Consider the following 56937-nt stretch of genomic DNA (forward strand, 5'->3'; position numbering starts at 1 on the left):
AAGTGCGTAGGCGGTGATCACATGGGTTTCGGCGGGCCCGTAGTGGTTGTGCAGCATCCGGCCCGGTCGGCGTGCCTGGAAGCGGCGCACGGCGCCGCCCAGCCGCATCGCCTCTCCGGCCTGCGCGACCAGCCGCAGGTGCGGCAGGTCCAGCCCTGCCTCCTCGGCCGCCTCTGCCAGCGCCTCGACCACCAGGTTGGGCGCGAACAGCTCCTCGACCCTGTGCCGGTCCAGCCAGTGGGCGAACAGTTCGGCGCTGCGGCGCTGCTCCTCGGTCGGCACCACCAGGGTCTTGCCGTACAGCAGCGCGGACAGCATCTCCTGCACGGAGACGTCGAAGCTGATCGCGGTGAACTGCGCGGTGCGCGTGCCGGGTTCGCCGCCGACGGCCCGGTGGTGCCACGCCAGCAGGTTCAGCAGTCCGGCGGCGGGCATCACCACGGCCTTGGGCCGGCCGGTGGAACCGGAGGTGTAGATGACGTAGGCGGGGTGCCGGGTGTCCACGGGGCCGGCCGGATCGTGCTCCGGCTGCCGGCCGGACGGTGTGACGGCCGCGAGGTCGTCGAGCACCACGGCCGGGCGGGCGTCATCCAGCATGTACGCGATGCGGGCGGCCGGGTAGTCCGGGTCGATCGGCAGGTACGCCGCGCCCGTCTTGAGCACCGCGAGGACGGCGACGACCAGCTCCGCCGAACGCGGGAGCCGCAGGGCGACGACCTGCTCCGGGCCCACGCCGCGCGCGATCAGTGCGTGGGCCAGGCGGTTGGCCCTGCGGTTCAGCTCACGGTAGGTCAGCTCGGTGTCCTCGAACACCACCGCCGGGGCCTCCGGAACCGCCCGGACCTGCGCCTCGAACAGCGCGGGCAGGGTGTCATCAGGGGTCGGGCACGCGGTGTCGTTGCGGGCGACCAGTAGTTCGCGCCGTTCCTCGGCGGTGAGGACGTCGATCCGGCTCAGCGGAAGTCCCGGCTCGGCGACCACCGCCGCCAGCAGCCGCAGCCACCGGCCGACCAGTGCCTCCACCGTGTCGGGGTCGAACAGGTCGGTGCTGTACTCGACCCGCCCGATGATGCCCTCGGCCTGCCCGCCGGTGCCGCCGCGCTCCAGCAGGTGGAAGCCGAGGTCGAACATCGCCGTCGGCGTCCGCACCAGGACGATCTCAGCTGCCAGACCGCTCAGCGCGAACTCGGTGCGGGGCACGTTCTGCAGCGCGAGCAGTACCTGGAACAGAGGCTGGCGGGTGAGCGACCGGGACGGGTTGAGGGCCTCGACGACGTGCTCGAACGGCAGGTCCTGGTGTGCGTATGCGCCGAGCGCGTTCTCCCGGACCCGGCCCAGAAGCTCGGCGAAGGACGGGTCGCCACTGGTGTCCGTTCGGAGCACCAGGGTGTTGACGAAGAACCCGATGAGGTCGTCCAGCACCTGGTCGGTCCGGCCGGCGATCAGGCTGCCGACCGGGATGTCCGTGCCCGCACCGAGCTTGTCCAGCAGCGATGCCAGGGCGGCCTGCAGCACCATGTAAACGCTGGCGCCGTGCTCCCGGCCCAGCCGGACCAGCCCGGCGTGGAGTTCGGCGTCCAGTTCGATCGCCAGGTGGCCGCCGGAGCAGGAAGGGGTCGCGGGGCGGTGACGGTCGGCGGGGAGCTGGATCTGCTCCGGCAGGTCCGCGAGCGTCCGGGTCCAGTAGGCCGCCTGACGGGCGAACAGGCTGCTCTGGTCGGCCGCGTCGCCGAGCAGCCGGTGCTGCCACAGGGTGTAGTCGGCGTATTGCACGGGCAGTGGCGCCCACTGCGGCTCCTCGCCCTGGCGGCGTGCCGCGTACGCGGTGGCCAGGTCGGCGGCCAGCGGGCCCAGCGACCAGCCGTCACCGGCGATGTGGTGCATCACCAGGAGCAGCACGTGCTCGTCCGCCGAAACCTCGAACACCTCGGCCCGCAGCGGCGGTTCGGCAGCGAGGTCGAATCCGCGCGCTGCGGCCCCCGCCAGCAGTTCCGGCAGGGCCGGCTCGTCGGCCGGGGTGACCGACAGGCTCGGGCGCGCCTCCTCTGTGGGCAGCACCCGCTGGTAGGGCACGCCGTCCGCGGCCGGGAAGACCGTGCGCAGGGTTTCGTGCCGGTCGGCGAGGTCGCTCAGCGCCGCCTCCAGAGCCTCCAGGTCCAGCGGTCCCGAGAGCCGCCACGCGAGCGGCATGTTGTAGACCGAGTCGGCGCCCTCCAACTGGCGCAGGAACCACAGCCTCCGCTGAGCGGACGACAGCGGCACCAGCTCGGGCCGCTCCGCACGCCCCAGGGCGAGCCGGGCCCGGTCCGCGCCGCCCAGCCCGGCGGCCAGCCCGGCCACGGTCGGGGTGCGGAACAGGGTGGACAGGGCCAGCTCCACGCCCAGGGTCGCACGGACCCGGGCCACCAGCCGGGTAGCGAGCAGGGAGTGCCCGCCGAGATCGAAGAAGTCGTCGTCGACACCGACCTGAGGCAGGCCCAGTACCTCGGCGAACAGCCCGGCCAGCACGTGTTCCTGAGGCGTGTGCGGTTCCCGGCCGGCCGGCGTCGCGGTGGACTCGGGCTCGGGCAGGGCGCGCCGGTCCAGCTTGCCGCTGGCGGTCAGCGGCAGAGCATCGAGGGAGACGAACGCGGCCGGCACCATGTATTCCGGCAGCCGCTCGCGCAGGTGCGCCCGCAGGTCCTCCTGCCGGATCTCCGCCCCGGTGGCGGGCTGCAGGTAGGCGACCGGACGGGGGCCCTGCGCCCGGTCCTGCCGGACGATCACGGCGGCCCGTGCGATCCCCGGGTGCTCGGCGAGGACCGCCTCGATCTCGCCGAGTTCCACCCGGAAGCCGCGGACCTTGACCTGGTCGTCGGTGCGGCCGAGGAACTCCAGGTGCCCGTCCGGGTTCCACCGCACCAGGTCACCCGTGCGGTACATCCTCGACCCGCTCGGACCGAACGGGTCCGCCACGAACCGCCCCGCGGTCAGACCCGGCCGGTTCAAGTAGCCCCGTGCCAGCCCCGCACCCGCGATGTACAACTCACCCGCCACACCCGCGGGCAACGGCTGCAAAGCGGCATCGAGCACGTACAGCCTGACACCGCCGAGCGGCCGGCCGATCACTTGGCGCGGACTCGACTGCAGCGGCGCGAAGACCGAGTCCACCGTGCACTCGGACGGCCCGTAGTAGTTCAGGGAGAGAACCCCGTCGGCCGCCCGCAGCCGCTCCCACAGCTGCTCCGGAACGGCCTCCCCGCCCAACGCGACCACCGAAGGACGCCACCGCGGGTCGTCCAGCAGACCATGTTCGACAAGGACTTGCAGGTAGGACGGGGTGCCGCCGACAGTGTCCAGCCCGGCCCGCACGGCGTACTCCAGGTATGCCTCCGGGTCGGACCAGGTCGCCTCGTCCAGGACGTGCAGCTCATGGCCCGCGAACAGGGCGAACAGCTGGTCGCAGGAGCCGTCGAACGACACCGACGTGGTCAGCCCCACCCGCATCCGCTCCGCCGTCCGGAAGACCAGCGGACACTGGTTGGCGAACAGGTTGGCCAGGCCGCCGTGCGTGGCCACCACGCCCTTGGGCCTGCCGGTGGAACCGGAGGTGTAGATGACATAGACCGGCTGGCTCGGATCGACGGCCACCATCGGGTCGACCGCCGGGCAGCTCCCCACCAGGGCGGCCGTCCCCGGGTCATCGAGCACCAGCCGGTCGACAGGACCCTCCGGCAACCGGCCCAGGGTACGGGTGTCGGTCACCGTCAGAACCGGCCGGGCATCGTCGAGCAAATACGCGATCCGGGCAGCCGGATACTCGGGATCGACCGGCACGTACGCCGCCCCGGTCTTCAGCACCGCAAGAATCGCCACCACCAACTCGACCGACCTCGGCAGCGCCACCGCCACCAACCGCTCCGGCCCCGCACCCCGCGCGATCAACGCATGCGCCAACCGGTTCGCCCGCCCGTCCAACTCCGCATACGACAGCGACACTTCCGGCCCCACCACCGCGAGGTCGTCAGGAATCGCACGCACCTGAGCCCGGAACAGCTCCGGCAGACTCGCGGTGAAGACCTGGGCCGCCGGGCCGGTGCCCAGCGCCGTCAGCTCACCGCGCTCCTCTGCCGTGAGCAGGTCGAGCCGACTGAGCCGCCGCCGCGGGTCGGCGACCGCGACGCGGAGCAGCCGCTCCCACCGCCCGATCATCGTCTCGACGGTGGCCGGGTCGTACAAATCGTCGGCGTACTCGACAGACCCGTCGATCCCCTCCGGGGAGCCGTCCTCCGCGTGCCGCTCGGACATGGTGAAGATCAGGTCGAGCTTGGCGGTGGTCGACGTCAACGGCATCTCGCCGACGCGCAGCCCGGGCGGCGCGAAGTCGGCCCGGGGTGCGTTCTGCAGCACCAGCATGACCTGGAACAGCGGGTGGTGTGCCAGCGACCGCGACGGGTTCAGGACCTCGACCAGGTACTCGAACGGCAGGTCCTGGTGGGCGTATCCGGCCAGCGCGGTGTCCCGGACCCGGCCCAGAAGCTCGGCGAACGTCGGATCGCCCGAGGTATCGGTGCGGAACACCAGGGTGTTGACGAAGTAGCCGACCAGGTCGTCCTGCGCCTGGTCGGTCCGGCCGGCGACCGGGCTGCCGACCGGAATGTCGTCGCCCGCGCCGAGCTTGCTCAACAACGCCGCCAGCCCTGCCTGGAGCACCATGAACAGACTGGTCCCGTGCGCGCGGGCGAGCTCGCGAAGACCGCGGTGCAGCTCGGCGTCGAGCCCGGCAAGCACAGAACCGCCCCGGTGCGAGGCGACCGCCGGGCGGGACCGGTCGGTGGGCAGCTGGATCAGCTCCGGCAGACCGGCCAGCTGCCGGGTCCAGTAGTCCGCCTGGCCGGCGAACAGGCTGTCCCCATCGGTGGAGTCGCCGAGCAGTTCGTGCTGCCACAGGGTGTAGTCGGCGTACTGGGCGGGCAGTGGTGCCCACTGCGGCTCCTCGCCGCGGCGACGCGCGGTGTAGGCGGCCGTCAGTCCCTGCGCGAGCGGGCCCAGCGACCAGCCGTCACCCGCGATGTGGTGGAGCACCACTTGGAAGACGTGCTCGTCCGGCGCCAGCTCGAACAGCTCGACCCGCAGCGGCACATCCACCGCCAAGTCGAAGCGACGGTCCTTCGCCGCTGCCATCAGAGCGGACAGCTCGGCCTCGGTGGTTCGGCTCACGAGCAGCCGCGGACGGGCTGCCACCACGTCCAGCACCTGCTGGTACGGCGCGCCGCCCACCGCCGGGAAGACGGTGCGCAGGCTCTCGTGCCGGGCCACCACGTCCGCCACGGCGGCCTCCAGGGCCCGCCGGTCCAGATCCCCGGACAGCCGCCAGGCCAGGGAGATGTGGTAGTTCGCGCTGGCACCCTCCAACTGGTGCAGGAACCACAGCCGCCGCTGCGCGAACGACAGCGGGATCACCTCGGGGCGCTCACGCCGTGCCAGGGCGGCCTGCGCCGGCCCGGCCGCTACCAGGGCGGCGGCCAGACCTGCCGGGGTCGGCGCCTCGAACAGGGTGCGCAGCGGCATTTCCACGCCGAGCGTCGCGCGGATCCGGGCGGCCAGGCGGGTGGCCAGCAGCGAGTGCCCGCCCAGGTCGAAGAATCCGTCCTCGACGCCGGCCGACGCCACACCCAGGACCTCTGCGAACAGCTCGCAGAGGATCTGCTCCTGCGGGGTACGCGGCGCGCGGTGGGTGGCTGCCGGGGCGAGGTCGGGGGCGGGCAGGGCCCGATGGTCCAGCTTGCCGTTGACGGTCAGCGGCAGTGCGTCCAGCATGACGAACGCCGACGGCACCATGTAGTCCGGCAACCGCTCACGCAGGTGCTCCCGCAGGTCGGCGGAGCGCGGTGCGGCTCCCGCGGCCGGCACCAGGTAAGCGGCCAGCCGGGTGTCGTCGACCCGGTCCTGCCGGGCCAGGACGGCGGCCTGGGCGATGCCGGGGTACGCGGCCAGCGCCGCCTCGATCTCGCCGAGCTCGATCCGGAAGCCGCGCACCTTCACCTGTTGGTCGGCCCGGCCGACGTAGCGCAGGCTGCCGTCCGCCGCCCGGCGCACCACGTCGCCGCTGCGGTACATCCGCGATCCCGGCGGTCCGAACGGGTCCGCCACGAACCGCCCGGCGGTCAGGCCGGGCCGGTTCAGGTAGCCGCGCGCCAGGCCCGCGCCCGCGACGTACAGCTCGCCGGGCACGCCCGGGGCCACCGGCCGCAGGCCGTCGTCGAGCACATGCGCCCGCAGGTCCGGGAGGGCCGCGCCGACCTGGCCGGCCGCGGTGCCGAACCGGTCGAGCGCCGTGTACGTGACGTGCACCGTGGTCTCGGTGATGCCGTACATGTTGACCAGCCGCGGTGCGTCCTCCGGGTGCCTCCGGAACCATCCCGCCAGCCTGGTGTGCTCCAATGCCTCGCCGCCGAACACCACTGTGCGCAGGGCGAGTCGGCGGCTAGTCTCCGGGGCCTCCTCATCCGCCTGCATCAATTGGTAGAAGGCGGACGGTGTCTGGTTGAGCACCGTCACCCGCTCGCGGGCGAGCAGTTCCAGGAACCGGCCGGGCGAGCGGCTGGTCTCGTGGTCCACGACCACCAGGCGGCCGCCGTGCAACAGCGGGCCCCACAGCTCCCACACCGAGAAGTCGAAGGCGTAGGAGTGGAAAAGGGTCCACACGTCCTCGGCGGAGAAGCCGAACAGTTCCCGAGTGGTGCCGAACAGGCGCACCACGTTGCGGTGCGGGACCACCACGCCCTTGGGATTGCCGGTGGAACCGGAGGTGTGGATGACATAGGCGGCGTGGTCCGGGTCGACGGTGACCCCCGGGTCCGTGTCCGGCAGCCCGTCCAGGTCGGCGGTGTCCAGCAGCAGCCGGTCCACATGGTCCGCCCCCGGCTGCTCTCCGGTCCGGCTCGTCGTCACGAGCAGTACGGGCCGGGCGTCCTGGAGCAGATAGGCGATCCGGGCTGCCGGGTACTCCGGGTCCACCGGTACGTACGCGGCACCGGCCTTGAGTACCGCGAGCACCGCCACGACCAGCTCCGCCGAGCGCGGCAACGACAGCGCCACCAACTGCTCCGGCCCCACCCCCCGGTCGATCAGGGCGTGCGCCAGCCGGTTGGCGCGGGCGTTCAACCGGCCGTACGTCAGAGTGGTTTCGCCGTCCGTGAGGGCGATCGCCGCCGGGTTCGCCCGAGCCTGCCGCTCGAACAGCGCGGGCAGGCTGCCTTCCGGCAGCTCCCCGCCCTGGTCGGTGTCGGCCGGCAGCAGCGCCCGGAGCTCGTCGGCGGACAGCACGTCCACCTGGCCGATCCGTCGGCCGGGGTCGGCGACGACGGCGCGCAGCAGCCGCAGCCACCGCTCGACGATCCCGGTGACGGTGGCCGCGTCGAACAGATCGGTGCTGTACTCCACCACGCCCGACAACCCGTCCGTGCCGGGCTGTTCGGTCAGGACGAAGGTCAGATCGCACTTGGCCGTTCCGGTGTGGACCAGGTCGGTCGCCACCCGCAGCCGCGGCAGGTCGATGGTGCCGAGTGGCGCGTTCTGCAGGGTGAGCATGGTCTGGAACAGCGGGTGGTGCGCGAGCGTCCGGGTCGGGTTCAGAGCTTCCACGAGGTGCTCGAACGGCACCTCCTGGTGCGCGTACGCGGCCAGCGCGTCGGAGCGCACCCGGCCCAGCAGTTCGGTGAACGACGGGTCGCCGGACAAGTCGGAGCGCAGCACCAGGGTGTTGACGAAGAAGCCGACCAAGTCGTCCAGGGCCTCGTCGGTGCGACCCGCGATCGGCGTGCCGATCGGAACGTCGGTACCGGCGCCGAGCTTGCCCAGCAGAGCGGCCAGACCGGCCTGGAGCACGATGAAGAGGCTGGCTCCGCCATCGCGGGCGAGTCCGCGCAGGCCCCGATGCAGCTCGGCGTCGATCCGCACCGGCAGGTGGGCGCCCCGGTAGGACATCGCCATCGGCCGGGGCCGGTCGAAGGGCAGCTCGACCTGCTCGGGCAGGTCCGCCAGGCGTTCCCGCCAGTACGCGAGTTGTCCGTTGAGCAGGCTGTCCGGGTCAGCACCGTCGCCCAGCAGCTCCTGCTGCCAGAGGGCGTAGTCGGCGTACTGGACCGGCAGCGGCGACCACTCCGGCTTCGCGCCCTCTCCACGGGCCGCGTAGGCGGTCGTCAGATCCCGCAGGAGCGGACCCGTGGACCAGCCGTCGCCGGCGATGTGGTGCACCATCAGCAGCAGCACGTGCTCCTCGGCGCCGAACCGGAACAGTTCGGCACGCAGCGGCGACTCCTCGGAGAGCTCGAAGCCGTACCGCGCCGCCTCCGCCAACCGGTCCGGCAGCTCGCGCTCGCCGACCTCGGCCACCCGCAGCCGCGGCCGTGCCGCGTCGATGTCGAGCACCCGCTGGCACGGCACGCCGTCGACCACCGGGAAGACGGTACGCAGGCTCTCGTGCCGCTCGACCACGTCCGCCAGGGCGGCTTCCAGGGCACGCTGGTCCAGGCTTCCGGACAGCCGCAGTGTCAACGGGATGTTGTAGGTGGCGCTCGGGCCCTCCATCCTGTGCAGGAACCAGAGCCTCCGCTGCGCGAAGGACAGCGGCACCAGCTCGGGCCGCTCACGCCGCCTCAACGCCGGGCGCGCCCGGCCGGCGACGTCCACCCTGGCCGCCAGTTCCGTCACCGTCGGCGCGTCGAACAGGTCGCGCAGCCTCAGCTCCACGCCCAGCACGGACCGGGCCCGGGAGACCAGTCGGGTGGCCAGCAGGGAGTGCCCGCCGAGGTCGAAGAAGCTGTCGTCCAGCCCGGCCTCGGCGACCCCCAGCACCTCGGCGAACAGCCCGGAGAGCAGGTGCTCGACCGCGGTGCGCGGAGCGCGGCCCGGCGCGGCGGGCTGCCGCTCGGGGGCCGGGAGGGCGCGCCGGTCCAGCTTGCCGTTCGGGGTCATCGGCAGCGCGTCCAGGACCACGAGCGCCGACGGCACCATGTACTCGGGCAACCGCTCCCGCAGCCAGGCCCGCAGTGTGTCCGCTTGGACGACCTGCCCCGTGGCAGGGACAACGTAGGCGACCAGCCGGGATCCCTCGTCCGTGCGCACCGTGACGGCGCCCCGCGCGACCCCCGGGTGCTCGGCGAGGACCGCCTCGATCTCACCGAGTTCCACCCGGAAGCCGCGGACCTTGACCTGGTCGTCGGTGCGGCCGAGGAACTCCAGGTGCCCGTCCGGGTTCCACCGCACCAGGTCACCCGTGCGGTACATCCTCGACCCGCTCGGACCGAACGGGTCCGCCACGAACCGCCCCGCGGTCAGACCCGGCCGGCGCAGGTAGCCCCGTGCCAGCCCCGCACCCGCGATGTACAACTCACCCACCACACCCGCGGGCAACGGCTGCAAAGCGGCGTCGAGCACGTACAGCCGGGCGTTGGTGACGGGGCGGCCGATGACCGGGCGCGGGCTCGATCCCACGGGCGCGGTAACCGAGTTGACGGTGCACTCAGAGGGCCCGTACAGGTTGAGGCAGGAGGTCCCGTCGGCGGCCCGCAGCCGCTCCCACAGCTGCTCGGGGACGGCCTCGCCGCCGACCCCGACCAGGGCGGGACGGCACTGCGGATCGTCCAACAGTCCATGGGCGACGAGGACTTGGAGGTAGGAAGGGGTGGCCTCGACGTAGTCCAGCCCGCGGCACGCCGCGTAATCGACGAAGGCCTCCGGGTCGGTCCAGGTCGCATGGTCCAGGACGTGCAACTCATGGCCCGCGAATGGAGCCATGAGCTGGTTCAAGGAGGCGTCGAACGACACCGATGTGGTCAGCGCCACGCGCAGCCGCTGCCGGTCCTTCAGCAGCGGTGCGAACTGCACCAGCCGGTGGTCGGTGAGCAGATCGAGCAGGCCGCCGTGCGTGGCCACCACGCCCTTGGGCCTGCCGGTGGAACCGGAGGTGTAGATGACATAGACCGGCTGGCTCGGATCGACGGCCACCATCGGGTCGACCGCCGGGCAGCTCCCCACCAGGGCGGCCGTCCCCGGGTCATCGAGCACCAGCCGGTCGACAGGACCCTCCGGCAACCGGCCCAGGGTACGGGTGTCGGTCACCGTCAGGACCGGCCGGGCATCGTCGAGCAAATACGCGATCCGGGCAGCCGGATACTCGGGATCGACCGGCACGTACGCCGCCCCGGTCTTCAGCACCGCAAGAATCGCCACCACCAACTCGACCGACCTCGGCAGCGCCACCGCCACCAACCGCTCCGGCCCCGCACCCCGCGCCATCAGCGCATGCGCCAACCGGTTCGCCCGCCCGTCCAACTCCGCATACGACAGCGAGACGTCGCCGCACACCAGCGCGACGAGGTCCGGAGCCGCCCGGACATGCTCTCGGAACAGCTCCGGCAGACTCGCGGTGAAGACCTGGGCCGCCGGGCCGGTGCCCAGCGCCGTCAGCTCACCGCGCTCCTCTGCCGTGAGCAGATCGATCCTGCCCACCGCCTCGTCCGGGTCGCAGTCCGCGACGGCGTCCAGCAGGGCGAGCAGCTTCTGCTGGTGCGCGGCGAGGTCGTCGTCGCCGTATGCCTCCGGCGCGCCGTGCAGCCTGAGGAGCGGGGGGTTGCCGTCCCGGTAGTCGAACACCCAGACGGCCAGGTCGGTGGTCGACCCCGACACGAAGTGGTGCACCGAGGCGGGGTGCCCGGCAAAGCTCGGCCTGGCGTTGAAGGCCATGATGTTGACGATCAGCGGGAACGCCGTTCCGATGCTGCCGGGCGCGCCGAGGTCGCGCAGCAGGTCCTCGCTGCGGTAGCGCTCGTGCGCGACGGCCGACTCGACCTCCCGCGCCACCTGGGCGACGAGATCGCCCCACGGCATGTCCGGTCGCACGGTCAGCCGCAGGGGCACCACGTTGGACATCGTGCCGGGCACCGACATCAGGTCGCGGTCCGAGCCCCGACGGGCGGGAACGGGAAGGGCGAGCACCACGTCCTGGGCGCCGCTCAGGCGGTGGGCGTAGAGCGCCGTCGCCGCGACCACCACCCGGGACCACCTGACACCGGCCCGGCCCGCCGCCGCCCGCAATGCCTCGGGGCTCCGCAGTTCCAGCTCCTCGGCCAGGCGCAGGGCTCGGTGCGGGTCGGTCGCGGAGGTGTCGGTGAGCCGTGTCGGAGCGGGCAGATCGGTGAAGCGCTCGGTCCAGTAGGAGCGGTCGGCGGTGAAGTCGGCGGACGAGCGATAGGCGGCGTCGCTGTCGACCAGGTCCCGTAGCGAGCCGAACGGAGAGGGCGGAACGGCACCGCCCTCGGCCAGCACCGAGTACACCTCGCCGACCCGCTGCCGGACCATGGAGCTGCTGATCGCGTCCAGCACCACGTGGTGGTAGTTCAGGTACCAGAGGAACTCCGTCGGCGACAGCCGGATCAGCGCATGGCCGAACAGCGGATCACGGGCGAGGTCCAACGGACGCGCCAGGTCCCGCTCCATCCATTCCATGGCCGCCGCCCGGGGATCCGGCTCCGCGCCGAGGTCGAGGTGCGCGGGCGCCCAGTCCCAGGTCTCGCGGAGGATCTGGCGCGGGCCTTCACCGTCGTCGACGAAGGTCACGTGCAGGGCGTCGACCTCGTCGACCACCCTGCGCAGCGCGGCTTCGAACAGCTCCGGATCGACCGGACCGTGGATCTCCAGGCACTCACCGACGCGGTAGCCCGGGATAGGCGTCCGGGAGCGCTGCTCGGCGAGCCAGATCTCCCGCTGGGCCGCGGTCAGGGGAAGGACGTCGCCGTCACGACGGGACATGGGGGTACCTCCAGAAGTTATGGGCGGGCATGCACGCAGGACGTACCGGCCTCGCCGACCGCGGTGGCGTCACGCGGTCGGCGGGCGGGGCGGTCTTCTGCGGTCAGGCGGCGAGTTCGCCGGCCTGGAGCTGCCAGAGGGATGCGTAGAGTCCGTGCTGGGCGAGGAGTTCGTCGTGGGTGCCCTGTTCGGCGACGATGCCGCCCTTGTCCATGACGTAGATACGGTCGGCGTGGCGCACCGTGGAGAGGCGGTGGGCGATGACGACCATCGTCCGGTCGGCCGCGAAGCTGCGCAGCGTGCGCTGGATGGCGGCCTCGGTCTCGTTGTCCACGGCGGAGGTGGCCTCGTCGAGGATGACGACCGGCGAGTCCTTGAGGATCGCGCGCGCCAGGGCGATCCGCTGCCGCTGGCCGCCGGAGAGCGCGGCGCCGCGTTCACCGATCAGGGTGTCGTAGCCGTCCGGCAGCGTCGCGATGAAGGGGTGCGCCTCGGCCATGGCGGCGGCCTGGGCCACGGCCTCGTCCGAGGCTCCGAAGCTGCCGTAGCGGATGTTGTCGGCGATGCTGCCGTCGAAGAGGAACGGGTCCTGGGCGACGAAGCCGATGGTGTGGCGCAGGGCGTGCCGCCGCAGGTCCCGGATGTCCCGTCCGTCGAGCAGCACCCTGCCGGACTCCGTGTCCTGGAAGCGCATCAGCAGTTTGGCGATCGTCGTCTTGCCGGAGCCGGTGGCGCCCACCAGGGCGGTCACCTGCCCGGCCGGGACGGTCAGTGAGAGGTCCTCCAGTGTCGCCGGCCGACCGGGGTAGGCGAAGGTGACCCCGTCGAGGACGATCTCACCCCGCACATCGGCGAGGTCGAGCGTTCCGTCGCCGCTGTCGGCCTCGACGGGCAGGTCGCGCAGCCGCTGGACCCGGTCGTAGGAGGCGAGGGTGCGCTGGTACTGGTCGGCGATGCCGCCGAGCCGGCTCATCCGCATCAGCAGCATCTGGGGCAGCCCGATCAGCGGGCTGAACACCTCGAAGCGCAGGGTGCCGTTGAGTACCGAACGGCCGCCGATCAGCAGGGTTCCGGCCATCGATGCGGTGGTGCAGGCCCGGACCGTCTCGGCATGGCGGATCGTGCTCCGGTCGGTGTACCGGCTGCTCTCCTGGACCGCCTCGCTCAGCTCGTCGATGCGTTCGGCCTCGTAGCCCTCGGTGCAGAAGCTCTTGACGGTCGCACCCGCTTCGAGCGAGTTGATCACCTGGCTGCCCAGCCTGGCCCGGCGCTCGCCGGTGGCGGCGTAGTCTGCCGCGGCCTTGTCCTGGTGGTGCAGCGACAGCCAGGCGATGACCGGGACCGGCAGGAATGCGATCCAGGCGATCTGCGGTGCCAACAGGAGGAACGCCGGCACCAGGAGGGCCAGGCTGGTGCCGAGTTGCAGCACGTCGTTGGCCGGGCCGGCGAAGAAGGCGCCCAGCTGGTGGACGTCGTTGGTGAGCGCGCCGGCCACCCGGCTGGTCCGCTCACCTTCCAGGTGCCCCAGTTCGAGGTGCTGGACGTGTCGGTACGTGCGGCCCCGCCAGTCGTGTTCGATGTCCTGGCCGAGTCGGCGCCACTGGAGGTTGGAGGCGTACGAGAGGCCCGCCACCGCGGCACAGGCCGCGGCCACCAGCCCGGCCAGACCCCAGAGTTGTGCGGAGGCCGTGGTCAGGCCGAGGCTGACCAGTGGAGCTGCCTCGCCCTTGATGAGGACCAGGCCGGTCCATCCGAGGAAGGTGCCGAGCGCCATCTCCGCGGCCTGGCAAGCGATGGACAGAGCGGCGGCCCGGTAGAGGCGGTGTCGGTGCGGACCGACGATCTCCAGCAAAGGATGGCGTTCGGCACCGGGCCCGGCCGCGTCCTGGGACGCGTCGACCGTTCCGCGCCAGGCCTTCCGGAGGACGACCGCGGTCGCCGCGGCAACCCCGCCCGCAGCCACCAACTGCCTGCTCAACGCCGACCCCTTGACCAGTGCGACCCCGGCCGCGACTCCGCCGCCAACGGCGAGCACCGGGCGCACGACCAGGCCGCGGTCTGCCCGCGGGGCCGACGCGAGGGCGGGCCGGGCCGGCGCCGGACGTCCCACTCCGGCCGCATCCTCCGCGACCCGGGTGACAGCTCTGCGAATGATCCGGCCGATGTCCGTGGCGCGCAGCCGCGCATCATGCCGGACCAGCACCCCGCCGGTGACCGGGTTGGCCTGGGCCTCGGTGATCCCGGGAATATGGCGCAGCACAGCGGCGAGGATCTCGGCCGTCCGGGGTCGTCCGAGGACCAGCTTGACGTCCCAGCGCTGGCGGCCCGGTGTGACCGAGCGCGGGCTCGCACCCGATTCCACGGAACGGAATCCGGCTGCGGCACCCAGTACCGATGGCATGTGTACGATCACCTGTTTGCGGAGGTCGCGGAAAACCGCCACGGACACGACGGATTACGGCGACGGAGCGGGAAAATCTGGACGGTAGATCTCTGCGGCCGAACGGCCTGCGAACGGCCGCCGCCCGGGCACATTCCGCCGAAATCGATCGGCATACGCGCCTGGCGGCGGCCGCGGGTCCTTACGGACTGTCAGTGCGCCTTTCCGGCGGCGCTACCGGCGGTCGCGCGGATCTTCGGGGCCCTCGTGCCCCCCTTGGCGTCGTTCTCGGCGGGGTGCTGGCCGTCACCGGGGTGGCCTTCGATGTCACCGGCGGCGATCTGGGCGGCCACCACATCGGCGGCCACTTCGGCCGCGAGGTCATGGATGTTCTCCCCGGCCTCCTGAGCCGCCTTCTTCACCTCCATCGCGATACCGACGGATGCTTTGACGACTCCACTCACCAGTGGCTTGAGCAGGCGCTTGGCCAGTGGCGCGACGATGAGGCCGACCAGGAAGGGCGGTACTACAGGCGGCATGATGCTCCATCCTCTCTACGCATACGTATGACAGGGAACCCGGGCACGGCGAACACCGAAGCAGCGCACAGCCGGGCGGATGTGAAGCATTCCATCTCGAAATCCGGGACTCACCTAATGAATCGGATTACCGGACACCAAAGCGGGCCGTCCGATCCCGTGATCACGGTAGTCGAACCACGACCACCTGAACCAAATGGCTTCCCCCGGGTTCACTCATGTGAGTGTTTGCAGCCTTTCCACGTAACCCGAATTGCAACACGCCCGGCACATTCATTTGAGCGATTATCTGATTACCCTCCTCTGTGAGCATCGAGTTCCCGGAATGGCCGCCGCGGCCCCGGTCCGGCCCGCCCTTCGTTCGCCATGCGACCGCCCGGGTGACTCGTAAGGGTGAATCAGGACCTCCCGCACCAGTCGCCCCTGACGGCTCCCGGTCAAGCCGCCAGGCGGCTCGGGATGCCCGAACACGCTTGCCGCACAAGTCGGTTGGATCACCACGGCACAGTCCCGGTGGCACCATGACGCCATGCTCCGACGCACCCCGCCGGTCGCACTGGCGGCAGCCCTCACCGCCTCGGCCGTCGTGCTGAGCGGCTGCGGCGGCGCCACCTCCTCGACGACCACCCCCCTGGTGGATCACGGCACCGTCCGGATCGCCGAATCCAGCGAGACGCCGAGCTTCGACCCGTACTCCGCCTTCGGTGCCTCCCAGGCCCGCTACGCCTACGACTCCCTGGTCAACCTCGCCCCCGACGGCGCCCTGGTCACCGGCCTGGCCTCCTCCTGGCAGGCCACGGCCACCACGGCCGCCTTCACCCTCCGCCCGGGCATCACCTGCTCCGACGGCACTCCCCTCACTGCCTCGGCGGTGGCCCGGGCACTCACCTACGCGAACGACCCGGCCAACCAGCTCGCCGGCGCCCAGACCGTCCTCCCGAACGTCCCGTTCACCGCGAGTGCCAACAACGGGACCGGCACGGTGTCGGTGACCGCCGCCGCCCCCTTCCCGTTCCTCACCCGTACCATCGGCCTGCTGCCGATCGTCTGCCCCGCCGGCCTCGACCGGCCCCATTCACTGGACCGCGCCACCCAGGGAACCGGCCCCTACGTACTGACCCGCTACACCCCCGGCGGACCGTACGAGTTCACCGTCCGCGACGACTACTCCTGGGGACCCGCCGGGGCGACGACCACGGAACCCGGTCTCCCCGCGCGCATCGTCATCTCGGTGGTGCCCCAGACCTCCACGGCAGCGAACCTGCTGCTCACCGGGGGCATCGACATCGCACGTGTGAGCGGGCCGGATCGCGCCCGGCTCACCGGCCGCGGCCTGGCCACCGAAGACGTGGCAACCGTGGTCGGGCTGACCTTCTTCAACCAGCGCCCCGGCCGGGCACTCGCCGACCGGGCACTGCGCCGTGCCCTGGTCTCCGCCCTCGACCGCCGGGGGCTCGCCAACGTCGCCGTCGGCGGCACCGGCAGCCCCGCCACCGACTTCGGTGCCGAGGGCGCCGTCTGCCACGCCGACCTCGCCGATGCCAATCTGCCCGCGCAGAACTCTGCCGCAGCTCTGCGCACCGCCGGCTGGACCCGCTCCGCCGACGGCCCGCTGACCAAGAACGGCCAGCCGCTCCGGCTCCGCCTGATCACCAGCCCCGACCTCGGCCCGACACTGGCCTCCGTCGCCGAGCTGATGGCCCGGGAGTGGACGGCGCTCGGCGCCGAGGTCGAACTGGTCACCGAGAGCCTGCCCGCTCTCGTCAACGCCATGTACCGGAGCGCCGACTTCGACGTGGTGGTCGGCAGTACCCCGGGCTTCGCCCTGCCGGTCGGCTTCATCCCCTTCTTCTCCGGCTCCGCTCCCGCCAAGGGACTCAACTTCGCGGGGGTGACCAATCCCGAGTACGACGCCCTGGTCGCCCAGGCTCTCCGGGAGACCGACACAACCGGATGCGACACCTGGAACCGGGCCGCCGCCGCGCTCTTCCGCTCGGCCGACGCGCTGCCGATCGCCGAAGGCCGGAGCAGTGTGTACGGCTACCGCACCACCTTCGCCACCACCTTCGGCGGCCAGCTCGTTCCCACCAGCATCCGCCTCCACCAGTGACCTGGGGCCCACCATGTCCGTACCCCAGCTGCTGCGGCACCCCTGGACGGTGTTCCTCGGCCGCCGCAGCCTCCGGCTGTTCCTCTCCCTCGGGGTCGTGGTCACCGCGTCGTTCGCGATGATCCGTCTCATCCCCGGCGATCCGGTCCGGGCCGCGCTCGGCGTCGACGCCGCCCCCGACCTGGTGGCCGCTCGCAGGCACGCCCTCGGGCTCGACACCCCCTTCCTGTCCCAGTACCAGCACTCCCTCGGCGGCCTCCTGCACGGCGACCTCGGTACCTCGCTGGTCACCGGGGCACCGGTCGCAGAGCTGATCCGCACCCGGTTGCCGGCCACCCTGGAGATCGCCGGCCTCGCCTTCCTGGTCACCCTCGCCGTCGCCCTGCCCGGCGGCCTGCTGGCCGCAGTCCGCACCCGCGACGGCCGCCGCCCGCGCACCGAGCTGGTGTTCGCCGCGGTCACCGCCGGTCTGACCGGAGTGCCGGACTTCGTCCTGGCCGCCGGACTCACCGCGTTGCTGGCCGTCGGTCTCCAACTGCTGCCGGTGGCCGGTGCGGCGGGCGTCGAGTCCTTCGTCCTGCCCGTCCTCGCGCTCTCCCTCGCACCCACCGCCGTCCTGCTGCGCATCGTCCGGGTGGAGGCGCTGAAGGTGCTGAACGAGGACTACCTGCGCACCGCCCGGAGCAAACGGCTGTCTTCCGCACGCCGCTACCTTCGGCACGCGGCACCGAACATGGCCGCCGCCGCACTCACCGTCGCCGGGAGCCTGCTGCCTGCCCTGATCGCCGGCACCGTGCTGGTCGAGAAGGTCTTCGCCTGGCCCGGCATCGGCTCCGCCATGGCCCAGTCCGTGGTCGCACAGGACTACCCGGTGGTGCAGGCCATGGTGCTGGTGCTGGGCACCACCGTGCTGCTCGCCGGCCTCCTGGTCGACGTTCTGCTCGCCGTGCTCGACCCCCGTTCGGCGATCCGGGAGATGTGATCATGAGCCTTCCGTCCGGCCTCCGGCGCTCGCCCATGGCCTGGGCCACCGCGGTCATGCTGGCGTCGCTCGTCGCGCTCGCACTGGTCGGCCCGCCGGTCTGGGGTGCGGCAGCCGACCACCCGGACCCCTCGGCCGTACTCCAGGGCCCCTCTGCGGAACACCCGATCGGCACTGACAGCCTCGGCCGGGACCTGCTCGCCCGGATCCTGACGGCCACCCGGTCCTCCCTGCTGCTCGCGCTGGCGGCAGTCCTGCTCGGTGCGGCCGCGGGAGTCCCCCTCGGGGCCTGCACCGCCGTCCTCGGCCGACGCGGCCGTCGGCTGACCGCCGGGCTGATCAACCTCCTGCTCGCCTTCCCGGCGCTCCTCGTCGCGATGTTCCTCGCGGTCGTATTCGGCGCGGGCGCCGCCGGGGCGGTGCTCGCCCTCGCAGCCGCGGGCGTCCCCGGATTCGCCCGGCTCGCCCAGACCCTCGCCGCAGGCGTCGCGGGCACCGATCACCTGGCCGCCGCCAGGGTCCTCGGCCTGCGCCGCCACCGGCTGCTGTGGCGGCACGTCCTGCCCAACATCGCCGAACCGCTGCTCCTGAGCACCACCACGGCGGCGGGCACCGCCCTGGTCGCGCTCTCCGGGCTGAGCTTCCTGGGCCTGGGCGTCCAACCGCCGGGCTACGACTGGGGGCAGCTGCTCGGCCAGGGGCTCGACCGGATCTACGCCGAACCGCTGCCCGCGCTCGGCCCGGGGCTGGCCGTCCTCTACGCGGCCCTGACCTTCCAGCTGCTGGGCGAGGTCCTGGCCGGGAACGCCGCCCGGCGCGGCCCGGCGCCGCGTACCCCCGCACCGACGCCCGCACCGAGCGGCCCCGCGGAGGACGGGCTGGTCCTCCAGGTCGAAGACCTCTCCGTCGAACTCACCACCCCGGACGGCACGATCCGGCCGGTGCGCGGTGTGTGGCTCTCGCTGCGGCCGGGCGAGGCCGTCGGGCTGGTAGGCGAGTCGGGGTCGGGCAAGTCGCTCACCGCGCTCGCCATCGCCGACCTGCTCCCGTACGGCGCCCGGGTGTCCCGGCGCACTCTGCGCCTGCTCGGAGCCGACCTGGCCGCCCTGACGCCGAAGGAGCGGGACCGGCACCTCGCGACGGGCCTGTCGGTGATCTTCCAGAATCCGGCCTCGGCGCTCAACCCGTCCCTCCGGATCGGCGCCCAGCTCACCGAGGCCGTCCGGGCCCACCGCGGTGCGAGCCGTGCCCAGGCCGCGGCGGAGGCTGCCGACGCCCTGCGCCGGGTCGCCCTGCCCCCGGCAGTGCTGCGCTCACGTTCTCACCAGCTCTCCGGTGGCCAGCGCCAGCGCGTGATGATCGCCTCCGGGCTGATGGTGCGGCCGGGACTGGTCATCGCCGACGAACCGACCACCGCGCTCGACGTCACCGTGCAGCGGCAGATCACCCGGCTGCTCACCGACCTCCGACGGGACACCTCCGCCGCGATCCTGTTCATCAGCCACGACGTCGCGCTCGTGGGCGAGTTCTGCGAACGGGTCCTGGTGATGTACGCGGGCACCATCGTCGAGACCCTGCCCGCCGACCGCCTCGCCGACGGTGCCCGGCACCCCTACACCCGGGCCCTGGTCGCATCGGTACCGGACCTCACCGCCGACCGCGGCCGACCGCTGCCGACGGTCGAGGGTGCGCCGCCCGATCCGCTCGCACCCTCACCGGGATGCCCGTTCGAGCCCCGCTGCTCGCGCCGCCGGGACCACTGCGCCGAGCAGGCTCCAGCGCTGGAAGACCTCGGTGCCGGCCACCGGGTCGCCTGCTGGTATCCGGTACCGGTGGCAGCGGCCCCGGAGACGGTGACCGCGTCATGACCACCCTTCAGGTGACCGACCTCACCGTCCGCCACCCCGGCCCCCGCGGCTCCCTCGCCGCCGTGGACGGTGTCTCGCTGGAAATCCCGTCCGGCACCACGCTCGGTCTCGTGGGGGAGTCCGGCTCCGGGAAATCCAGCCTGGCCCGCGCGATCGTCGGCCTCGTCCCCGTGCACGGTGGCCGGGTCCTGATCGACGGCCAGGAGGTCCGCACCCGCACCGTCCGCGACCGGCGTCGGCTCGGCCGTCTTGTCCAGGTCGTCCTCCAGGACCCGGACACCGCGCTCGACCCCCGGATGACGGCCCGTCAGGCTCTCGTCGAGGCTGCCACAGTCTTCCGCCGGCTCGACCGGGCCACCCGCGCCGAGCGCGTCGGCGAACTGCTCGGCCTCGTCGGCCTGGACCCCCGGCTCGCCGATCGCCTGCCGCGGCAGCTGTCCGGCGGCCAGCGCCAGCGAGTCGCCCTTGCCCGCTCCCTGTCCGTCGAGCCCGGTCTGCTGATCGCCGACGAGATCACCTCGGCGCTCGACGTCTCGGTGCAGGCCTCCGTCCTCAACACGATCCGCGAACTCCAGCGACGGCTCGGATTTTCCATGCTGTTCATCGGCCACAACCTGCCGGCGGTCTGCCACGTCTCCGACGTCGTGGCGGTCATGCGGCACGGCCGGATCGTCGAGACCGCCCCCACCGAGACGATCCTGCGCACGCCGAAGCACCCCTACACCCAAACGCTGCTCGCCTCCGTGCCGTCCCTGCGCGCATCCCCGTCCGAGGAGAGGACGTCATGACCGTCGGGCATCCGGACGCGGTCACCTGGCCGAGGCCGGCCACGACCACGGCGGCGGCCCCGGTACCGCCGCGAACTCGCCGCGACGTCGTGGACCCGGGTTCCTTCTCCCGACGACGCCCGATCCGGGCCGACTCCGCGCGAACGGTCAGGAGCTGGTCACACGCAGCTCCCGCACCAGGCCCCCGACCACGCCGACCACGAACGCGGGCACCTCGTGCGGGAAGTCGTGGCCCGTTCCCTCCGGCGTATGCACCAGCCGTGACGATGTCGACGTCGCCAGGTACCGGACCCTGCTTCGGAGATAGAAGCGGCTGATCCGCTCGGCCTCGGCTGCGTCCCGGGCGCCGGCCAGCACCGCCTCACCGCCGGTGAGATCTCGGGGTATCACCAGCACCAGCGGCAGGTCCCCGAGATCCCCGTCGTACACCACGGTCTCCCAGCCGACTCTCGCCAACCCGGATGGCGACAGCTCGGCGAAAGCCGACGCGGCGGCGCAGCCCACCGCGGCCCGGCTCGCCGGGCCGCGGTGGGCACCGAACAGCTGCCGCACCGCCGTCAGCAGGAGACCGCGACGCGTTCCCGCGAGCTGCCGGTCGAGCGGCGCGAAGGCGACTACCTCCAGGGGCGTCGGATCGAGCAACACGAGCCCGGCCACCAGATCCGGCCGACGCCTGGCCGCGTTCGCGACCAGCAACCCTCCGAAGGAATGACCGACGAGCACAAAGGGTGCCCGCTCCCCCGCTCCCTCCAGCGCAGCCAGTAGCTCCTCCGCTTCGCCCGCCGTCGTTCTCGGGAAGGGCCCGACATCACTCCAGCCCGAACCGAAGCGGTCGACCAGCACCGACCGGGATCGGGCCGACAGCATCGTGTGCAGTTCACGAAAGTCGTCACCAGGGGCATGCCCGCCAGGCATCCACACCACCGTCGGCCCGCCCCCGACCTCTCCCTCTGCGAAGACGTGCATCCGGTGACCGCCCACACCGACCAGCCGCCCCGGCGGAGGATTCTCCCGCCGCTCGCGGGCCACCAGCACCAGGTGGCGAACGGACCCCGCCGCCAGCAGCACACCGACAGTCATGGCGAGGCCACCGAGCGCCGTCGCCCATGCCGTCCCGACCCCGGTCAACCCTCCACCCGCCCCCGCCACCAGCAGCGCAATCGGCAGCCCGAGCCAGTCCCGGCTCAACAGCGCGAGCAAGGAGTCCACGACTCGTCCGTCCCGCAGCATCGGCCCTCCGCAAAGGTATTCGAAAACCGATCACTGCCAGTATCCGTCCCCTGCCCACCCGCCCCCACCCGGATTGCCGTGGAACGCGCGCGACCGCCTCATCGGCAAGGTCCTGATCAAGCCTGGACGGTCTTGTGGGGCAGTTTCATGGTCGGCGGTGGATTCGTAGCCCATGCCATCCCGGAGCACGAAGAAGAATTTCCAGCACTGCGATGTCAAGCAGCCGAATCATTCATCACGCTCACGGATTACGGCGCGGTCCACCTGCCTTTTTTCCGTGAGACGATGCGGCGGCTTTTGAATTCGACGGGTCCGGCGTTGCCGGCATTCACGAACCGACAGAAGAGGAACGGAATATGGGAGTTCTTCGAGGCGCACCGATCGCGCCCGAGCGGAGCACCGTGGCATGACCGTCGCCCTGGACCAGACCCTGTTCCACCAGACCGGCGTCGGCCTGTCCGTGCCGTTCGCCATCACCGGAACCGGGATGCACCTGCCACCGGCGGTCGTCACCAACCAGGAGCTCACCCGCACCCTGGACACCAGCGACGAATGGATCACCAGCCGCACCGGTATCCGAGAACGCCGCCGTCTGGCCCCGCACCTGGCGACCTCCGACATGTGCGTCGCCGCCGCCCACCCGGCCCTGGACGCCGCCGGTATCCAGCCCGCCCAGCTGGACGCGGTCATCGTCGCCACCTACACCTGGGACCAGCCGCTCCTGTCGACCGCGCTGATCGTCAAAGACGCTCTCGGCGCCCACCGCGCTCTGTCCCTGGACGTCACCCAAGCCGCCTGCGCCTCGGGCATCCAGGCCATGCTGATCGCCGCCCATCTCCTGCAGAACCCCTCCATCACCACCATCCTGCTCCTCGCGGCCGACTGCGCCTCCAGGGTCGCTGATCCCGCCGACCGCACCACCGGTGTCTTCTTCGGAGACGCCGCAGCAGCCGTCGTCCTCTCCCGTACCGACACCCCCGGAGCGGGTCTGCTCTCCTACAACCTGGGCTCCCAGCTGTCCTACGACGTCCAGATCCCCGCCGGAGGCTCCCGGCTGCCCGCCAGCACCGCCACCGTCGCCGCCGGAGAGCACTACCTGTACATGGACGGTCGTGCCGTCTGGAACGCCGCGACCACACACCTGCCCGAGAGCATCACCAGCGCCGCCCACCGCGCCGGCGTGCCGATCAACCAGGTCCGGCACTTCTTCCTGCACCAGGCCAACCTGAACATCCTCACCGAGACCATGGCTGCCCTGGGCGTGCCCCGTGAGCGCGCTGCCGTCACCATCGACCGACTGGGCAACACCGGATCAGCCGGTGTGTTCACCGCACTCCACACCACCGTCACCGAAGGCTCCCTGCTTCCGGGAGACACCTACGTGCTGTCCGGGATCGGCGCAGGCTTCCAATGGGGAACCCTCTGCCTCCGACACGCCTGATCGATCCGCAGGACCGAAAGGGCGCCATGTTTCACGGGTCGTGGGTCCCGCGACAGTGGGACTCACCGGCGCCGAAGTCACCTCCCGGCTCCGGCAGTTCACGGACGAGTGAACTCCCGGCCGTCCCCTGGCGTACCGGCTGCCGCGAACGCCAGCATGGGCGTCATGATCACCACGCACTCCCGGGCCGAACGGGTCGCCCAGGCCCGGGCGGCCGAAGCCCAGCTCGCTGCCGACGGAATCGACGGGGTGGTGTTCGGCTGGGTCGACAACGCCGGGCTCACCCGGGTGAAGTCCGTCCCGCTCACCCAACTCGAACACGCCGCCGCGTACGGTGTGGGCGCCCCACCCTGCTTCGATGTCTCCCTGGTGGACGACTCCTTCACCACCGCGCCTTCGAGTACCGGCCCGATGGGCGACCTGCGGCTCGTCCCCGACCTCGACCGGCTCACCCGGCTCGCCGCCCAGCCCGGCTGGGCCTGGGCTCCGGCCGACCGCTACACGCAGGACGGCACCCCGCACCCCGGTTGCCAGCGCGGCTTCGCCCGCCGGGCAACCGAGGCCGTCGAGCGGCGCGGGCTTTCGGTGCGAGCCGGGATCGAGATCGAGTGGGTGGTGGCCGACGCCGCCGGGGACCCCGCAACGGTCGGGCCCGGGTACGGGATGACCCGCTTCATCGAGCACTCCGACTACCTTCGGGAGGTGCTGCGCGCCCTCACCGAGCAGGGGCTGGCCGTGCTTCAGCTCCACCCCGAGTACGCCGCTGGGCAGTTCGAGGTCTCGGTCGCCGCCGAGGGGCCGGTCGAGGCGGCCGACACCACGATGCTGGCACGGCACACCATCCGGGCCGTCTCCGCCCGGCACGGCCTGCGGGTCTCGTACGCGCCCGTCTTCACCGAGGGCTCGCTCGGCAACGGCGGCCACCTGCACCTCAGCCTCTGGCAACAGGGCCGGAACCTCGGACACGGCGGCCCCGGCCGTCATGGGCTGCACCCCGACGCCGAGCTGTTCCTCGCGGGCGTACTGGCCGAGCTGCCCGCTCTGCTCGCGCTCGGCGCGCCCAGCATGGCCTCCTACCTGCGCCTGGTCCCCTCCCACTTTGCCGGGTCCTACCGCTGCTGGGGCCTGGAGAACCGTGAGGCGGCGCTGCGCCTGATCACCGGCTCCACCGCCGGGCAGGCCAACGCCGAGTTCAAGTGCTTCGACGCCGCCGCCAACCCGTACCTGGTGATCGGCGGCGTTATGGCCGCCGGACTCGCCGGACTCGACGTCGGCCTCCCCCTCCCTCCCGAGACCCGGAGCGACCCTGCCGCCCTCGGCTTCGCCGAGCGCCTCCCGGCCAGCCTGTCGGAGGCGACCGACGCCTTCGAGAAGTCCGCACCGCTGCGGCATGCGCTCGGCCCCGAGCTGTACGAGGCCGTGCTGGCCGTCCGGCGGGCGGAGGCGAAGCTGTTCGCGACGCACACGGATGCGGAGATCATCGAGGCCGTCCGCTGGAGGTACTGACAGGGTGGCCCGGGGCTCCCGGTTGCCCATGGCGCACCTTTCGCTTTCGCGATGCGCGAGGGGCACCCGGGAGCCCAGGTGGCTCACTGGACTCCGAGTATGAAGTGCAGTGCTCCGATGGTCGGTCGGGAGCGACCGAACACGTCGGGGACGGGGAACATCCGCATCAGCCCACTTCTGCTCCGGATGAGGGCTCAAGAGCCGGATCGGTGCCGGCGGGTTCCAGCGGCTTCGCCATGTAGACCGCCTCGGCACCGTAGCTCGCGGGCAGCCCGATCTCGGGCCGGGAGCGGTAGCCCAGCGCAGTCCACAGCACCTGCGAGCCGTGCACGGCGACCAGAGAGAGCGTCCGATAGCCGGCCGCACGCCCAGTCTCCTCCAGATGCTGTTGCATCCGGTGGGCCAGGCCCCGGCCACGTGCCCGCTCGGCGATCACCAGGTCGTGGAGGTGCAGGTTGCTCCCCTGTACCGCGCCTTCCTCGGCCAGGCTCAGGTCCGGACAGCGGGAAAGCGGGTACGGCAACGCGAGCAGGTAGCCGCCGAAGCCGCCCGCGCGCTCCAGCACGAAGCAGGTCGAGGGCGAGGCGCGGTGCCGGGAGCGCAGTACGTCCCGTCCCTCGGACAGGCCGCTCGCCGCATAGGCGCGTTCCTCCAGCGCGACCACCTCGTCCCAGTCCTCCTCCCGGAGCAGCCGGATCCGGGTGTCGGTCATGCGCCTCCTCCATCCGGAGCCGGGCCGCCGATGCAGGTGTACGGCAGTGGCGCGAAGCCGTTGAACCCCTGGGTGGCGTAGGCGGCTGCGTACGCACCGCAGGAGTGGACCCAGACCGGGTCGCCGGAGGCAATCGTGCGCGGAACCCGTACCAAGCCGTCCTCCTGGGCGTACGCGTCGTCGCTGTCACAGGTCGGACCGGCCACCACAGCGTTGACGAACTGCCCGCCGGGGTGGGTCGGGAATTCCAGCCGGTACTGCAACTGATCCATCTCGTAAAGCCCGTTGAACTTTCCGCAGCTGAGGTAGAGCCAGTCCTCACGGGAGCCGTCGCGCCGATGACGGGAGGTGAGCCGGGCGACGTGGGCACGGATCGCGCCGTGGTCGGCGACCAGGTGGCGGCCGGGCTCCAGCAGGAAGGCCAGCGGGGCGGCGTTGACGGCGCGCAGCCGTTCCATGCCTTCTCGGATCACCGTGAACATCTTGTCCAGCGGCGGTTCCAGCGGCCGGCCGCGCCGGTCAAGGACGCCGAGCGCGGGCAGCCCACCACCGAGGTTGATCCGGTCCGGAACGATGCCGTGCCAGTTGAGCTCCTCCAGTAAGGCGGCCAGCGTCTCGATCGCCTCGCCCCATGCTTCGGCTGTCATCTGCTGGGAGCCGACGTGCACCGACAGACCGGAGGGCACCAGCCCGGCGGCCCGCGCGGCACCGAGCACCCGCAGGGCATCCTCGGGCGAGCAGCCGAACTTGTGGCTCAGGCCCCACAGCGCGCCATCGCCGGTGGTCGCGATCCGACAGAACACCCGTGAACCGGGGGCGTGTTCGGCGATGGCGGCGACGTCCTCCCGGCTGTCGGTGGCAAAGTCGCGCACGCCCAGCCGGTATGCCTCGGCGATGTTGCGGTCGGACTTGACGGTGTTGCCGTAGTGGATCAGTTCGGGCGCCACCCCGGTGCGCAGCGCCTGGGCGATCTCCTGTGGGCTGGCCGCGTCGAATCCGGAACCGAGCCGGGCAAGGTGGTCGAGCACCTCGTCCACCGGGCATGCCTTCATCGCGAACCGGACGTCGACACAGGGAAGTTCGGCGCACAGGGCGGCGTATTGGCGACCGATGCCGTCCAGGTCGTAGATGATGGCGTCGTCGGCAGCGGCGGCGAGCGCGTCGCGCAGGGCGGGGTGGTCGGGCCGGCCGAAGAGGGGCGCGGTGGACGCGTGCACGGTGGCCGACGCGGTCAGGGTGCGGTGGCCGGTTCTGCCACGGTCGACTGTCCGGCGCTGTTCGGCGATCTGACGCATGTCGGCGGCCTGAGGCCTCACGTGTGAACTCCCAATCCGACTGGATGATCGATGCCCAGGGCTTTCTGGCACCCATGAGATGAAACGAGGGAGTCCAAAGGTCGGTTATGACATTTGATCAAGGTTCCTTCCCTGCCGCCGCACGCTATGGACTTATGGGGCCTTCACCTGCTGTGCACCCTGTACGGCCGACAAGCACCAGACCCTGAATCCTCAAGGGGTGCAGGACATGTGCTCGAACGAACAGCGGCAGCCCGACCTGACTCGGCCTCTCGCTCGGCCCTTCCGGCCGGCCTGCCGCCGGCTGACGCAGTGCATCACCACGTCATCGGTATCGCGCTCGACCCAAGCGGCGGGGACCTCTCGGCCGAATCGGATATCGAGCGCGTACCGCACGAACATGTTTGCGATTCTATCCAGCCGGTTCGACGGTGGCTGGAAGAACGGTGCCGAGTGGCCATATGAACGTGAAGTGCGGACGGCAGGGACGGCGTGAGAGTCCCTCTGACAGAGCTGAAAGTCCCCAGCCCGCTTCTGGGTACCGCAATCGAGGTAGATACAACGAATTTCGCAGCCCTCTGGACACGTCCGGCAGCACTGGCCCTCGCGGCACGGGGACCGCCGGTCGAGCAGGGGTTACAGGGGCTCGGAGCGAGGAGCCCGCGGAGCGGTGCGCCGGCTGGTCCGAGAGCATTGGCGGGGAGCTGCCCGCGGTTCGGAACGAGGTGGGAGAGCAGCTACGGGGTACTGCGCTGCGGCATGAACAAGTCTTTCAGCCAGACGCCGCGTAGCGGCACGACCGGTCACGTTCAGTCAGCGCTTACGGCGAGCGCTGCATCGATCTCCTGGAGGAACAGCTCCAGATCGCCTGGGTTGCGCGAGGTGATGAGGGTCCAGCCGCAGGAGTCATCCTTGACGACCGGCTCGTCGGCCCATTCGCCACCGGCATTGCCGATGTCTGTCCTCAGCGAGGGGTAGGAGGTGAGCCTCTTGCCTTCGGTGACACCCGCCTCGACCAAGGCCCAAGGTCCGTGGCAGATGGCCGCTACGGGGCGCCCGGACGACGTGAAGGAGCGGACGATCTCCGTCGTCGAATTCTGCAGACGCAGTGCATCGACGTTCAATGTGCCACCTGGTACGAGCAGGAGGTCGTAATCGGCCGGGTCAACGTCGCTCAGAGTGAGTTCGGGTCGGATGGTTTTCCCAGGAGCCTTGTCGCCGACCAGGGTCTGAACGTCGTCAGCCGACACAGCAGCGACGTCCGCATCGGCGCCCCAGCCCCGCAGGTGTTCGAGGGGCACCAGCAGTTCGTCCTGCTCGACGCCGTAGTTCGTGACGATGGCGAGCACCTTCCGCATGCTCACGTCGTTGTCAGACATTCCCAGGTCCTTTCGGGTTGGAACGGTCCGCCGGGAGTGGTTTGGAGTCGTGGGTTCCCTGGATCTTTGCGCTTATGCGGCCTCGCCAGACCTCCCGGCCCGCGGGGACCGATCGGAATCTGCGCCGGGCCGGAGCCCAAACGCCGCGCTGATAATCACGGAGCCACTCGGAGACTCGACACCGAAGACCGCGCCGTGCGGGTCGTGCAACAGGGCCGTACGGTGATCACCCGCTACGAACCGGCCGATGGTTCCGCCACCGTGCCGGGAGGCCGCCTCCGCTGCCGCGTCAGCATTCGGTACGGGGAAGTAGACGTTCCAGCGCGGACTCGTCCGCTCCCCGCTAAGCGCCGTACCGGCCGGTACGATCCGGGCTGCCACGTTTCCGACGTCCCGGAGCGCGACGCCGCCATGCTCGTAGCGGACCTCGCAACAACCGTGCCGGGCGCAGGCCCACTCGAGCACCTCGCTGTAGAAGATGGCAGCCTCGAACATGTGTCCTGTGCGCAGCTCCAGTCGCCATGGCCGGTGTGCGCGCCAGGACTCCCAGTCGGCGATCAGCTGCCCTTCCCAGATTCCGAAACGATTGCCCTCACGGTCGGCAGCCAGCGCCCCGCGACCGAGGGGAATGCGAACCGGACCCACTGCGATAGTGCCGGTGCGTTCCACGATGCGGGCCGCAGCCTCGTCGGCGTCTGTGACACAGAAGTAGGGTGTCCAGTCCAGGGCCACCTGCAAGGCCGGTGTTGTGCACCCCAGGCTCGCGGTGGGCACGCCCGCCCAGAGCGCCATCCTGAAGTCCTCACCCAGAGAAGTGCGCCGGAACTCCCACCCGAGTACGGCTCCGTAGAAGTCTTCGGCGCGTCGCGGGTCCGGTGTGGCGAGGCTTGCCCAGCAAGGGGCACCGACAGTGCATCCGGCCAGTTCCGTGACCTCTGCCGGTGGTCTGTGCGACCGGGGCGGGCTGGGCGTGGAAACCATGGCATTACCTTAGGAGGCGGACACGCCCCCTTTGTCAGCATGCACGTTTGGCCCTCCGGCGGCGAGCGTACAGCGGCAGCTGAAGCGGGAAGCCACTGTGCTCTTCCTCCGCCCATGCGCTGAGCAGGCATAAGAGACCTCGGAGAGAACGCTGCGTGCACTCCGTGCCGAGGCCGGACGCGGCCGGCACGCCTACTCCGACGCCGCCTCCCTCCTTGAGCTTCGAGAGTAATCGGGAAGACGGATCGCTCCGCAGGACGGCTCGGTCAGCACCAGTCAAAGAGACACCAATCAGGTCCACCGCGCGCTGCCACAGCACTGCGAACACCATCACCGAGGCAGACTGGCTTGGCCTGACGACGCGAGGAGCCGGCACCTCGTGCGGCCTCGTCGGAGGCATGCTCGGAACGTGTAGCACGGCAGCTTGAGTGCACACAGTCGCGCGCACCGGGCGAACTTCGGGGCACGGTGGAAGCATGGTGGGGGAGGGACGGGGCCTCGGTCATACGCGGGCCTCGTGTCCGATTTGCAGATCGCGGCCCAATTCCTTTGCTGACGGTATCTGTCCCCGTGTGAAATGCCGACTGCGGAGCCAGGACCCTGCCAAGTTGCCACGGACCATTTTCGAGGCGACCTCGCTCAACTCGCGGTTGGTCCGCTGGGATGTTGCGAAGCAGCGACGCGAGAAAGGACGAGAGCGATGACCGCAGAACCTTCCCCCGAGGGTCCCAGGCCAGTGCCCAGTCCGGATCCGGTGCCACACGACCCGCAGCCGCCGTCCGAGCCAGGTCCCGGCGAACCCGAACCCCAGCCAGACGCGGAGCCGCCCCTGGCGCCGGGTCCCGGTTCCCGCCCGGTCCCCGAGCCGCCCGACTGATCGGAGAGTGCCGCTCCCGCAGCTCTCCCTTCCAGTTGCTCGTGCGCGCGACGCCTCACCGATTGCGGCCTCGGAGTGGTCGACGCAAGGTGGATTACGTCATCCCCGCAGTGAAGGACAGAATTGTCATGGGTAAGGCAAAGGCGAAGGCCAAGCAGGTCAAGGGCAAGCTGAAGGAAACCGTCGGCGGTGCCATGGACGACAAGGACATGCAGGTTGAGGGCCGTGGCGAGCAAATGACAGGCAAGGCCCAGGAGACCGCGGCAAAGGCGGCTGAGCAGCTGAAGAAGTCCGGACGGTAGTAGCTGCGTTGGGGGCCGTGATACCCGGGGCGACCGCATCCGGGTATCACGGCCCCCCGGCATCTCCATCGCTTGCTACGGGGCTCCCGGCTTCGCGTTCCACGTCGTTCACATCGGAATCAGGGTCGCTCACAACACAGGATTTCCGCATCGAGTAGAGGTCGGAAGCTTCGCCAGGGCTTCGGAATCGGAGGATCCTACAACGGCGACTCTGACCGGCGTGTGTGTTCCCATACCCGTCGGGGTTTGACGAAAGGGGCGGCCGATGGATGCGGAGACGTTCGCCGGGCACATTCGTTTCAGCGGCCCGTTGCATGTCGGGGTCACCCCAGCGACTCGTATACCGAGCGCCCGCACTGCCCCGCGGCCAGCTGCGCCGATTGCAGCCAGCCGACGCTTGCTCCGCTGAACGCCGGCCCACCCTTGAGTGTGGCAGCAGGTCAGTGCGGCGTGTCTTTCTTTCAGTGCCTGAAGGTGTCCTTACCCTTCTCGACGACCTGCTTCACTTTACCCTTCACTTTTTGGGCCCTCCCCTTTCCCTCCAGCCTTTCGTTACCCACGGCCCGCCCGACCGATTCCTTAGTCTTCCCCTCCGCGATTTCGCCAATATTCTTGGACTTCTTTCCGATGCCCATTTCTTTCTCCCTGACGTCATTCGGGTGGTGGCAGCAGAGTTCCGAGAGGTCCGAGATCCAAGTTGAGATCTTGCATGGAAAGATCGTACCGAGAGCAGAGTTCAATCATACGACTGTGCAGAATCATCAAAGTTGTTCCGAGGCGCTCCTCCTGTTCCTCAGTGAGGTCTCCTGCGTCGACCCGCTGAAGGGCTTGGCGTTCCATGAGCTGTCGTAGCAGCTCGACGAGTGTGAGTACGAGCTTGATCAGGTCCCGTTCCACCGTGTCCGGGGCGGTAGTGATCCGATGGGCCGGCCTTCGCGCCTCAGCGCCGCCCCGGGGCAGGATGTCCTGCGGCATCGCGGGCAGCATGCGGAAGGCACGGGCGGCGGCATCGGCGATCTCGTCAAGGCGGCTTCCGGGCGGACGGTCCCTACCTGACATGGTCGTCTCCTATGGGTGCTGAGATGGCATGCCACGGGGAAGGATTCTGTTCGTTGATGGAGACGATCAGCGCGCGCAGCGATATGCGTACGAGGTCGATATCTGCGATGGAGAGCACGACGTCACCGGTGAGGACCACGCCTCCGCTCAGCAACCGGTCCAGCAGGTCGATCAGTGCGATCTGCCGTTGCGGCAGCGGCTCCTCCGGCGTAGCTTCCGGCCTGCCTGCCGCCCTCACGGCGTGGCCCTCTTCAGCGGTTCGGCTTCGGTGAGGGTGGCGAAGGAGTACGGGGCCCACGGCCCGGTCACTTCGACGCGTACCCCGGGTAGTCCTTCTGCGGCCTGTATGACATCGGCGCGGAAGTCTTCAGCTTGTTGCAGCGGCACAAGGTAGGCGTCGTTGATGACGTTCTCTCCCGGCCCGCGGGCGAGTTCGCCTTGCTGCGGCCGGTGCTGGACGCGATCAACCGCATAAGCGCGGGCGGCGGCCTCGACCCGCTCGGCTGCCTGTTCTGCGTCCCTGTAGGCGTCTTCGCGGGCGTTTCGCTGTGCTCTGCGCTGGCTGAGGTAAGCCCGCCCGGGGGTCAGACCCGCATCCGCGGGTGTGCCTGCTGGCCTCTCGGCCTCGGCGGCCGCTTCGACATAGATCTTGACGCCCCACTCCACCTGCGCTGCAAGGTCGGTCAGTCTGCCGGCAAACGCCTCGCGGCGGGCCCGGAGCATGAGTCGCACCCGCTCGTCGTCGAGGTATACCGTTGCCAGACGCAGTGGCAGGACGGCGGTGCGGGCGGCCAAGGCCTCAATCACCCGGTGATGAGCGCGGGCGACTGACTCCAGCCAGTCCAAGTCCTCAAGATGCGCGCGCAGCGCGGCCTCTTGGAAGTCTCGCTCGGGTACCGGGCTCACGGCGACCACCACGTCGTCGCTGTGTTCTACACGTACTAGATGCACCGTCGCCTCCGCTACTCCAGGGAGCCCGGACAGAGCTTCTACCAGCGATCCGTCGGCGTCCCGTGCTACGGCGTACGCGTAGGAGACCGTGGCGGTCATGGCTCGTCCCGCCTCTCGCTGCGGGGGCTTGACTCTGCCCGTTTGGTGCGTGTGGTGCGGCGGGGGGTCGCGGTGCGGCTCTCCTCGTTCTTGGCCGGTGGCAGTTCACGGTCCTCGCGCAGCGCCGTGATTTCAGCCTGCAGCCGTTTGTTCTCCTCGGCGAGTGAGCGGCCGTCGTTGGCGCGTGACGAAAGTGAGGGATCGTGCTCCCACCAGTCAATGCCCATTTCCTTCGCTTTGTCCACCGAAGCGATCAGTAGGCGCAGCTTGATGGTAAGCAGTTCGATGTCCAGGAGGTTGATCTGGATATCGCCTGCGATGACGATGCCTTTGTCCAGGACGCGCTCCAGGATGTCGGCGAGATTGGCCGAGGAGCCCTGGCCATACGGGGCGGACCTGGACGGGAGGTCGCCCAGCCTCCTGGCGACGGGTTCGGTCACGGCCGCTGCACCTCAATTCCCTGGTGTCCCGGAGCTTCGACGGGAGCGCGTGGCAATGGTCCCGTTCCACCGGCTGCGCGATCAGGTATCGACGCCCTGGACATGAGCCCTGATCTCGTCCAGCCGGTCCAGCAACTCGTCCTCGCGCTGGTCGAAGGCTTCCTCGTCGATTTCTCCCGCCACGAGCGCTCGCTCAAGTGCGGCAAGTTCCCGTTCGACGGGGGCTGGGTCGTAGTACTCGTTCTCCGCAGCCTCGACGACGCGCTCCATGACCCAGGCCACGCCGCGCACCGGCGCCAGCGGAAGAGTTGCGAGTTGAGTCAGCAGTCCCATGAGGACTCCTCAGACGAAGCTGTAGGCGGGCAGCGGGCCGACCAGTCGCAGGTCGAAGTCCTCGCCCAGTTCCTTGGCGATGTCCTGTTCCGCGCCGAGGAAGGTCTTCTCGTGGTCCCGCTCCACAAGGAAGGACACACTCAGGAAGTCGTTCCCGGTCGGCTGCGACGAGCGTTCTTCCCGAGCGAATCCGCGCAGCGCATCAAGGACTTCGACGGCGAGCCGTTCCTGCCGCGCTTGCACTTCTTGAGAGACCAGCTCCCCGAGGGCGAGCGGCAGTTCCGGGCTGCTGCGGCCGCTTCTGATCTCCTCGTTGAGCTCACGCGCCTCGTCGGACTCCCGAAGGATTTGGCGCAGCAGCGCATCCTCGTCATGGGCGGCCTTCAGGTGGTACTCCACGCAGCCCTCCAGCGCCCGCAAGCGTTCGCTGAATTTATCTGTACCGTCCTCCAGGACCGCTCGTACAGCGTCGTCGTCCACGGTGGTGAAGCCGAACTGCAGTGGCAAAACGGTGCCGTCGGCCATCATCTGTTCCTGGACGGCCTGGTGGGCGCCGAGGTCTCGGCGTTTGGGACGCAGCTCCTCGGGCGCGTCGCTGACGACCGCGGACAGCACTTCTGTGTGCACCGTGCGGAGGGGCGCAGGCGGGTCCCCCACCCCGTGGAGGCCGTCCAAGCGCTGCGGATGGGTGGCCAGAACAATGGAATACACGTATACGGCCATGGTTCACTCCTCGCGGCGTCGGGCGGCAGGCCGACGCCGCGGCCGCTCCCGCCTCTCCTCGGGCTCCTTGCGCCTCTTTTCCGACTGCTCGGCCTCCTCGTCGTCACGCCCTCCCTTCAGGGCGTCGGTCAGCACGTCAGCGGCCCCGCTGAGCGCACCCTTGGCTTTGCCATGCGCTCCGCCCTCGGTCACCTCGCCGACCAGGTCGGTCAGCTGAGACGGAGCCTTGCGACCCTCTTCCAGGTCGAGGCGGTTACAGGCCTCCGCGAAGCGCAGGTAGGTGTCCACGCTCGCCACGACGATGCGGGCATCGATCTTGAGGATCTCGATGCCCACCAAGGACACACGCACGAAGACATCGATTACCAGGCCGCGGTCCAGAATCAGCTCGAGGATGTCGTAAAGGTTCCCCGACCCTCCTCCGCCGGCCCTGGAAATGGTTCCTCCGCCCTGCGGCACCATAGTCATGGTGCCTCCTTTCAGCTGCTCACACGTAGCGCCGGACGAGGCCGCTTCCGTTCGTCCGTCGAGCGGTGCAGCAGTGGTATTCCGGCCCTAGCCACGCGGGTCGATCTGGGCTCGGGTGTAGCGGCGGGTGCGCTCATATGCCAGCAGTTCGCCTTCCTCGTCCAGCGTCACCCGGTAACTCGCCATCACGCTGGTCGTGCCGGGGATACGCTCCAGCTCCAAAACTTCCACGTCCGCCTGCCAGCCGCCCTCCGTCGGCTTCAACGCCGAAACGGACTCGGGTGCTCGCCCCAAAAGCTCCTGGAGCTGCTCAGCCGCATAACGCATGGCTCGCGGGGCCGAAACCCGACGTGCCGCACGCTTCGTTTCGTTCGTGCCGCTGCTGGCCCGTCCGGTGCTGGCTTTCCCGGCGGTCTTCTTGACGGGCTTCTTGCTGGACGGACGCCGGACGCGTCCTGTCTCGTCCTCTTCGCCTACGGCCATGTTCCCGCTCCGGAATCGGAGACGACATGATGCCCGCGTCACCTTCACAAGACGCTGTTCCATGATATACGGCCTGGGCCGACCGCATCTCGGAGCTCGCACATTGCTTCAGCTCCGGACACAGCCTCCTAACCGCGTGCCCGCTAAGGACTGTCCCGTAATCCCTGGTGGATCAGCGTGCGGCGTCGGACGCGGTGCATCGCAAGGCAGAGGGACGCCCGAATACTGGATGTATTCGGGCGTTCCGACAACACGGCGAGGGATGGGGTCTCCCCTGCTCGAGCGCAGCCGAGAGCTTGGGGAAGTGGCTGCCGTCGCACGCCCGCCAGGGATTACGGGACAGCCCTTAGCCTCCCCACCGGCTGCATAGCGCCATCGCTGCCGCACATGAAACGCCGTGAATGGTGGGGGGGTGGGCGCACTATCCCTTGAGGAAGAAATCGCTTCCACTGAGGCCCTGGGCGCAGATGACGAACACAAAGGCGGTCATCATCATGCGCGTTTCGCAAGTGATGGAACGCCGGGGTTCATTCTTGTTGACCCGTTCCCCGACGGCCCTGGACGCATGTGCCCATTCCCTGAGCAGTTGCCCTTGCGGCGCGCAGGGAACACAGTAAAAAAAGAGAGGCCTGTGCGAGATCGGAGAACGCCGTGATCATTCTCGGAATCATTTTGCTTGTCGTCGGGTTCGTGACCGGTATCTCCATACTGTGGACAATTGGGATAGTTCTCGCGGTTATCGGGGTTGCCTTGTGGATCTTGGGGTCGCTGGGGCACGCGGTCGCTGGTCGAAGGCACTACTGGTAGCCCGGCAGAGTCTCGCCAATCAGCGACTTGTACAGGAGCCTTTCTCCGCTGGAGGTGTTTTCCGGCCTTTGGTTGGACGCCGCCGCAGATTTCAGGTGCTGCCGACCCCTAGAAACTTTGAGCAGGCCGCCGAATAGGTCACCGAAGGCATAGTCCCTCATCCACGTCGTCTGTGGCGACGACGTGGATGAGCACGTTCAGGCGGTCCGCAGTCCCACCCGCGGAAGTTCCTGGCGCGCCTCTTCCGAAGCAGAGCCGCCTTTGGCCCCGCACGGAACCACGGTCGTCAACGGCCGTCCGCGCCGCAGCACCAAGCCGTGCACGAACTCCTCTCCCAGAGAGGCTCGTTGCATGGAATCAGCCGGGATTTTCACAAGAGGTTCGCTGGGGGCTTTCACAACGCCAGGCTGCGGCCCGACAAGATTGGTGGTCTGCGGCCCCGAAACGGGTAGGCCCCTGCCTGAAGGCGACGCCAGTCACGGCGTCACCTCTGCCGTCCCTGCCCCCTGGAGGGGGTTACGTCCTCTTCCTCCTCTTCTTCTCCCTCGTCGTACTCGCCTTCCTCTTCGTCCTCGTCCTCAGGCTCGTCCTCGTCCTCGTAGTCTTCGTCGTCGGCCTCGTCCTCGTCCTCGTCCTCGTAGTCTTCGTCCTCGGGCTCGTAGTCCTCGGGTTCCTCCTCGTAATCCTCGTCTTCGGACTCCTCGTCTTCGGACTCCTCGCCTTGTGAGTCCTCCTGCTCGGCGGCCTCTTCTTCCATGGCGTCTTCGTGGGACACGACAACTTCACCGTCCCGGATTTCACCGCGCCAGCCCTCGGGCTCTTCCTGGGCAAGGGTGACGTATCGCTGAAAGTGCTTGAAGTCGAGTCGCATTCGGCGCCCTTGGGCGCGCCACAGGTTGCCCGTCTTCTCGAAGAACCCGGACGGGTAGTACTCCACGGCCAGGACGATTCGAGTCAGGCTGGGTGCCAACTCATGGAAACTGACCGCACCACGGGTAGTTCCCTTGGCCCCCTCGGATGTCCAAACGATGCGGTCGTCGGGAATCTGTTCCTGGACAGTCGCTTTGAAGCCGCGCGAGGAAGGGCCGACTTTGACCTTCCAGTCACTGGACATCTCATCGCTCTTCGAGACATCGCGAACACCCTTCGCGAAGCTGCTGAACTGGTCGTACTGCGTCCAGTGGTCGTACGCGACACGCAGGGGCACTCCCACATCGAGAACCTCGATGATGTTCATGACCTTGCCACCGCTCGACTTGCGCTTCCCCTTTCCACCGCCGAACGCTTCCTTGACCTTCCCCACGACTTTGTCCTTGACGCCCTTGGCTTTCTCTCCGACGAATGCCTTCAGCGGGGAATCGCCCTGGAGAATACGGGAGCCGATCGCAGGAAGCGATCCGCTCTCGGCCACATCGGTGAGCTGCCCAGTGACATCGGTCAGTTTTTCGCCCGCCTTCTCGGCGAGCCTCTCCACCTGTGCACTGAGGAAGTTGGACGCCTCTTCGCGAAGCCGGTCCGCACCCGACATTTGTGCCGTGGGCTGGTCTGTTTCCGTCCTGGTCATGACTGGCTACCTCCGGCGATCGGCGCGCTTGGACGCTGCTCGCTTCGACGACGTCGTCTTCCGTGCGGCGGACTTCTTGGCCGGCGCAGTTTTCTTCGCAGCCGTCTTCTTTGGCGGGGCCGTCTTCCGGGCGGCAGGCTTCTTGGCCGGCGCAGTTTTCTTCGCAGCCGTCTTCTTTGCCGGGGCCGTCTTCCGGGCGGCAGGCTTCTTGGCCGGCGCAGTTTTCTTCGCAGCCGTCTTCTTTGCCGGGGCCGCCTTCCGCGCGGAAGACTTCTTGGCCGTCCGAGGCTTCTCTCCATGGGCGGGAGCAGCCTTCTTCCGCGCCGCGCCTCCTCTGGGCTGGGCTGATTGACGAGAACTGCGGCGCTGCTTCGGCTGCCTCGCTTCCGGCTCTTCCTCTTCCTCCTCGTATTCCTCTTCTGGCTGCTCCTCCTCTTCCTCAGCCTCCTGGCCCTCGTCGTACTCGGCCTCCGGCTCTTCCTCTTCCGGTTCCTCCTCTTCCTCGTACTCTGCGCCTCTCTCTTCCAGCTCGTACTCCTCCTCGTCCCCCTCTTCCTCCCCCTCATCCTGCTTCTCACCGAGCCGGGCCGTACGGTCGCTGATGGCGTCGGCAAGCGAACTCATGCCCCGGTCGGCGGCGGCAGCCACTGCCTTACGGCCTGCGTCGAAGACTTCCCCTTTCAGCTGCTCCTGCAGCTCGGCGAACTGGGGAATCTCTCCTAGTCTGCGCATCCCTTCGGCTGCAAGCTGTCGGGGTTCTAGGCCGAATCGTCTCCCTGCCAGGTACGTTGCTATGGTCAGGGCCAGCCGGCCCTTTTTCGTCCGGCCCAGCACATAGCCGCCCACTACCGCGGCCGCGAGGGTCACCTTGGCTGTGTCATCCATGAGTGCGTCACCTTCGATCGTTCGGTGCGGGGCCGACCTAGCCGGTCGAGTAACCCTTCCTCTTCCCGGTTCGAACTCCCTCCGTGTCGATATATCCGTCTTCAAGTTCCCATTTCAATAAAGCCAGCTGGGCGCGGAGCACTCCTGAGTCGTGCAGTTCGCGCTCGGCAGTGTCGCGGAGCTTCCGCCACCCCGACCAGACCGTGGACCGCTGCGATGGGAAGCATGAGCAGTCCCATGGTCAGACTCCGGCGGCCTGAACATGAGTTCCTGCAGCGGCGAAGAATTTGCAACAGGGCGGCGGACCCTCAGGACGCGGCTCGACGTGTTCACGATGCGCGCTTCCAAATCGCTCCGCCGCGCCTCGCAAGTCGTGGCTTTCACCGCCGGGCTGTCGTACTTCTGCCATGCATTCAAGTCTGATCGGTATCGGGCGCCTCGCACCTTGAGCGGAGCTGGCGGGCACATCAGCCGGGGTGGGCGGCCGCTGTGGGGGTCGATGTTTTGGCGGTATAGCGGACAACGGCACGAGCCCATCCTTCATCTGCCGTGTGGCCACAGTCCTCTTGGCCCCCGTAACGCTTTCGCCGTGACCGATCAATTCCTTCCGCCGCACCTGGGGCAAGTGCGTGGAGATGCTGCTCACCAGCCGTGCACCAAGGCCACAGACATTCGGCCCACTGCTGCTAAACGGCGAGCCCCTGGCAGCGCGGCTCGAAGGAGAACACCAACGACATTGGCTTCTCGTCGCAGACACCTGAGCGGCCGGAGGTCGTGGCCGCCGGACTCAACAGCCGACCACGAAAGACACTCGACTGGGAAACCCCGGCCGAGCGTCTCACTGATCTACTGGACCCAGTCAGCTGATGCGCAGTTGGGGCTGATCCTCTCAGCCTTTCGCTCGCCCCGCGTCCTGGGGTAGTCCTTCGACGACTTCCGCAAGTCGCCGCAGCATGCTGCGGTGCCGGATCTGCGCAAAGGCGTCTATAACTGCGTTGTGGAGACTCCCTCCCAGGCCGCGCAGCGGATGCTCGTCGAGAATGACCAGGGTCTTGTCGCCCCACGGCCGGATGTCGAAGGCGATCCGTGCCGTACCCAACGGCCCTCCGTACGCTTCGAGTTCCAGTGCGTGCGGCGCATCGAGGCGACGGACCGTCGTATGTCCGTGGAACTCTTTCAGCCCCACACGCACCGTGTATTTGATCGACGATCCGACTTCCGGCCAACACCCGTTGCCCGGGGCGGAGTCCAAGGTCCCCACCACCCAGTCCGCGTAACGGCTCTCGTCCTCCAGAACCGCCCAGAGCGCGGACGGCTCCCGGGCGATGAGCTTATGACGTACAGCCATGTGTGCTCCCATCCGGGACGCTGAATAGCACGCGGCATCCGAGCGCACCGGGATCACAGCCGCCGCTGGACATCACCGTGGCCGCGTGCACGGGTTGCCGGAGTGGGGCAGCACTACCAATAATGCCGTCGACCGCCCACCGCATGCCCGACAGCACCCAGGATCCAAAGAACGATGCCGATCGCGACGAGCACGATGCCTATAGTCCACAGGATCGATATGCCGGCCACCAAACCGATGACCAGCAGAATGGCGCCGAGGATGATCATGGCGTCCTCCGTTCTCCCAGGTCTTTTTAGTATGCGCCTCACACGTATATGCGGCGATGCAGACCGCGCGAGGCGATCGTCGACCAGACCAGGCAAAGGCCATGCCACGAGGGCAGGCACATCCTGCGCTTCCGCCTGGCCGTCATCATCGCCAGTGCCGCTCGGCACCAGCGACGCCGTATCGGGCCGTCAGCGCCCGGCAGAAGCCTCTGCCGGGCGGTCAAGGCCCGCGGTCCTTCCCCAGCAAAGGCCGCGCTGAGGCGCGCACCGAACGCCTTCGACATCACCCTCGAAGGCAGGCCGTCTCTCAGCGGCCCACCCGATACCTCAACAGCGTGAGCTGCCACGCTCGTTTGGCAGCCCTGCGGGAGATCACCACACCCATGCCACACCAATCCCCCGTGGACAGCCCTTAGGCGACGCGGCGGGAGCGGTGGCGGACTTCCCGGAGCCGGACCTCCGACGGTAGGCGGTCCAGGCCTGCCGAGTCCCGTGCGTTTGCGAGCGTTTCCCCGCTCAGTTGCTCCAGAGTCCTCACCGGTTCTGCATGAGGGTCGAGCAACAGCCGTACTCGTGCGGCCGGAGCAGCAGGCCGACCCGTCAGCCGCACATGAACCTGCGAGATCCCGTCCAGCACCTTCGCCTCTTCCTCGATTGCGTCCTCCAGCGCACGGCCGTTGAGTCGGGCCGCCACATCACCTTCGCTCTCGATGAGGACCTGGCCCGGCCGGTGTCTGTGCAACTGCGCCAGTAGCCACCAAAGCAGCAGCGCGAGAAGCACGACGAGCACCGCAATGACGGCCGGCCACCACCAGCCCTCCTCCCGCCATCGGACGCGTCCCCAGGTCCCCAACACGACATCCTCCGGGCCTCGGAAGGGCCACCAGCCCGGCATGTCGAACCCCCAGTGGCGCTGCAGATCCAGCCCACCGAGCAGCACGCCGCCGCCCAGGGCGAACAGTCCAAGGCCGAGCAGTCCCAGCAACACCCGGTTCACTGCCTTGAGCATGGGACACCTCACCCCTTCTTCGGGCGCCGGACGCGCACGTCCAGGGTGGGCTTCCGGGCGAGACCCAAGTTCGCTACGGCTTCGCTCAGCGCGGCGTCCAGATCCGCGTGGACCTCGTTGAGATCGCGGAAATGTGCCTGTGCCCGCGCTCTGACTTTCCGGCGGCCGAAATCGACCCGTGCCGATTGCACACCGGACACCCGTACGGCCCGGTCGCGCAGATTCAGTGCGGCTGCGTGGCGGTCGAGCCCGGCGCGGACCTCCACTGTTCTGGCAATTCCGGTGGGCTGCCGCATGGGTAGCACTCTGCGCAGCCCCGGCGTCACCGCCAGCAGGAAAAGCAACAGGCCAAGGGCCATCGCCACCGCGGCCCCGACGATCATCCAGATGTCATCCAGCGGTCGTGTGGCCAGTTCCTCGGCGAGCCGCCGTCGCCAGCTCATCCCGGGCTGGTCTGCCCGCACCGAGACCACGTCGTACAGGAGCAGCCCCATGCCTGCGACGGAGAGCAGCGCCACAATGGCTGCGGGAATCCGTCGCGCTGACCAGAAGCGGCGCGCCGACCGGCCCGATTCGTGGACCGCTGCTGTCGCGCCCCCAGCGGGGGTACCTGCGGATGAAGTTGCCTGTCCCGTACCGGAGGGAACGTCACAATCGCCGGTCGGCTGCCGCCTGGTGTTCGCGCTCATCTCACTCTCTCCCGGTCTCTATGCCGCGAGTGCACCGAGTGCAGCCTCTCGACCGACACCGTGAGTTCGGAGACGTCCATGCCGGCCCATGTCCTGAGCTGCTCGATGACCTCGCGGCGCACCGCAGCGCACTGAGCGCCGATGTCGGACGGATAGCCCAGCTCCACGGCGATACGCATCCGTACTTCGCCGAGCATGTCCGGACGGCCATGGGTGGTATCGCCGACTCGTCCTGCGGCGTGCTCGTTCCGCTCCGGTGCCCGCCGCACAGACGTCGTCACGCGTGGTGCCCGGCGGCCGGGCGGTACACGGCGGGCCGAATCGGTGAACCGGCTCAGCGCCTCGCGGGCTGCGTGGGAAGCGATCTTCGCGACGGCATGGTCGGAGACCGTGGTCGCACCCCGCTCTCTGCGGGGAACGCCCGGAGGACGCTCGACGTCACTGGTCACTACCGTCAGTCCCCCTGAGCCTGTCACCGGTTATCACGCATCCGCTGGTGGTCGTCATGGCGGCGGCGGATGAAGTCACCCGGCTCGAGATCACCTTCCATCAAGCGCCCGGCGACAAGTCCGACGGCGCCCAGTACCAGCACCAGCAGGAAGGCCCAGAAGCCACCGAAGTACCCGGCGAAGCCCAGTGCCATTCCGGCAATCAAGCCGACCACAGCCTTGCTCATCACGCGCTCCTTCGCTCAAGCGGGCTTCTCCCCCTTGGCTACTGGACCCGCTGCTGCTCCCCTTCGTCCTCCTCGTCGGGCAGCTTCACATCGCTGACCGCGATGTTGACTTCCACGACTTCCAGGCCCGCCATCCGCTCCACTGCGGAGATCACGTTCTCGCGCACGTCACTGGCCACGTCCGTGATTGAGACGCCGTAGTCGACGACGATCTCCAGATCGATGGCCGCCTGCAACTCGCCCACCTCGACACTGACCCCGCGCGTGACGGACTTACCGCTACCTGCGCCGGGCATCCGCTCCCGCATGGATCCCATCGAGCGTGCAAATCCACTACCCAGGGCATGGACGCCGAGCACATCGCGAGCCGCCATTCCGGCGATCTTCTCTACCACCACGTCGGCAATGGTCGTCCGACCGCGAGAGCCGGGCGCGCTGGCGTGCTTTCCGCCGGTGTTCTCAGTCATCGGGCTATTCCTCCCTGAAGGAGATCACCTAGCACTCTTTAACCGGATTATATTCGTTTTAGTGGGATCTATCAGGGTTTGAGTCATGAGACGGAGGGTTCAACGAGTGGTACGAAGTGCCCCTGCCCAGAGCATCTGCGGGATCGAGGCGCACTGCAGGAGGAAGAGAACCGCGACCATGGAAGAGGGCGAGAGTCCGGTGAAAACTGAGGCATGGATGCAGGCAGTACGGCGCCAACTCGACCTGGGTCGGCTGCTCCCTCTCGGAGGGCCTGACGACGGGACGTGGATCACCGAGCAAGCAGCCGTCCGGGCCCTCGGGCGCACGGCCGCCGAGATTCCCGGCGTTCGGCTGGAAAGCCTGCGCATCGGACCGGCATCACTCGGACCCGTGTCCGAGCCGTCCGTCCGTCCGCCGGCCAGCGCGCTACCCCCTGGCCCGCTCAGGATCGAGGCCGCATTCACCGCATTCATGGGGCAGCCACTGCCCCGCACCGCGGAGCAGTTGCGGAGCGCATTGCTCGATGTGGCCGCGGAAAGACTCGGCCTGGCCACTGAGTCAGTTGATCTGCGCGTCACAGATCTCCACGAGGGCCCGGAGAGAGGCGTCAGGCCACAGACCGCAGAGAACGCCATGGGGCCCCAGCCAGAGGCTGCAGCCGCGCGAAGCTCGCTTCCAACGACCGGAACGGGACCCATGCGGGGCCCCTTCGGGGAGCTGGCCAATGTCGCAGCGGCTGTTCCGGGCGTGGCCCGCCTCACCGCTGTGCTGGGAAGTCGCCCGGTCAAAGTGGAGCAACATGACCAACCACCAGGCCGGCACATCGAGGTCCAGCTTGCGGTCGCTCCTGGGTACCATCCGCTGGAAGTAGCCCGCGCCGTCCGGGCGGCGGTAGCCGACGCAGCCACCAGTGACACCTCGGGCCCGGTAACCGCCGCCGTCCTCATCGCAGAAACCGCGGCCTGACCTCTCCGTTTCACTTGGGTACGGCGAGACTGACGGCCTTGTGCATGTTGGGGTGAGGCGTGTTGAGCTTGTGGTTGGCGTTTTGATCACGCCGGTGTGGTGGGCAGTACCAACTTGTACTTCGCGTCCGCTCCGATCGCTCGCCGACGTGGTCGGTCGAGCAGCTCGGCATCTCTGCGGGTCTGCCAGGCCGACCCCAACTCCGCCATCAAATCAGCGATCACAGCCGCTGAAAGCCCGTGACCCGACGCACCGACGTGATCAACCCACGTGCCCTGCATCCCCACCACGCACGGCCCAACGAGCCGGTAGGGCCATCGTCACCGCTGACCATGCACGAGGTCGCAAGGGTTGTCCCGCAACTGTTCTTGGCATGAGGGTGATTGGTCGGGACTGGCTCCTGGGGACCACTGGGGCCCTCCGCCGCCACGGTCGTGGACTGTCCGGTTTGATCACTTGGTGTCCAAGGTGGCCCAGGGCGCGGCGGGTGGCGGATGGGGACCGTTCACGAACCGCCGGAGCGGCACGAGGATCTGATGAGGAGCAGGGCGTGGGAAGTCTGTTGAGGAGCGTCTCCGGGGTCCGCTGGGGAGAACTGCGCGATGCGACGGGAGCTGTGGCCGGCGGTGTTCCCCCTCTGCTGTCCCGGATCGCATATGGAGATGGAGACACGGCCCGCACCGCCATCGATGACCTGGGCGATGCCATCTGCGCGCTGGGGTTCGTCGTCGGTGAGGCGACAGCTCCCACGGTCCCGTTCCTTCTCGAACTGGTCGGGTCCCCGCACGTGGCCTGCAAGGCCGAGTTGTTGGACCTACTGGGAAGCATCTGCCGGACCGACCAGTGGCACTCCGCCGCTGCGGCGACCCAGGACCGCAAGCACGACACGAGCTACCGGCAGCAAACCGGCTGGGAGGCAGCCGCAAGGGCAGCCGTGTACGCCGGCCGGCCAGTCATCGAGGGTGTTGCCTCCTCCGTACGGCCGGAGGAGGCAACACCTGATCGGAAGTTGTTGCAGGTGATGGACGACACCCCACCGTTCCCGACGCTATGAGCGGTCATTGCGGGACAGCCCTTGGGGCATCGCTCGATCAAGGTCACGGTGGCCAAGTACGGCCACCTCACCCAGGACGGCCGGGAACGCTGCCGTCAGGTGGTCGAGGTGGCCGTGGCGCCGCACATGCTCACAGCAGGCCGAACGATCCCAGGACGCGACGCTGCCTCGGCGTCGGCCTTGCGGGCCAGTACAGGTAGCAGACCCCGCCCGTACCGCTTCTGACCTTGCCGTTCGCGTCGTAGCGCTTGGTGCGGAGCCAGATGGTTTCCCACTCCCGGCGCTTGTAGACCCGGCGCACCGCCTCGTTGTCCGGCGAGGCCGGGTCGTTCGCGATGATGTCGCCGTCGCCGGTGAACCCGATCACGGTCATCAGATGGCCGGAGGTGCCGTAGCCGGCGCCGGTCAGCTCCTCCTTGAGGAAGGACTGCGACGTTATGGCCGGGATGCCCGCGCGGACCAGTGTCTCCAGGTCCTTGAGCGAGTCCAGCCGGGTCACCACCGAGCTCATCTCGTCGTACGTCGCGGCGTACGCGGCGTTGAACGGCCAGTTGCCGCAGCCCTCGTACTGGTAGTCGTAGGTGAACCGGGCGGCGTGGCAGACCTGGGGGTCGGCCAGGCCGGGCTTGACCCAGGCGAGGTCCTCGGCGGTGGGGCGGCGGCCCCAGTACTCGATGATCATCTGCGAGGAGGTGGGGCTGCACCAGGCCTCGCCGCCGTTGTCGTACTCGGGGTACTGGCCCGCGTGGACGTTCTGCGAGTAGCGCGGGACCCGCAGCTCGCGGGCGAGGCCGGGGGTGCTGGCCGGCACGGTGAAGCGGTCCGGGATGTCGGAGGCCATCGCGCCGATCCGCCGGACGGTGGGCGTCAGGTGGCTGCCCGGGGTGCGGTGGAGGGTGAGCCGCAACCGGTAGGAGTCCAGTCGCAGTCCGCTCGCCGGGTCGTCCACCGAGAAGGTGTCGGTCCAGATGGAGCTCTTGCCGTCGGTCTGGTCGTCGACGGAGGTACGGCGGATGTCGCCGTCGCCGGCGGCCCAGCGGCCCATGACGTACCAGGGTGTCCAGGTGCCGTCGGAGTAGCTGCCCAGGAGCTCGACCTGGATCCAGGTGCCCGCCGGGGTATCGGCGTTCCAGGAGGCGATCACCTCGGTCGCCGGAACCGAGGACCGGTGGACCGGAGAGGTCCAGGTCGCGTACTCCCAGGTGGCGGTCCTGCCGGTGTGCGGATCGGTGTAGTCGGTGCGCGCCGTGGCGTGGTCGATCACCAGCCCGGGACGGCGGCCCGCGACGACTCGCGTCCCGGCGCCGGTGCCGGAGCGCCAGTCGGTGTAGCTGTGCCAGAAACGGTTGTCCACGGCAGGGGCCTGGGCCGAGGGGGCGTGGGGCGGGGTGGCGGAGGGAGCGTCGGCGGACGGCACCGCTGCGGCGGCGGTCGCGGAGCCTGCGGACGACACCGTCCCGGCGGCGGCCGCTGCCGCCAGCGCGGCAGTCAGCACGGTTCGGCGTGAGGTCGGTCTGTTCATGGGCGAGACCCCCGGTCGGAAGCGGAATGGGGCTGCTGGGGCCGCTCGTCCGGATCATGCCGGGCTCGCGTGCCCCGGCGCCTGATCCGGCCTGACCCAAACGAAAGACCCCAGGTGCACGACAGTGCGCCAACTATTGCGGGTCGTGGCCGGATCCGGCCAGCGATTCGGCTCACGTCGGCAAACCAATATTGGTCTGGACCACTGGCATGACCTGCGGTTGCTCCGGAGCGGCTCGTAGGCTGGTGGGCATGAACGACCTCTCGCTCCTCGCCGGGCGGCTGCACGCCCTTGCGCCGTCCTGCGGACCGGTCCGGCTGATCGCCGTGGACGGCCATGCGGGCTCGGGGAAGAGCACCTTCGCCGCCCGCCTGGCCGCCGCGCTCGGCGGCGCCCCCGTCCTGCACCTGGACGACATCGCCGCGCACGACTCCTTCTTCACCTGGACCGACCGGCTGCGGGAGCAGGTGCTCGTACCCCTGGAGCGCGGCGAGCGAGCGCGGTACGCGCCGTACGACTGGACCGCGCGGAGCTTCGGAACGCCGCGCACCCTGGAGCCCGCGCCGGTGGTCCTGATCGAGGGGGTCGGGGCCGGGCGCCGGGCACTGCGGCCGTCGCTGGCCCGGCTGCTGTGGATGGACCTTCCTGCCGCGCGGTCCTGGGAGCGCGGCCGACGCAGGGACGGGTCGGCACTCTCGGAGTTCTGGGACGGCTGGACGGCGGCCGAGGCACAGCACTTCTCGGCCGACCCTTCCCGCCCCCACGCCGACACTCTGGTACGGCAGTTGCCGGTGGGGTACGAGTTGCTGGAGGGGCCCGGAGCGCCAGCAGGAACGGACCATTCCGTCACGGACCGTGAGCGCGTGGCCCCGTCGTCCTGAATGGTGAGAAATCGCCCCGGAAGTGCCCCAACCCTGCTTGACCCGAGGGCGGTACAGGTCTTACGTTCTCAATGTGCGGCTTTTCGAAGCCCCGACAGACGCGAAGCCCCCGGTTGTTCCCCCGTGATCGGGGGCTTCGTTCTGCCCTCACGCCCCTTCCCCCACACCGGTCCGGCGGATTCCGCTCACCCTGGGTCACGGCCTCCCTTCGGCCTGCGGCGCTCTTAGCCGCACACTCCCTGCGCAGGTACGATGCCTCTCGGTGCGGTCAATTCCCGTCCGTGGCAAAGTGATTCGGCGCCCCCGGGTGGGCAGAATCGTGCGGCGGGACATCCTGGGGGCACGGTTTGTGGGGGACCAGATGGACATCGGCACTCAGGGCGCACAGGCCCCGGCCGACCTCGCCTGGCTGCGCGGCGTGGACGCCTACACCATGGGCGCCTACCCACAGGCCGAAGAGGAGTTCAGGGCCGCGGTCCGGCTCGATCCCGGCATGGCGGACGGCTGGCTCGGCCTCCATGCGCTGAGGGTCGACACGACGACGGCGCTGCTGCGCATGTACCGCCATCGCGAACGCTTCGGCGAGCAGCGCACCCGCCACAGGCGCACGCTCAACTCCTGGTACTGGCTGGGCTGGTGGGTGCAGCCGGTGCTGGAGAGCGCACGCGACCTGCTGCTGGCGCACGCCTCGCACTGGCTGGACGGCCGCCACGTCCCCGAGCTGGACCGCGCCCTCGCGGGCCTGCCGCCGGTGGACGCGGACCCGCAGGTGCGCTTTCTGCACGCCTGCCGCTCGTACCTGGTCAAGGACTGGGAGCTGCTCGTACGCAACACCGAGCAGCTGGTGGACGATCCGCTGCTCGGCATCGAGGCGGGGCTGTTCGGTGGCATGGCCCGGGTGCGTCTGGAGATGTACGGGCAGGCCGAGCCACTGCTCGCCACCGCGCTGATGCGCTGCCGCAGCGAGCAGCCGCAGCGCAAGGAGCTGCGCTACTGGCTGGCCCGTGCGCACGAGGGCACCGGCCGCAGCGCCGCCGCCCTGCCGCTCTACCGGGCGGTGCACCGGATCGACCCGGCGTTCATGGACACCTCGGCCCGGCTCGCCGCGATCGCGGACTACGACGGCCTGGAGGGCTCCGACGAGGCCGCGGGCCTGGCCGCCGTGTCGCTGGCCGGGCTCGGCACGGACGGCACCGTGTCGGAGGCGCAGCCGGAAGCGGATCCGCTGCTCGGCGCCGATCCGGTGGACGGCCGGGAGCTGCGGCCCGGCGGCGAGACGTCCGGCCTTCCGGGCGTCGTGATGCCGCCGCCGTCCGGCGGGGCGCGGCGCAGGGGCGCGGCGCCCGGACAGCCGCCGGCCCCGTTCCCCGCGGGGCCCAGCGATCCGGTGCTGCTCGCCGAGGCGCTGGCCGAGCTGGAGCGGATGGTGGGGCTGGAGCCCGTCAAGCGCCAGGTCAAGGCGCTGTCCGCGCAGCTGAACATGGCGCGGCTGCGGGCCGGTCAGGGGCTGCCCGTGCAGCCGCCGAAACGCCACTTCGTCTTCTCCGGCCCGTCCGGGACCGGCAAGACGACGGTGGCCCGCATCCTGGGCCGGGTCTTCTACGCGCTGGGGCTGCTCGGCGGCGACCATCTGGTCGAGGCCCAACGGGCGGATCTGGTGGGCGAGTTCCTCGGCCAGACCGCGGTCAAGGCCAATGAGCTGATCGACTCGGCGCTCGGCGGGGTGCTCTTCGTCGACGAGGCGTACAGCCTCGCCAACAGCGGCTACAGCAAGGGCGACGCGTACGGCGACGAGGCGTTGCAGGTCCTCCTCAAGCGCGCGGAGGACAACCGGGACCATCTCGTGGTCATCCTCGCGGGCTACCCGGAGGGCATGGACCGGCTGCTGGCCACCAATCCGGGGCTCTCCTCGCGCTTCACCACCCGGGTGGACTTCCCGAGCTACCGGCCGCTGGAGCTCACCTCGATCGGCGAGGTGCTGGCGGCGGAGAACGGCGACGCGTGGGACGAGGAGTCCCTGGACGAGCTGCGTTCCATCAGCGGCCATGTCGTCGAGCAGGGCTGGATCGACGAGCTGGGCAACGGCCGGTTCCTGCGCACTCTGTACGAGAAGAGCTGCGCCTACCGCGATCTGCGGCTCTCCGGCTACCCGGGAGTGCCGAGCCGGGACGATCTGGCCACCCTGCGGCTGCCGGACCTGATGCAGGCGTACGGCGAGGTGCTGTCCGGCCGGGGTCCGGTGGACCGGGGGCAGCAGGAGCCGCCGGCCCTGTGAGCCCGGTCCGCCGGAGCGACCGGGCACGGCCCCTCCGGCAACCGGGAGTACGGCCAGGGCCTCTCGTTTGGATCATGCCGGGCTCGCGTGCCCCGGTGCCGCACCTCGCTGCGTTGTCGTCGGTCGCCAGGGCCCCGCCCTGACTCCCTCCTCCGTCTTACGATGCACGGCACCGGACCCCGCTCGCTGATCCGGCCTGATCCAAACGAAAGACCCTATCGCACCGACGCGGTGAGTTCGCCGTATCCGGTCGTCGTGCTCGCGGGCTCCACCGCGCGGCGCGGCACCGCCACCCGGTGGGCCGGGTCGCGCACCTCGCCGACGAGCATCTCCAGGACGTCCTCCATGGCGACCAGGCCGAGGATCCGGCCGGAGGCGTCGGCGACCTGTGCGAGGTGCGTGGCCGCCCTGCGCATCACGGTCAGGGCGTCGTCCAGGGGCAGCTCGGCCCGTACGGTCGCCATCGGACGCCATACGTGCTGGGGGACGGCCCGCTCGCCGTCCTCCAGGTCCAGCACGTCCTTGACGTGGAGGTAGCCCATGAACGGACCGCCGCCCTCCGCGCACACCGGGAACCGCGAGTAGCCCGTCCGTACGGTCAGCTCCTCGATCCGGTGCGGGGTGACGGACGGGTCCACGGTCACCAGGGAGGCGCGGTGCAGCAGCACATCGGTGACGGGCCTGCTGCCCAGCTCCAGGGCGTCCTCCAGCCGCTCCTGCGCCTCCGGCTCCAGCAGTCCGGCCTGGCCGGAGTCCTCGACGAGCCGGTTGAGCTGCTCGCTGGTGAAGACGGCCTCGACCTCGTCCTTCGGTTCGACGCCGAAGATCCGGAGCACCAGCCGGGCGCAGGCGCCCAGTGCGGCGGTGACCGGGCGGCAGACGCGGGCGAAGCCGACGAGGCCGGGGCTGAGCCAGAGCGCGGTCTTCTCCGGCGCCGCCATCGCGAGGTTCTTCGGGACCATCTCGCCGATGACGAGGTGGAGGAAGACCACGAGAGCGAGTGCCAGGACGTAGCCGAGCGGGTGGATGAGGCCCTCGGGCAGGTGTATCGCCTGGAAGACCGGCTCCAGCAGATGGGCGACGGTCGGTTCGGCGACGGCACCGAGGGTCAGTGAGCAGACGGTGATGCCGAACTGGGCGGCGGCCATCATCTGCGGCAGGTTCTCCAGGCCGTACAGCACCTGGCGGGCCCGGCCCGAGCCGGCCGCCGCGAGGGGCTCGACCTGGCTGCGCCGTACGGAGACGAGGGCGAACTCGGCACCGACGAAGAAGCCGTTCGCCAGCACGAGAAACGCGGCGAAGAGCAGTTGGACCAGGCTCATCGCACGGCCTCCAGGACGTCCTCGGCCACCGGGGCCTCGGCGGTGCGGACGAAGCGGACCTTCTCGGCGCGGTAGTGGCCGACCTGGCGGACGGAGATCCGCCAGCCGGGCAGCTCGGCCCGGTCACCGGGGGCGGGGATGCGTCCCAGCAGATCGGCGACGAGTCCGGCCACGGTCTCGTACGGCCCGTCGGGGACGTCGAGCCCTATCCGGCGCAGGGTGAGGACCCGGCAGCTGCCTTCGGCGTCCCAGGCCGGGCGGCCGTCCTCCGGGGCGGCGGGGGCCAGCTCGGGCCGGTCGGCGCCCTCGGCGTCGTGCTCGTCCCTGACCTCACCGACGAGCTCCTCGATGATGTCCTCCAGGGTGACGACTCCGGCGGTGCCGCCGTACTCGTCGACCACGACGGCGATCGGCTGCTCGTTGCGCAGCCGCTGGAGCAGCTGTTCGACGGGCAGGGTCTCCGGGACCAGCAGCGGCGGTACGGCGATCCGTCCGGCGGGGGTGCGCAGCCGGTCCTGGGCGGGCACGGCGAGCGCGTCCTTGAGGTGGATCATGCCGACGACCTCGTCGATCCGCTCCCGGTAGACGGGGAAGCGGGACAGGCCGGTGGCGCGGGTGAGGTTGAGGACGTCCTGTGCGGTCGCCGAGGACTGCAGGGCGCTGACCTTCACCCGTGGGGTCATGACGTGCTGGGCTGTGAGTCCGGCGAGCGACAGGGTCCGTACGAAGAGGTCCGCGGTGTCCTGTTCGAGGGTGCCGGCCTCGGCCGAGTGCCGGGCCAGGGAGACCAGCTCCCCGGGGGTGCGGGCGGAGGCCAGCTCGTCGGTGGGTTCGACGCCGAGCAGCCGCACCAGCCGGTTGGCCACGGTGTTCAGCAGGCTGATCACCGGCCGGAACACGGCGGAGAAACGGTGCTGGGGACCGGCGACGAACCGGGCGACCTGGAGCGGCCGGGAGACCGCCCAGTTCTTGGGCACGAGTTCGCCGATCACCATCTGGACGGCGGAGGCCACCATCATCCCGATCACCACGCTGATGCCGGGAACGGCTCCGTCGGGCAGCCCGGTCGCGGTGAGCGGGCCGTCGAGCAGCTGGGCGAGGGCCGGTTCGGCGAGCATGCCGACGACCAGTGAGGTGATGGTGATGCCCAGCTGGGTGCCGGAGAGCTGGAAGGAGAGTTCTCGCAGGGCTTCGACGACGGTACGGGCCCGCCGGTCGCCCTCGGCGGCGGCGCGCTCGGCGTCCGGCCGCTCCACCGTGACGAGCCCGAATTCGGCTGCCACGAAGAATCCGTTGGCGAGGATGAGAAGGAATGCCGCGCTCAGAAGCAGCAGGGGGGTGGTCATGCCGCCGCCTCCGGGGAAGGGGCGGCGCAGGTACTACCGGACGATCCGTCCATTGCTGGAAGGAGTCACTCCTTGGGTCGCAGGAAAGCCCCGCCGGTCTCATGGACCTCTGGGTGCGGGGCGGGGTGCACAGGGGCACCGCCGCCCTCCAGAGTAATCAAGAAGAGGCCGTACGGGGCAGGGGGCTCAGCCGATGTCTGTTCCGGTACCGCGGCTCTCGGCGAGGGCGCGGAGCGTACGGGCGTCACGGATGGCCTGCTGTTTGGCGATTCCCGGCTGGATGCCGAGGGCGGGCATGCTGGTCCCGTCGCTGAGGTCCAGATAGACCCAGGGGTCGCCGACGCGCAGGTTGACCCGGAGGATCTCCGCCCAGGACAGCCGGCGCGTCCGGGTGAGATTGACCACGGTCACCCCGTCCTCGTTCGCGACGACCTTCGGGCGGCTGAGCAGGGCGAGCACTCCGAAGAACAGCAGTGCCGTGAAGACGAAGCTGGCCCGCTCCCCCGGACCGAGCTGCTCCAGGGTCAGCGCGACGGCGGTGATGACGAGGAACATCACCGCCCCCACGGTCAGCAGGACCACCCGGGTCCGGGTCGGCCGGAACGTGACGGGGAGGGTGGGGAGTTCGGGCCGGGGTGCGGGGGCGGACATGGTGTTCTTCTGTCTTCCGGGTGGTCGCCGGGCCGTCAGAGGCGGCAGGCGTGGATGGCGGTGGTGAGGATGGCGCGGGCGCCGAGGTCGTACAGATCGTCCATGATCCGCTGGGCCTCCCGGGCGGCGACCATGGAGCGGACGGCGACCCAGCCCTCGTGGTGCAGCGGCGAGATGGTCGGCGACTCCAGGCCCGGGGTGAGGGCGACCGCGCGCTCCAGGTGCTCGACGCGGCAGTCGTAGTCCATCATCACGTAGGAGCGGGCGACCAGGACGCCCTGGAGGCGGCGGAGGAACTGCTGCACCTTGGGGTCGTCGTCCGGTGCGCCGGTGCGGCGGATGACGACGGCCTCGGACTTCATGATCGGCTCGCCGATGACTTCGAGTCCGGCGTTGCGCAGGCTGGTGCCGGTCTCCACCACGTCGGCGATGACCTGGGCGACACCGAGCTCGATGGCGGTCTCGACCGCGCCGTCGAGGTGGACGACGGAGGCGTTGACGCCGACGTCGGCGAGGTGCTTGGCGACGATGCCCTCGTAGGACGTGGCGATCGTCATGCCGTCGAAGTCCTGCGGGCCCTTGGCCGTGCCGGGCTTGGTGGCGTAGCGGAAGGTGGAGCGGGCGAAGCCGAGCTGCAGGATCTCCTCGGCGTCCGCGCCGGAGTCCAGCAGCAGGTCGCGGCCGGTGATGCCGATGTCGAGGCGGCCGGAGCTGACGTAGATCGCGATGTCGCGCGGCCGCAGGTAGAAGAACTCGACCTCGTTCTCGGGGTCGACGAGGACGAGTTCCTTGGACTCCTTGCGCTGCTGGTAGCCGGCCTCATGGAGCATCGCCATCGCAGGCCCGGAGAGTGAACCCTTGTTGGGGACGGCGATGCGCAGCATGAGGTCAGGTTCCTTTGCGAGGAGGGAGTGCCGGTGCGGATGTGCGGACGTACTGGTGCGGAGGTGGTGCTCAGAGGTGGGCGTAGACGTCGTCGAGCGAGATCCCGCGGGCGACCATCATCACCTGGACGTGGTACAGCAGCTGGGAGATCTCCTCGGCGGCGGCGTCCTTGCTCTCGTGCTCGGCGGCCATCCAGACTTCGGCGGCCTCCTCGACGACCTTCTTGCCGATGGCATGGACGCCCTTGTCCACGAGCTCGGCGGTACGGGAGGTGGAGGGGTCGCCGTTGGCGGCCTTGAGCTGCAGCTCGGCGAAGAGCTCTTCGAAGGTTTTGTTCGCCATGATGGTCTTAGAGTACGGGGTCGGTACCCGGTGCTCAGCGCCAGGGCTCGCTGACCGTGCGCAACGTGGCGGCGGTGGCGACGGCCGCGGTGACCGCTTCGTGCCCCTTGTCCTCGTTGGACCCTTCGAGGCCGGCCCGGTCGAGCGCCTGCTCCTCGGTGTCGCACGTGAGTACGCCGAAGCCGACCGGTACTCCGGTGTCGACGGCGACCTGGGTGAGGCCGTTGGTGACGCCGTGGGACACGTATTCGAAGTGCGGGGTGCCGCCGCGGATGATCACGCCGAGCGCGACGACCGCGTCGTAGCCGCGGCCCGCGAGGACCTTGGCGACGACCGGGAGTTCGAAGCTGCCGGGCACCCGGAGCAGGGTCGGCTCGTCGATGCCGAGTTCGTGCAGGGCGCGCAGGGCGCCGTCGACGAGGCCGTCCATGATCTTCTCGTGCCATTGCGCGGCGACGACCGCCACGCGCAGGTCACCGCAGTTGCGTACGGACAGTTCGGGTGCGCCCTTGCCGCTCATGTCTCTCCTGTCGCTCGTTTCCGTGATCGTTACTGGTTGCCGCAGGTCGACGCCGTGGCGGTGTCGAGCCAGGGCAGGTCGTGCCCCATGCGGTCGCGCTTGGTGCGCAGGTAGCGGAGGTTGTGTTCGCCGGCCTGGACGGGCATCGGCTCGCGGCCGGTGACGGCGAGCCCGTGCCGCAGGATCGCGGCCGTCTTGTCGGGGTTGTTGGTCATGAGCCTGAGGCTGTTGACGCCGAGGTCCTTGAGGATCCGGGCGCCGGCCGCGTAGTCCCGGGCGTCGGCGGGCAGGCCGAGCTCCAGGTTGGCGTCGAGGGTGTCGATGCCGCGCTCCTGGAGTTCGTAGGCGCGCAGCTTGGACAGCAGGCCGATGCCCCGGCCCTCGTGGCCGCGCAGGTAGACGACGACGCCGCGGCCCTCCTCGGTGATCCGGCGCATGGAGGCGTGCAGCTGGGGGCCGCAGTCGCAGCGCTGGGACTGGAAGATGTCGCCGGTCAGGCACTCGGAGTGGACCCGGACCAGGACGTCGTCGCCGTCGCCGAGGTCGCCGTGGACGAGCGCGACGTGCTCGACGCCGTCGGTGGTGGAGCGGTAGCCGTACGCGGTGAACGCGCCGAAGGCCGTCGGCAGCCGTACCTCGGCCTCGCGGCGGACGGTCGGCTCGGAGCTTCGGCGGTAGGCGATCAGGTCCTCGATGGAGATGATTGTGAGGCCGTGCTTGCGGGCGAACGGGACGAGCTGGGGCAGCCGCAGCATCACGCCGTCCTCGCCGGCGATCTCCACGATGGCCCCGGCGGGCCGCAGTCCGGCGAGCCGGGCGAGGTCGACGGCGGCCTCGGTATGGCCGTTGCGGACCAGTACGCCGCCGGAGCGGGCGCGGAGCGGGAAGATGTGGCCGGGCCGTACGAAGTCGCCGGGGCCGGCCTCGCCGCCCGCCAGCAGCCGGAGCGTGGTGGCCCGGTCGGCGGCGGAGATGCCGGTGGTGACGCCGTGGGCGGCGGACGCGTCGACGGAGACGGTGAACGCGGTGCGCATCGACTCGGTGTTGTGGTCGACCATCTGCGGAAGCGCGAGCCGTTCCAGCTCGTCGTTCTCCATGGGTGCGCAGATCAGGCCGCGGCACTCGCTCATCATGAACGCGACGATCTCGGGGGTGGCCTTCTCGGCGGCGATGACGAGGTCGCCCTCGTTCTCCCGGTCCTCGTCGTCGACGACCACGACGGGCCGTCCGGCGGCGATGTCGCGGATCGCCTGCTCGACGGGGTCGAGACGGAGGTCCTCGGCGGCACCTTCGTGTTCCCGGTGCAACCAGGTGGGCTGGGCAGTCATGCCGTGGCTCCTTCCAGAGCGGGTGTCCGCGAACGCAGCCACCAGTCGCGCATGCCCCACAGGACCAGGGCGCCGTACACGACGTAGATGAGACCGGAGAAGGCGAGCCCGCTGTGGAAGTTCAGCGGTACGCCGACCAGGTCGACCAGCAGCCAGGCGAACCAGAACTCGACCATGCCGCGGGCCTGGGCGAGCATCGCGACGAGGGTCCCGGCGAATATGTACGCGTCCGCCCACGGGCTCCAGGAGAGCGAGGGGAACGCGGTGAACAGGCCGCCGACCGCGAGGGTGCCGAGCACGGCGCCGCCCAGCAGGTAGCCGCGCTCGCGCCAGGTGGCGAACCGTACGGCGATGGAACCGTCCTGGGCCTGCTGCCGGCCCCGGGTCCACTGCTGCCAGCCCCAGACGGCCACGGTGATGACGACGAGCTGCTTGCCGACGCTGCCCGCCTGGTGCACGGAGGCGTTGGCCGCGACCAGGACGACGCCGGACAGCAGCTGGGCGGGCCAGGTCCAGATCGAGCGGAGCCAGCCCAGGGTCAGGGCGATCAGGCCAACGGTGTTGCCGATCATGTCGGACCAGATGATGTGCTGCCCGAAGACGGTGAACGCCTCCGAGTTCAGCCAGTGCAGGGCGGTCACCGGACCGGCTCCTCGGGTGTCTGCGCGGTGTTGCCGAGCAGCCGCTCGACGTACTTCGCGATGACGTCCACCTCCAGGTTGACCGGGTCGCCGGGCTCCTTGATGCCGAGCGTGGTCAGGGCGAGGGTGGTGGGGATGAGGCTGATGGTGAAGTAGTCGGGTCCGGCGTCCACGACGGTGAGGCTGACGCCGTCGACGGTGATGGACCCCTTCTCCACCACGTAGCGGCTCAGGTGCGCGGGGAGGGAGATCTTCACGATCTCCCAGTTCTCGGAGATCCTGCGCTCGACGATGTGCCCGGTGCCGTCGACATGGCCCTGGACGATGTGTCCGCCGAGCCGGCCGCCGACCGCCATGGGGCGTTCCAGGTTGACCCGGGAGCCGGTGTCCAGGGCGCCGAGGCTGGACCGGTTCAGGGTCTCGGCCATCACGTCGGCGGTGAACTCGCCGTCGCCGAGGTCGACGACGGTGAGGCAGACGCCGTTGACGGCGATGGAGTCGCCGTGCTTGGCGCCCTCGGTGACCACGGGTCCGCGCAGGCGGAAGCGGGAGGCGTCGGCGAGCTTCTCGACGGCGGTGACTTCACCCAGTTCTTCGACAATTCCGGTGAACACTCAGTTTCCCTTCCGGGCAGGGCCGGGGACGGCGGTGATGCGCAGATCGGGGCCGATGCGGACGGTCTCGGTCACATCGAGGCGCAACGCCTCGGCGATGGTGGAGATTCCGGCGTCGGCGAGGGCCGCGGGGCCT

General features: G+C 69.7%; 49 protein-coding genes (2 of these 49 running past the window's edge). 12 read left to right on the top strand and 37 right to left on the bottom strand.

All coding sequences use genetic code 11. The annotated features are described in order from the left end of the window. The 3 genes from ACFYY7_RS33060 to ACFYY7_RS33070 form a co-directional block, all read right to left on the bottom strand. On the bottom strand, positions 1 to 11793 hold the 5' end (the start) of the coding sequence (locus ACFYY7_RS33060; protein ID WP_388667512.1) for a non-ribosomal peptide synthase/polyketide synthase. The gene continues 12135 nt to the left of window position 1, outside the view; the window shows 11793 of its 23928 coding nt (coding positions 1–11793); its start codon is at positions 11791 to 11793; its stop codon lies off the left edge, out of view. 103 nt (positions 11794 to 11896) lie between these two features. Then, the gene (locus ACFYY7_RS33065; RefSeq protein ID WP_388667513.1) at positions 11897 to 14194 is read right to left on the bottom strand and encodes an ATP-binding cassette domain-containing protein; all 2298 of its coding nucleotides are present in this window, start codon (positions 14192 to 14194) and stop codon (positions 11897 to 11899) included. A 191-nt stretch (positions 14195 to 14385) separates the two neighbouring features. Beyond that, positions 14386 to 14712: a DUF5132 domain-containing protein gene (locus tag ACFYY7_RS33070; RefSeq protein WP_388667514.1), complete on the bottom strand. Its 327-nt coding sequence runs from the start codon at positions 14710 to 14712 to the stop codon at positions 14386 to 14388. A gap of 529 nt (positions 14713 to 15241) precedes the next feature. On the opposite strand from ACFYY7_RS33070, the gene ACFYY7_RS33075 reads away from it, so the two are divergent. The 4 genes from ACFYY7_RS33075 to ACFYY7_RS33090 are packed head-to-tail and all read left to right on the top strand — an operon-like array spanning position 15242 to position 20460. Continuing rightward, the gene (locus ACFYY7_RS33075; RefSeq protein ID WP_388667515.1) at positions 15242 to 16822 is read left to right on the top strand and encodes an ABC transporter substrate-binding protein; all 1581 of its coding nucleotides are present in this window, start codon (positions 15242 to 15244) and stop codon (positions 16820 to 16822) included. 13 nt (positions 16823 to 16835) lie between these two features. Further along, positions 16836 to 17804, top strand: coding sequence for an ABC transporter permease (locus ACFYY7_RS33080; protein WP_388667516.1), 969 nt, complete (start codon positions 16836 to 16838; stop codon positions 17802 to 17804). 35 nt (positions 17805 to 17839) lie between these two features. After that, a complete protein-coding gene (locus tag ACFYY7_RS33085) occupies positions 17840 to 19672 on the top strand; it encodes a dipeptide/oligopeptide/nickel ABC transporter permease/ATP-binding protein (protein WP_388667596.1) in 1833 nt (610 codons plus the stop codon). Continuing rightward, the gene (locus tag ACFYY7_RS33090) at positions 19669 to 20460 is read left to right on the top strand and encodes an ABC transporter ATP-binding protein (RefSeq protein ID WP_388667517.1); all 792 of its coding nucleotides are present in this window, start codon (positions 19669 to 19671) and stop codon (positions 20458 to 20460) included. Before ACFYY7_RS33085 ends, ACFYY7_RS33090 begins: the two co-directional genes overlap by 4 nt. Before the next feature lie 147 nt (positions 20461 to 20607). Here the strand turns inward: ACFYY7_RS33090 and ACFYY7_RS33095 are convergent, their stop codons facing one another. Next, on the bottom strand, positions 20608 to 21660 hold the full coding sequence (locus tag ACFYY7_RS33095; protein ID WP_388667518.1) for an alpha/beta fold hydrolase: 1053 nt from the start codon (positions 21658 to 21660) through the stop codon (positions 20608 to 20610). A 436-nt stretch (positions 21661 to 22096) separates the two neighbouring features. Here ACFYY7_RS33095 and ACFYY7_RS33100 point away from each other — a divergent pair, with 436 nt between their 5' ends. Together ACFYY7_RS33100 and ACFYY7_RS33105 are read left to right on the top strand one after the other, a co-directional pair. Then, on the top strand, positions 22097 to 23131 hold the full coding sequence (locus tag ACFYY7_RS33100; protein WP_388667519.1) for a 3-oxoacyl-ACP synthase III family protein: 1035 nt from the start codon (positions 22097 to 22099) through the stop codon (positions 23129 to 23131). 165 nt (positions 23132 to 23296) lie between these two features. Beyond that, on the top strand, positions 23297 to 24637 hold the full coding sequence (locus ACFYY7_RS33105; RefSeq protein ID WP_388667520.1) for a glutamine synthetase: 1341 nt from the start codon (positions 23297 to 23299) through the stop codon (positions 24635 to 24637). A gap of 166 nt (positions 24638 to 24803) precedes the next feature. Here ACFYY7_RS33105 and ACFYY7_RS33110 read toward each other — a convergent pair whose 3' ends face one another. The 4 genes from ACFYY7_RS33110 to ACFYY7_RS33125 all read right to left on the bottom strand — a co-directional run bounded on the left by ACFYY7_RS33110 (position 24804) and on the right by ACFYY7_RS33125 (position 29004). Next, positions 24804 to 25349, bottom strand: coding sequence for a GNAT family N-acetyltransferase (locus tag ACFYY7_RS33110; RefSeq protein ID WP_388667521.1), 546 nt, complete (start codon positions 25347 to 25349; stop codon positions 24804 to 24806). Continuing rightward, entirely contained in the window at positions 25346 to 26665 is a 1320-nt protein-coding gene (locus tag ACFYY7_RS33115) for a type III PLP-dependent enzyme (protein ID WP_388667522.1), read from the bottom strand. The genes ACFYY7_RS33110 and ACFYY7_RS33115 overlap by 4 nt, the downstream gene beginning before the upstream one ends. A 788-nt stretch (positions 26666 to 27453) precedes the next feature. After that, complete coding sequence (locus tag ACFYY7_RS33120) at positions 27454 to 28023, bottom strand: DJ-1/PfpI/YhbO family deglycase/protease (RefSeq protein ID WP_388667523.1); 570 nt, start codon at positions 28021 to 28023, stop codon at positions 27454 to 27456. A 72-nt stretch (positions 28024 to 28095) separates the two neighbouring features. Then, positions 28096 to 29004: a VOC family protein gene (locus ACFYY7_RS33125; RefSeq protein ID WP_388667524.1), complete on the bottom strand. Its 909-nt coding sequence runs from the start codon at positions 29002 to 29004 to the stop codon at positions 28096 to 28098. A gap of 1005 nt (positions 29005 to 30009) precedes the next feature. Between ACFYY7_RS33125 and ACFYY7_RS33130 the strand changes: the two genes are divergently transcribed. Further along, a complete protein-coding gene (locus ACFYY7_RS33130; RefSeq protein WP_388667525.1) occupies positions 30010 to 30183 on the top strand; it encodes a CsbD family protein in 174 nt (57 codons plus the stop codon). A gap of 461 nt (positions 30184 to 30644) precedes the next feature. On the opposite strand, the gene ACFYY7_RS33135 is transcribed toward ACFYY7_RS33130, so the two are convergent. From ACFYY7_RS33135 to ACFYY7_RS33175, 9 genes are all read right to left on the bottom strand, one after another. After that, positions 30645 to 30818, bottom strand: coding sequence for a CsbD family protein (locus ACFYY7_RS33135; protein ID WP_266735693.1), 174 nt, complete (start codon positions 30816 to 30818; stop codon positions 30645 to 30647). 16 nt (positions 30819 to 30834) lie between these two features. Beyond that, positions 30835 to 31242 (bottom strand): gas vesicle protein K, encoded by a 408-nt coding sequence (locus tag ACFYY7_RS33140; RefSeq protein ID WP_388667526.1) that lies wholly within the window; start codon positions 31240 to 31242, stop codon positions 30835 to 30837. Continuing rightward, entirely contained in the window at positions 31232 to 31480 is a 249-nt protein-coding gene (locus tag ACFYY7_RS33145) for a gas vesicle protein (protein ID WP_388667527.1), read from the bottom strand. Before ACFYY7_RS33145 ends, ACFYY7_RS33140 begins: the two co-directional genes overlap by 11 nt. Further along, positions 31477 to 32292 carry a GvpL/GvpF family gas vesicle protein gene (locus tag ACFYY7_RS33150; RefSeq protein WP_388667528.1) on the bottom strand — a complete coding sequence of 272 codons (816 nt, stop codon included), beginning with the start codon at positions 32290 to 32292 and terminating at the stop codon, positions 31477 to 31479. Before ACFYY7_RS33150 ends, ACFYY7_RS33145 begins: the two co-directional genes overlap by 4 nt. Then, on the bottom strand, positions 32289 to 32732 hold the full coding sequence (locus ACFYY7_RS33155) for a gas vesicle protein (RefSeq protein WP_388667529.1): 444 nt from the start codon (positions 32730 to 32732) through the stop codon (positions 32289 to 32291). Before ACFYY7_RS33155 ends, ACFYY7_RS33150 begins: the two co-directional genes overlap by 4 nt. 81 nt (positions 32733 to 32813) lie before the next feature. Beyond that, positions 32814 to 33065, bottom strand: a complete 252-nt coding sequence (locus tag ACFYY7_RS33160; protein ID WP_388667530.1) for a gas vesicle protein GvpG — start codon at positions 33063 to 33065, stop codon at positions 32814 to 32816. Positions 33066 to 33074: 9 nt separating this feature from the next. Further along, the gene (locus ACFYY7_RS33165) at positions 33075 to 33788 is read right to left on the bottom strand and encodes a GvpL/GvpF family gas vesicle protein (RefSeq protein ID WP_388667531.1); all 714 of its coding nucleotides are present in this window, start codon (positions 33786 to 33788) and stop codon (positions 33075 to 33077) included. 3 nt (positions 33789 to 33791) lie between these two features. Continuing rightward, positions 33792 to 34256 carry a gas vesicle structural protein GvpA gene (locus ACFYY7_RS33170; protein WP_351268618.1) on the bottom strand — a complete coding sequence of 155 codons (465 nt, stop codon included), beginning with the start codon at positions 34254 to 34256 and terminating at the stop codon, positions 33792 to 33794. 87 nt (positions 34257 to 34343) lie between these two features. Next, positions 34344 to 34739 carry a gas vesicle protein gene (locus ACFYY7_RS33175; protein WP_388667532.1) on the bottom strand — a complete coding sequence of 132 codons (396 nt, stop codon included), beginning with the start codon at positions 34737 to 34739 and terminating at the stop codon, positions 34344 to 34346. A 651-nt stretch (positions 34740 to 35390) separates the two neighbouring features. Between ACFYY7_RS33175 and ACFYY7_RS33180 the strand changes: the two genes are divergently transcribed. After that, positions 35391 to 35546, top strand: a complete 156-nt coding sequence (locus tag ACFYY7_RS33180) for a DUF6131 family protein (protein ID WP_388667533.1) — start codon at positions 35391 to 35393, stop codon at positions 35544 to 35546. Positions 35547 to 36030: 484 nt separating this feature from the next. Here the strand turns inward: ACFYY7_RS33180 and ACFYY7_RS33185 are convergent, their stop codons facing one another. The 9 genes from ACFYY7_RS33185 to ACFYY7_RS33225 form a co-directional block, all read right to left on the bottom strand. After that, a complete protein-coding gene (locus tag ACFYY7_RS33185; protein ID WP_388667534.1) occupies positions 36031 to 37110 on the bottom strand; it encodes an SRPBCC family protein in 1080 nt (359 codons plus the stop codon). A gap of 6 nt (positions 37111 to 37116) precedes the next feature. Continuing rightward, the gene (locus tag ACFYY7_RS33190) at positions 37117 to 37995 is read right to left on the bottom strand and encodes a histone protein (protein ID WP_388667535.1); all 879 of its coding nucleotides are present in this window, start codon (positions 37993 to 37995) and stop codon (positions 37117 to 37119) included. Positions 37996 to 38884: 889 nt separating this feature from the next. After that, the gene (locus ACFYY7_RS33195; RefSeq protein ID WP_388667536.1) at positions 38885 to 39343 is read right to left on the bottom strand and encodes an SRPBCC family protein; all 459 of its coding nucleotides are present in this window, start codon (positions 39341 to 39343) and stop codon (positions 38885 to 38887) included. 113 nt (positions 39344 to 39456) lie between these two features. Continuing rightward, positions 39457 to 39612: a DUF6131 family protein gene (locus tag ACFYY7_RS33200; RefSeq protein WP_388667537.1), complete on the bottom strand. Its 156-nt coding sequence runs from the start codon at positions 39610 to 39612 to the stop codon at positions 39457 to 39459. Between the two features lie 412 nt (positions 39613 to 40024). Continuing rightward, positions 40025 to 40621, bottom strand: coding sequence for an alkaline shock response membrane anchor protein AmaP (gene amaP / locus ACFYY7_RS33205; RefSeq protein WP_388667538.1), 597 nt, complete (start codon positions 40619 to 40621; stop codon positions 40025 to 40027). 8 nt (positions 40622 to 40629) lie between these two features. Then, a complete protein-coding gene (locus ACFYY7_RS33210) occupies positions 40630 to 41310 on the bottom strand; it encodes a DUF6286 domain-containing protein (RefSeq protein ID WP_388667539.1) in 681 nt (226 codons plus the stop codon). After that, positions 41307 to 41507, bottom strand: coding sequence for a hypothetical protein (locus ACFYY7_RS33215; protein WP_388667540.1), 201 nt, complete (start codon positions 41505 to 41507; stop codon positions 41307 to 41309). Before ACFYY7_RS33215 ends, ACFYY7_RS33210 begins: the two co-directional genes overlap by 4 nt. 275 nt (positions 41508 to 41782) lie before the next feature. After that, positions 41783 to 41986, bottom strand: a complete 204-nt coding sequence (locus ACFYY7_RS33220) for a hypothetical protein (RefSeq protein WP_351263383.1) — start codon at positions 41984 to 41986, stop codon at positions 41783 to 41785. Positions 41987 to 42024: 38 nt separating this feature from the next. Further along, positions 42025 to 42453, bottom strand: a complete 429-nt coding sequence (locus ACFYY7_RS33225; RefSeq protein ID WP_388667541.1) for an Asp23/Gls24 family envelope stress response protein — start codon at positions 42451 to 42453, stop codon at positions 42025 to 42027. Positions 42454 to 42631: 178 nt separating this feature from the next. Here ACFYY7_RS33225 and ACFYY7_RS33230 point away from each other — a divergent pair, with 178 nt between their 5' ends. Further along, the gene (locus ACFYY7_RS33230; RefSeq protein WP_388667542.1) at positions 42632 to 43420 is read left to right on the top strand and encodes a hypothetical protein; all 789 of its coding nucleotides are present in this window, start codon (positions 42632 to 42634) and stop codon (positions 43418 to 43420) included. Between the two features lie 550 nt (positions 43421 to 43970). After that, entirely contained in the window at positions 43971 to 44474 is a 504-nt protein-coding gene (locus ACFYY7_RS33235; protein ID WP_388667543.1) for a hypothetical protein, read from the top strand. Between the two features lie 130 nt (positions 44475 to 44604). On the opposite strand, the gene ACFYY7_RS33240 is transcribed toward ACFYY7_RS33235, so the two are convergent. Continuing rightward, a complete protein-coding gene (locus ACFYY7_RS33240) occupies positions 44605 to 45996 on the bottom strand; it encodes a peptidase C39 family protein (RefSeq protein WP_388667544.1) in 1392 nt (463 codons plus the stop codon). 251 nt (positions 45997 to 46247) lie between these two features. On the opposite strand from ACFYY7_RS33240, the gene ACFYY7_RS33245 reads away from it, so the two are divergent. Together ACFYY7_RS33245 and ACFYY7_RS33250 are read left to right on the top strand one after the other, a co-directional pair. Further along, positions 46248 to 46877: a uridine kinase gene (locus ACFYY7_RS33245; RefSeq protein WP_388667545.1), complete on the top strand. Its 630-nt coding sequence runs from the start codon at positions 46248 to 46250 to the stop codon at positions 46875 to 46877. A 361-nt stretch (positions 46878 to 47238) separates the two neighbouring features. Beyond that, a complete protein-coding gene (locus ACFYY7_RS33250) occupies positions 47239 to 49152 on the top strand; it encodes an AAA family ATPase (RefSeq protein WP_351263391.1) in 1914 nt (637 codons plus the stop codon). A gap of 215 nt (positions 49153 to 49367) precedes the next feature. On the opposite strand, the gene ACFYY7_RS33255 is transcribed toward ACFYY7_RS33250, so the two are convergent. The 10 genes from ACFYY7_RS33255 to ribD all read right to left on the bottom strand — a co-directional run. Further along, complete coding sequence (locus ACFYY7_RS33255) at positions 49368 to 50474, bottom strand: hemolysin family protein (RefSeq protein WP_388667546.1); 1107 nt, start codon at positions 50472 to 50474, stop codon at positions 49368 to 49370. Then, complete coding sequence (locus ACFYY7_RS33260; RefSeq protein ID WP_351263397.1) at positions 50471 to 51820, bottom strand: hemolysin family protein; 1350 nt, start codon at positions 51818 to 51820, stop codon at positions 50471 to 50473. The genes ACFYY7_RS33255 and ACFYY7_RS33260 overlap by 4 nt, the downstream gene beginning before the upstream one ends. Positions 51821 to 52006: 186 nt before the next feature. Next, on the bottom strand, positions 52007 to 52471 hold the full coding sequence (locus ACFYY7_RS33265) for a PH domain-containing protein (RefSeq protein WP_388667547.1): 465 nt from the start codon (positions 52469 to 52471) through the stop codon (positions 52007 to 52009). Positions 52472 to 52506: 35 nt separating this feature from the next. Beyond that, complete coding sequence (gene hisG / locus ACFYY7_RS33270) at positions 52507 to 53355, bottom strand: ATP phosphoribosyltransferase (RefSeq protein ID WP_388667548.1); 849 nt, start codon at positions 53353 to 53355, stop codon at positions 52507 to 52509. A gap of 70 nt (positions 53356 to 53425) precedes the next feature. Further along, positions 53426 to 53698: a phosphoribosyl-ATP diphosphatase gene (locus ACFYY7_RS33275; protein WP_018524273.1), complete on the bottom strand. Its 273-nt coding sequence runs from the start codon at positions 53696 to 53698 to the stop codon at positions 53426 to 53428. A gap of 34 nt (positions 53699 to 53732) precedes the next feature. Continuing rightward, positions 53733 to 54218, bottom strand: coding sequence for a 6,7-dimethyl-8-ribityllumazine synthase (gene ribH, locus ACFYY7_RS33280; protein ID WP_124718909.1), 486 nt, complete (start codon positions 54216 to 54218; stop codon positions 53733 to 53735). A 29-nt stretch (positions 54219 to 54247) separates the two neighbouring features. Continuing rightward, on the bottom strand, positions 54248 to 55546 hold the full coding sequence (locus ACFYY7_RS33285) for a bifunctional 3,4-dihydroxy-2-butanone-4-phosphate synthase/GTP cyclohydrolase II (RefSeq protein ID WP_388667549.1): 1299 nt from the start codon (positions 55544 to 55546) through the stop codon (positions 54248 to 54250). Then, a complete protein-coding gene (locus tag ACFYY7_RS33290) occupies positions 55543 to 56187 on the bottom strand; it encodes a nicotinamide riboside transporter PnuC (RefSeq protein WP_388667550.1) in 645 nt (214 codons plus the stop codon). The genes ACFYY7_RS33285 and ACFYY7_RS33290 overlap by 4 nt, the downstream gene beginning before the upstream one ends. Further along, entirely contained in the window at positions 56184 to 56801 is a 618-nt protein-coding gene (locus tag ACFYY7_RS33295; protein WP_388667551.1) for a riboflavin synthase, read from the bottom strand. Before ACFYY7_RS33295 ends, ACFYY7_RS33290 begins: the two co-directional genes overlap by 4 nt. After that, positions 56802 to 56937, bottom strand: the final stretch of a protein-coding gene (gene ribD, locus ACFYY7_RS33300; RefSeq protein WP_388667552.1) for a bifunctional diaminohydroxyphosphoribosylaminopyrimidine deaminase/5-amino-6-(5-phosphoribosylamino)uracil reductase RibD. The gene runs 965 nt beyond the window's last position; 136 of the gene's 1101 nt are visible here — the last part of the coding sequence; its start codon lies off the right edge, out of view; its stop codon occupies positions 56802 to 56804.

This window comes from Streptomyces sp. NPDC001933, assembly GCF_042890955.1.
GTDB lineage: Bacteria > Actinomycetota > Actinomycetes > Streptomycetales > Streptomycetaceae > Streptomyces.

Excerpts from the sequence above, each read along its gene's own strand:
- ACFYY7_RS33065 (WP_388667513.1), bottom strand. The coding sequence starts at position 14,194 with ATGCCATCGGTACTGGGTGCCGCAGCCGGATTCCGTTCCGTGGAATCG.
- ACFYY7_RS33070 (WP_388667514.1), bottom strand. The coding sequence starts at position 14,712 with ATGCCGCCTGTAGTACCGCCCTTCCTGGTCGGCCTCATCGTCGCGCCA.
- ACFYY7_RS33075 (WP_388667515.1), top strand. The coding sequence starts at position 15,242 with ATGCTCCGACGCACCCCGCCGGTCGCACTGGCGGCAGCCCTCACCGCC.
- ACFYY7_RS33080 (WP_388667516.1), top strand. The coding sequence starts at position 16,836 with ATGTCCGTACCCCAGCTGCTGCGGCACCCCTGGACGGTGTTCCTCGGC.
- ACFYY7_RS33085 (WP_388667596.1), top strand. The coding sequence starts at position 17,840 with ATGGCCTGGGCCACCGCGGTCATGCTGGCGTCGCTCGTCGCGCTCGCA.
- ACFYY7_RS33090 (WP_388667517.1), top strand. The coding sequence starts at position 19,669 with ATGACCACCCTTCAGGTGACCGACCTCACCGTCCGCCACCCCGGCCCC.
- ACFYY7_RS33100 (WP_388667519.1), top strand. The coding sequence starts at position 22,097 with ATGACCGTCGCCCTGGACCAGACCCTGTTCCACCAGACCGGCGTCGGC.
- ACFYY7_RS33105 (WP_388667520.1), top strand. The coding sequence starts at position 23,297 with ATGATCACCACGCACTCCCGGGCCGAACGGGTCGCCCAGGCCCGGGCG.
- ACFYY7_RS33110 (WP_388667521.1), bottom strand. The coding sequence starts at position 25,349 with ATGACCGACACCCGGATCCGGCTGCTCCGGGAGGAGGACTGGGACGAG.
- ACFYY7_RS33120 (WP_388667523.1), bottom strand. The coding sequence starts at position 28,023 with ATGTCTGACAACGACGTGAGCATGCGGAAGGTGCTCGCCATCGTCACG.
- ACFYY7_RS33125 (WP_388667524.1), bottom strand. The coding sequence starts at position 29,004 with ATGGTTTCCACGCCCAGCCCGCCCCGGTCGCACAGACCACCGGCAGAG.
- ACFYY7_RS33130 (WP_388667525.1), top strand. The coding sequence starts at position 30,010 with ATGGGTAAGGCAAAGGCGAAGGCCAAGCAGGTCAAGGGCAAGCTGAAG.
- ACFYY7_RS33135 (WP_266735693.1), bottom strand. The coding sequence starts at position 30,818 with ATGGGCATCGGAAAGAAGTCCAAGAATATTGGCGAAATCGCGGAGGGG.
- ACFYY7_RS33140 (WP_388667526.1), bottom strand. The coding sequence starts at position 31,242 with ATGTCAGGTAGGGACCGTCCGCCCGGAAGCCGCCTTGACGAGATCGCC.
- ACFYY7_RS33150 (WP_388667528.1), bottom strand. The coding sequence starts at position 32,292 with ATGACCGCCACGGTCTCCTACGCGTACGCCGTAGCACGGGACGCCGAC.
- ACFYY7_RS33160 (WP_388667530.1), bottom strand. The coding sequence starts at position 33,065 with ATGGGACTGCTGACTCAACTCGCAACTCTTCCGCTGGCGCCGGTGCGC.
- ACFYY7_RS33165 (WP_388667531.1), bottom strand. The coding sequence starts at position 33,788 with ATGGCCGTATACGTGTATTCCATTGTTCTGGCCACCCATCCGCAGCGC.
- ACFYY7_RS33170 (WP_351268618.1), bottom strand. The coding sequence starts at position 34,256 with ATGACTATGGTGCCGCAGGGCGGAGGAACCATTTCCAGGGCCGGCGGA.
- ACFYY7_RS33175 (WP_388667532.1), bottom strand. The coding sequence starts at position 34,739 with ATGGCCGTAGGCGAAGAGGACGAGACAGGACGCGTCCGGCGTCCGTCC.
- ACFYY7_RS33185 (WP_388667534.1), bottom strand. The coding sequence starts at position 37,110 with ATGACCAGGACGGAAACAGACCAGCCCACGGCACAAATGTCGGGTGCG.
- ACFYY7_RS33190 (WP_388667535.1), bottom strand. The coding sequence starts at position 37,995 with ATGGATGACACAGCCAAGGTGACCCTCGCGGCCGCGGTAGTGGGCGGC.
- ACFYY7_RS33195 (WP_388667536.1), bottom strand. The coding sequence starts at position 39,343 with ATGGCTGTACGTCATAAGCTCATCGCCCGGGAGCCGTCCGCGCTCTGG.
- ACFYY7_RS33200 (WP_388667537.1), bottom strand. The coding sequence starts at position 39,612 with ATGATCATCCTCGGCGCCATTCTGCTGGTCATCGGTTTGGTGGCCGGC.
- amaP (WP_388667538.1), bottom strand. The coding sequence starts at position 40,621 with ATGCTCAAGGCAGTGAACCGGGTGTTGCTGGGACTGCTCGGCCTTGGA.
- ACFYY7_RS33210 (WP_388667539.1), bottom strand. The coding sequence starts at position 41,310 with ATGAGCGCGAACACCAGGCGGCAGCCGACCGGCGATTGTGACGTTCCC.
- ACFYY7_RS33215 (WP_388667540.1), bottom strand. The coding sequence starts at position 41,507 with ATGCTCGGCGAAGTACGGATGCGTATCGCCGTGGAGCTGGGCTATCCG.
- ACFYY7_RS33220 (WP_351263383.1), bottom strand. The coding sequence starts at position 41,986 with ATGAGCAAGGCTGTGGTCGGCTTGATTGCCGGAATGGCACTGGGCTTC.
- ACFYY7_RS33225 (WP_388667541.1), bottom strand. The coding sequence starts at position 42,453 with ATGACTGAGAACACCGGCGGAAAGCACGCCAGCGCGCCCGGCTCTCGC.
- ACFYY7_RS33230 (WP_388667542.1), top strand. The coding sequence starts at position 42,632 with ATGGAAGAGGGCGAGAGTCCGGTGAAAACTGAGGCATGGATGCAGGCA.
- ACFYY7_RS33240 (WP_388667544.1), bottom strand. The coding sequence starts at position 45,996 with ATGAACAGACCGACCTCACGCCGAACCGTGCTGACTGCCGCGCTGGCG.
- ACFYY7_RS33245 (WP_388667545.1), top strand. The coding sequence starts at position 46,248 with ATGAACGACCTCTCGCTCCTCGCCGGGCGGCTGCACGCCCTTGCGCCG.
- ACFYY7_RS33250 (WP_351263391.1), top strand. The coding sequence starts at position 47,239 with ATGGACATCGGCACTCAGGGCGCACAGGCCCCGGCCGACCTCGCCTGG.
- ACFYY7_RS33255 (WP_388667546.1), bottom strand. The coding sequence starts at position 50,474 with ATGAGCCTGGTCCAACTGCTCTTCGCCGCGTTTCTCGTGCTGGCGAAC.
- ACFYY7_RS33260 (WP_351263397.1), bottom strand. The coding sequence starts at position 51,820 with ATGACCACCCCCCTGCTGCTTCTGAGCGCGGCATTCCTTCTCATCCTC.
- ACFYY7_RS33265 (WP_388667547.1), bottom strand. The coding sequence starts at position 52,471 with ATGTCCGCCCCCGCACCCCGGCCCGAACTCCCCACCCTCCCCGTCACG.
- hisG (WP_388667548.1), bottom strand. The coding sequence starts at position 53,355 with ATGCTGCGCATCGCCGTCCCCAACAAGGGTTCACTCTCCGGGCCTGCG.
- ACFYY7_RS33275 (WP_018524273.1), bottom strand. The coding sequence starts at position 53,698 with ATGGCGAACAAAACCTTCGAAGAGCTCTTCGCCGAGCTGCAGCTCAAG.
- ribH (WP_124718909.1), bottom strand. The coding sequence starts at position 54,218 with ATGAGCGGCAAGGGCGCACCCGAACTGTCCGTACGCAACTGCGGTGAC.
- ACFYY7_RS33285 (WP_388667549.1), bottom strand. The coding sequence starts at position 55,546 with ATGACTGCCCAGCCCACCTGGTTGCACCGGGAACACGAAGGTGCCGCC.